This is a genomic window from Neisseria sp. P0009.S010, from assembly GCF_051958545.1.
Taxonomy (GTDB): domain Bacteria; phylum Pseudomonadota; class Gammaproteobacteria; order Burkholderiales; family Neisseriaceae; genus Neisseria; species Neisseria subflava_A.
Map to the genome: position 1 here is coordinate 1 of NZ_JBQCVH010000006.1, position 56,392 is coordinate 56,392.

A 56,392-nucleotide genomic window follows, 5' to 3' on the forward strand; every position below is an offset into this window, starting at 1 on the left:
AAATTCTAACTAACTGTGTTATACTGTCTGCTTCGTTTTCTTCACCGCGTCAGCAGCGAAGAACCGAACTATACGCCCACCTACAAAACCAGTCAACACATTTCACAAAATTATTTTCTGAAATTTAATCACTTCCCTGTTTTAACAGGGTTTTTATTTCTAAAAAAATACTATCAAACTCCCACACTATCCATACATACAAAAAAATACAAACTAAAGGCCGTCTGAAATGCTCTTTCAGACGGCCTTTTTTTATGGTTTCTATTTATCCAATACGTTGAAGGACAATTTCTAGGACAAATTTACTGCCCACATAGGCAAAAATCAGACTGACAAATCCGACAATAGTCCAAACGGCGGCTTTCTTGCCGCGCCATGCGGTCATGCTGTGTTTCAACAATAATGCGCCATAAATCAGCCACGACATAATACTGAAGATGGTTTTATGCGTGAAGGTCATGGGTTTGCCGAAAATGGCTTCGGCAAAAAACGTCCCGCTGATAACTGAATAGGTCAATAAAACGAAACCTGCCCACATACCTTGGAACATAAGTTTTTCCAAACTCAATAATGGCGGCAAGAAGCTGACCAATGCGGAAAAACGGCGTTTGTGCAGATTGCGGTCGAGCAAAAGGATCAGGATGGCAAATAAGGTAACGATGCCAAACAATCCGTATGCGAGCAATGATGATGCAATGTGCGATAGCGGCAATAAGTCTACAATTTGACGACCTGTGAAATCTCCCGGGAAAAGGAAACCCAGCAATAAGGTCAATGCAGCACAGGGATACAATAAGAGTTGCACACCGCGCAGACAATAAAAGAAGCTGCCCAAGCAGTACATCATCAGCATCAGCCAGACTATCAGACTGAGCGAATAGCCAAAACCGGTAATCAATACCCTATCCTGCAATACTGGGAACATCAATGCTGCGCCATGTACCAATAATGCGCCGCTCAAAATCAGCAGCTCGGTTTTCAGCGGGTAAGACTTATTATTGTGCTTTTTATGTTGCAACCAGGAAAATGCGCCCAATCCGGCATACACCAGCATAAGGCAGATTAAGACAATCGGCATAAATATCTTTCTCAATAGACATGTGAACACTTGACAGACACCCGGCAGGGTTTCAGACGGCCTTGGTGTCGTGTTTGTGTTCTTGAAGCATAACTTCGGACTATCGTGTAAAATAATCCGAATTTTATTTTAACAAAGAATGCCCTGTATTGGGCAGCTATTCTCATTATCAAGGATAAGTATGTTAGACAACCTGACCAACCGCTTCAGCAAGGTACTTAAAAATATTCGCGGCCAATCAACGCTGACCGAAGACAATATTAAAGAAGCCTTGCGCGAGGTTCGTCTTGCCCTGCTGGAAGCCGACGTTGCATTGCCCGTCGTTAAAGAATTCGTCAACACAGTCAAAGAACAGGCCCTTGGCCAAGAAGTCGTCGGCAGCCTGACGCCTGACCAAGCCTTTATTGGTGTGGTTAACCAAGCCTTAGTCGAATTGATGGGCAAGGAAAACAAAACGCTGGATTTGTCGGTTTCACCGCCTGCCATTGTTTTAATGGCCGGTTTGCAGGGTGCCGGTAAGACAACAACCGTCGGCAAACTCGCCCGCCTGCTGAAAAACGATCAGAAGAAAAAAGTCTTAGTGGTATCTGCCGACGTTTACCGCCCTGCCGCGATTGAACAGCTGCGTCTGTTGGCCGAACAGGTCGGCGTGGACTTTTTCCCATCCGATACCAACCAAAAACCGGTTGAGATTGCAACTGCCGCCGTCGATTACGCCAAAAAACATTTTTACGATGTCTTGATGGTCGATACCGCCGGCCGCCTGGCAATCGATGAAGAAATGATGAACGAAATCAAAGCGCTTCATGCTGCGGTTAACCCGGTTGAAACTTTGTTCGTCATCGATGCCATGTTAGGTCAGGATGCTGTGAACACTGCTCAGGCATTTAATGAAGCCCTGCCGCTGACCGGTGTCGTATTGACCAAGATGGACGGCGACTCGCGCGGCGGTGCGGCATTGTCCGTACGCCATGTAACCGGCAAACCGATTAAATTTATCGGTGTCGGCGAGAAAATCAACGGCCTCGAACCTTTCCACCCCGACCGTCTTGCCAGCCGTATCCTCGGCATGGGCGACGTATTGACCCTGATTGAAGACGTTCAAAAAGGTATTGATGAAGAAGCCGCCGCCAAAATGGCAAAAAAGCTGCAAAAAGGCAAAGGCTTCGACCTCAATGACTTTAAAGAACAAATCCAACAGATGCGCAATATGGGCGGCTTGGAAAACCTGATGTCGAAAATGCCGGGCGAACTGGGTCAAATATCGAAACAAATCCCCGAAGGCACGGCCGAAAAAGCGATGGGCAAAGTAGAAGCCATCATCAACTCAATGACTCCAAAAGAACGCGCCAACCCTGCCCTGCTCAAAGCCAGCCGCAAACGCCGTATTGCAATGGGTGCAGGCACGACCGTGCAGGAAGTGAACAAATTGCTCAAACAGTTTGAACAAATGCAACAAATGATGAAGATGTTCAGCGGCAACGGCTTGGGCAAACTGATGCGCTTGGCCAAAGGCATGAAGGGAATGAAAGGCATGTTCCCAGGTTTGTAAGCCGATTTGACAGAAAACGCCGTCTGAAAAGTTTCAGACGGCGTTTTGGTTTTGTATTCAGATTTAAAATCATGAGACCTTAAGCAACCATTTCTTCTATAACATCTAATATAAAAGGCCGTCTGAAATCTATTTTCAGACGGCCTTTATTCATTCAGCCTTCAACTTATTGTGGCTTTTTCTGCTCTTCGCGTACTTTGTCCACCAACTGGTCAATCGTAGTCATGCCAGACTGCCAGTCTTTAAATTCAACTTGGTATTTGCCGCCGACGATAACGGTCGGTGTGCCGCTGATTTGGAATTTATTGGTCAATTCTTCCATTTGAGCCGCACGCGCTTGGCTTTCAGGCGCTTCAAATGCAGCCAATACTTTTTTGCCGTCAAACGCGGTTTGCTCAGACAACCATTTTTTCAGGGTATCGGTATCGGCCAGATTGATTTTTTGGTTAACCATCGCATCGAAAATATGGCTGTTGGCTTTATCTGATTCACCGGCCATTTCCACTGCGGCAGCCAAACGTGCCAAAGGTTTCATTTCATCACCCCAAACGACATGCTCCCGGCGCATATAGGTATCATCTTTAAACGTTTTGATGTGTTCGCTCAAAACCGGCTCCAAATGGGCGCAATGCGGGCAGAAGTAGCCGAAGAATTCCAATACTTCGATTTTGCCGGCCTGCTGTTGCGGAATCGGGTTAGACAAGACGGTGTAATTGACACCTTCGGTCAATGCGGCAGGGGCTGCCGGAGCGGATGCACTGCTTTGGGCGCTGTCTGCCGGAACGCTGGTTTCCACCTGTTTGCCGCAAGCGGCCAATGCCAACAGGGTCAATGAAGTCAAGGCTAAGGTTTTCAGTTTCATAGGTATCTCTTTACATTCAAATCAATGGGCGGATTTTATGGCATTTTGTTGGAGGTGTGTTCGATTTGAGTGAAAAAATGTGTTTAGTTTTATTTCAACCTTTATAAAGGCCGTCTGAAATATGGCTTAGATCATAGCCTTATTTTCAGACGGCCTTTGCCTGATTTCATCAGAAACGGTAATTTACCCGGGCGGTATAGCCGCGCGGATTACCCGGCATGGCGTCCGAACGCCAATATTTTTGATTGAGCAGATTGGCTGCGGCAAAGGTAACGTTGACGTTTTTATGGTTCCAGCCGAGCATGGCATCAACTCGGGCAAAGCCGGGAAGCGTGGTCACTTCTTTGTTTCTTGAATCGTAGCCGTAGCGTTTGCCCGTACCGGTTACGCCGATTTCGCCGTAGAGGTTTTCGGTCGGCGTGTAACGGAAGAACAGGTTGCCGGTAACGTTGCTGGTGTTGTCCAAATGGATGCCCACTCGGTCGGGATTTTCTTTGTCTTCAACGACTTTCGCCTGCATCACGCCCAACGAGCCGCGCAGGTAGAGTTTTTTGGGGATGATTTGTCCGATGGCTGACAGCTCCACGCCGCGCGAACGGTGTTTGCCGCCAACGGCCCAAGTGTAGGGATCATTTTGCGCGTCGGGACGGTAGCGGATATTGAAGCGTTCGATTTGGTAGGCGGACAATGTGGTGCTGAGGCGGTCGTCCAACCAACTGCTTTTGACGCCGGTTTCGTATTGGCGGGTGTACTCGGGGTCGGCGTTGAACACGGCGGAAGACGAAGTGTCGATGCTCAAATAGCCACTGCGTCCGCCATAAGGTGCAAAGCCTTTGTTATATGAGGCGTAGAGTGTGTGGGCAGGCGTTACGTTCCACACTGCACCGATATTGGGGCTTAATGAGTGGCCGCTGTACTGGCGACTGCTGCCGGTAAGTTTGTTTTCAGAATTAAAGGTGTATTTGTCGTAACGGCCGCCGAGGACGAATTTCAAATCGGGCGTGGCAGAGAAGATGTTTTGCACGAAGATGCCGTAGGAATCGGCTTTGTGGCGGTTTTGGGTGAGGACGGGTTGCAGCCTGCCCGAAGCCGGCCAGCTTGCGCGGTCGTAGGGGTCGATGGAGGCGGAAAAGGCGCGGCTGTAACCCAATGTCGGGTTGCGGTGTTCGCGGCTGTAGTCCATGCCTACGGTCAGGTGGTTTTCAAAACGCCCGATGTTGTAGTCGCCGTTGAGTGTGAAGTTGGACGACAGGGTTTTGTTGTCGGTCTGCTGCCAGGCGTAGTTGCGCTTGATTAGGCTGCCGTTTTCGCTGCCTGCATAGAAATGGTCGAAATCCTGCGCCGCCGTGCGGTGGGCGAGCTGCCATTGGGCGCGCCATTTGTCGTTGAAGGCGTATTCAAGGTCGGAACGCCAAACTTGCAGCTTGTCTTTGACAAAATCGTTCGGGTGGGCGAAACCCATGCGGTAAGGCAGTCCGAAACGGTCGTACACGGACTTGGTCGGACTGCGGTCGGGCGTGCGCTCCACATTGTCGTAGGTGTATTGCCCCGTCCACTTCAAGCCGTTGTCGAGTTTGACGGTAATGCTGGGCGAAACCATGACGTTTTTGCTGTCTATGCCGCTGCGGAACGAATTGGCGCGCCCGACTTCGCCGGTGAGGCGGATGGCGACGTTTTTGTTCAGCACTTCGTTGATGTCCATATTCAGGCTGCGGTTTGCCCACGAGCCGTAAACCGCACCGACGTTGCGGCTTTGTTTAAAGTTGGCGTATTTGCTGACCATATTGATGACGCCGCCGCCGTTGGTGCGGCCGTAAAGGACGGAAGACGGGCCTTTCAGGATTTCCACGCGCTCGATGTTGGCGGTACTGCGGCGGACCTGCCCGCTTTCGCGCACGCCGTCACGGTAAATATCGGATGCGTCGGCTTGAAAACCGCGCAGGAAAATGCTTTCGCCGCGCATATCATAGGCAGCGTCGATGCCGGCATTGCCTTCGAGGATGGAACTCAAATCGTTCGTGCCGTAGTTTTTGTTTTTCTGGATATTGAGCGTATCGACGGTTTGCGGCGTTTCTTTGATGAGCTGGCCGTTGCGGGTAACGGCGGCTTCGTCGTAGTTGATGTAGCCTTTGAGTACGCTGGTGTCGGACTGCCCAACCACGGAAACGGTGGGCAGCGTGGCGGTGTAATGTTCACCATTATCCTGCGTATCGGCGGCAGCAACAGGGAAGGAAGCGATAATCAGCGTGGGTAATAAAGCCAAATGAAATGGTATTTGCATTTTTATACTCAATTTAACGAAACAACCGAATTATATTGCTTCATAAAAGAAATGAGAATAGTTTCTTTTAATTATATTTAACATGATATTTGTAAACAAAGGCCGTCTGAAACACATATCGGTTTCAGACGGCCTTCGTTTATTAATATTAATAGATACTGCTACACTACTTACTCAACAGCATTTCCTGCATCAGCTTCATGCCCCATTGCCAGCCGCTGAGCGCGCCGTTTAACCGGCCGGAATGCGGCGATTGAAGCAGGCGCGCCTGCCAGCGGTCGGCCTGTTCTTGCGCCCAATCGCGTGGCGTGCCGTTTGTTTCGGCGATGACCAACGCTGTACGGCAAGGGCAGCGGACACGCTGGAACGTATGGATTTCGTCTTCGGGAAAAGCTTCGGGACGCGGCGAGACCAAAATAATATTGGTCAGGCGTTTTTGCGTCATGATGTCGGCTTGGTACAGCCATGCCAAAAATGCAGACACACCGACACCATGAGCCACGACGGCAATATTTCTGCTGACGATATGCTCAAAGGCCGTCCGAATGGCGTGTTGCCATTCGGAAACGGTTTGCCGACCATCGGCTTCGGCGGTTTGAACAATCGGATAGCTGACCGCCCAGCGGTCTATCCACATTTCCGCTTCATCCGCATCGCGTATCAGAAACAATGCCATTTCTTCGAGTTCGAAGCTCTGCATTTCAGACGGCCTATTTGAGCAAGTCGTTGAGTGTAAATGCAATAAGCAATGCGGCTGGCACGCTGAGGATGGCACAAGTCGCCAGACAAAGTACGATGTTGGCAATCAGCCGCCAGCCCTTCCAAGCAAAGCACTTGGCCGCAATTAGTAGGCAAGGAAGGGAAAACAGCAGCCATACCAACGCCCAAGTCGGATTGGCCTTAGTCGGCGCAACCCAGCCGGACATCCGCGCCAGCATAAATATTGCCCACACCAGCATGGGCAGCACAAATGCCGCCACAACCCAAACCGCACCTACGCCGGTTTTACTGTTTATATTCCAGTCGTACTTACCAAAAAACTTATTCGGCAACATAGTCATACTCCACAACTAAAGGGGCGTGATCCGAGAATTTTTCGTCTTTATAAACATGTGCGGAAACGGCTTTGGCGGCCAACTCCGGCGTAACCATCTGATAATCGATACGCCACCCGACATCTTTCGCATACGCTTGTCCGCGGTTGCTCCACCAGGTATAGCCCGGTACATCGGGATAAAGTGTGCGCCACATATCCGTCCAACCGAGTTTGTGGATGACTTTGCCTATCCATTCGCGCTCTTCAGGCAAGAAGCCCGAATTTTTCTGATTGCCCTTCCAGTTTTTCAAGTCGATGTTTTGGTGGGCAATATTCCAGTCGCCGCAGACGACGATGTCGCGTCCTTCGTTTTTCATGGCTTCGAGCATGGGATAGAACGCGTCCAAAAAGCGGTATTTCACTTGTTGGCGCTCTTCCGCGCTGCTGCCGCTGGGAAGATACAGCGAAATTACCGACAACTTGCCGAAGTCGCAACGGACAAAACGGCCTTCCCTGTCAAATTCTTCAATGCCCATGCCGATTTGCACATTATCGGGTTTGCGTTTGCTGTACACCGCCACGCCGCTGTAACCGCGCTTTTCGGCGCAATGCCAGTAGCCGTGCATACCGTGCGGATTTTTCATATCGTCTGACAGGTCGGCCTCTTGAGCTTTCAGTTCCTGCACGCAGACGATGTCGGCACCGGAAGCGGCGATGTATTCATAAAAACCTTTTTTATAGGCGGAGCGGATGCCGTTGACGTTGGCAGAGATGATTTTCAACATAAGATTTGAGTAATTTTTAAAAACGGATAATAGGATTGAGGTTTTCAGACGGACTGCAAGTCATAAACAAATACTTTGGAATTGCGGCCGTTGGCATTGTATTCCTGCCGGCGTTCGGCAGGCAGGTCATCGGCTGAGGCCGTCTGAAAGCCCCGTTCGACAAACCATTCGCCCGTGTGCGTGGATAAGGCGAAGAGCGTTTTAATATTTAAGGCGCGTGCTTTTTGAAACAGATGTTCCAACAGCAATTCGCCGTAGCCGCCATCGCGCGCTTCGGGCGACACCACCAGGCAGGCCAATTCGCCGCAGTCCGGTTCGGAAAAGGTTTTCAGCGCCACGCAGCCGTAAATGTTTTGATCGTGTTCCAATACGGAAAAACTGGAAATATGGTTTTCCAAATACTCGCGGCTGCGGTGTAACAAGATGCCTTGTTCCGCCAACGGACGGATTAAGGCGATGATGTGCGGAATGTCGTCGCTGCGTGCCTGACGGATGGAAACAAACGGCTCACGGGCAATCGAGGTACCGCTGCCCTCACGGGTAAACAGCTCGCGCAGCAGGCTGCCGTCTTCACGGCCGTTGAGAATCTGCACCCGCGATACGCCGTTTTCCAACGCGCCTACCGCCGCATGGAGTAAATCGGCAGGTGCATCCGGATTGTCACGTATCAGCTCCTGCACTTCGCCGACAGACAAAGTATTGGCCAACGAGCCGTCGGCACGACGGATACCGGCTTCTTCGGTCAAGAAAACCAGTTTCTCCGCCTGCAAAGCCATGGCCACTTCCTGAGCGGTTTCGCACATACTCAGGTTGAAGGTTTTGCCGCTGTACGAATGTCCCAAAGGGCTGATAAGCACCACCGCGCCGCTATCCAAACGCAAACGGATTTCTTCTGCGTCGATTTTGCGGACGGTACCGGTATAGCCCATGTCCACGCCGTCGATAACGCCCAACGGACGAGCGGTAATAAAGTTGCCGCACGCGATAACCGGCGGCTTGCTCCGTTGTTGTGCAGATACACTGCTGAACAAGGCGGCTTCCACATCGCTGCGGATAATTCCCGCCACTTGCTTCACTTCCATCAAAGTCGCTTCATCGGTAATCCGTCGACTGCCGCTGTATTTCGGAACAAAATTCCGACCCGAAGCCAATTTATCAAGCAAATGCCGCGAACCGTGCACCAAGACCAAACGCAAGCCCAAGCTGGCCAACAGATTCAAATCTGCGGCCAAACGAATCAAGGTTTCGCCTTCCAACAGGCTGTCGGTCACGCCGACCACCATGGTTTTGCCGCGCAAATATTGGATATAGGGCGCGGCCTCACGAAAGCTGGCGACAAAATGGGCGATGGTACTCATAGCAGGGCAAGATAAAAGAGTTGCATAATCAAAACCGTCAGCGCAATCAGCGATGCCAACGTCCAGTTGAAACCGTCCTTGCGCGTTTTGACCGCCGCCTGCTCTTCCGCCTTAGGCTCTTCCTTAAGCGCACTGTTGAGCAAATCGGAAATTTCTTTGCGCGAGAGTTTGGAATGCTTGAGGATTTGCGCGCCGATGTTATGCACGAGGCGCACATCCGTTACCGCCACAGGCAGATGGACCGGATCGGCCGGCAGGTTGCCCGACAGATAATCCTTGGCCTTAAACATCCCCGAACAACGCGTGCAGACCACGAAACCCTGCGCCACGTTCAACTGGGCATCTTTCACCCAATGCGGTGTTTTACAATGAGGACAAGAACAAGCAGGCATGAGTATTTCCGTAAGTGTATTGAATCAAAAATATATTTTAGCCAATGCTTCAGGCCGTCTGAAAACTGTTTCAGACGACCTGAGCATGATGTTATGGTTTAAACCGCGCCGTAACGTTCGCGATAGGCTTTGACCGGCTCGAAGAAGCCGCCAAATTCGGCATTGTTTTGCAAGAGCGTGAACAAGTCGTTCAGGTTGGCAATCGAAACCACCGGCAGGCCGTATTGTTTTTCGACTTCCTGCACCGCCGACAATTCGCCCGTACCTTTTTCCATGCGGTCGAGCGCAATGGCCACTGCGGCAGGCGTTGCGCCTTCGGCCTCAATCAGTTTGACCGACTCGCGCACGGATGTACCAGCGGAAATCACATCATCGATAATCAGCACGCGGCCTTTCAAAGGCGCGCCCACCAACACACCCCCCTCGCCGTGGTCTTTGGCTTCTTTGCGGTTGTAGGCAAACGGTACGTTTACGCCTTTTTCCGCCAACATCATCGCTGTTGCCGCCGCCAAAATAATGCCTTTATAGGCCGGGCCGAACAGCATATCGAACTTCACGCCGCTGGCAATAATGGCTTCGGCGTAAAACTTCGCCAGCTGCAAAGTCGATGCGCCGTCATTAAACAAACCGGCATTGAAAAAATAAGGCGACTGACGGCCGGCCTTAGTTGTAAATTCGCCGAATTTCAACACGTTTTGTGCCAAAGCGAATTTGAGGAAGTCTTGACGGAAATCGGACATTTGGGTTCTCCCGAAAGATGTTGATTTATCAAAGAAACGATTATAAAGGATTCATGCGGAAAAATCAGGCCGTCTGAAAACAGGTTCAACCCCGCTTTTAACCGATAAGGCGGCATTACCGTCTTATCCCAGCAATCAAAACAGATTATTCCCGATGATACGGATGGTTGTGCAAAATCGAAACGGCGCGATAAAGCTGCTCGGTCAGCAAAACGCGCACCATGCCGTGCGGCAAGGTCAGGCTGGAAAGGCGCATCATCATGTTTGCCTGCTGTTTCAAACGGTCGGTCATGCCGTCTGCGCCGCCGATAATAAAGCAGACGTGTTCGCCATTTTGCTGCCAGCTTTTCAAATGTTGTGCCAATTCGACCGAAGTCGGCGCTTTGCCGCGCTCGTCCAATACCACCAAAAACGCGCCCTGCGGTATGGCTTCCAGCAGGCGTTTTTCTTCAGCCGCCATACCCTGAGCCGCATTCACACCCGCGCCTCGTTTTTCCGGCTTGATTTCTTTCAGCGCATAATTGACATCGCGCCCGAAGCGTTTGGCGTACTCGCCGACGGCCTCATCGACCCAACGCGGCATTTTCGTGCCGACAGCCAAGACGGTGATATTCATGGGATATCCTTTTGTTGTCGAATTGTCGGTTGGGCATTATGGTCAAGCAGGTTCTTAACCTTTTCAACCCATGAACCAATACCCGCGCAACCAACTGAAAATAAAAGGCCGTCTGAAAGCCGAATGTATCCCGTTCGGCTGTTTCAGACGGCCTTTCAATGATTAGCAGTGAACCAGTGTACCCTCGTTTTCGCCGGTTACCACGCGTTTGAGCGAGCCTTCTTTAGCAATGCCGAATACTACAATATTGAGCTTGCGTTCGCGGCAGAGGGCGAAAGCGGTGGCGTCCATCACTTTGAGGTTTTTCAACAAGGCTTCATCAAAAGTAATGGTTTCGTAGCGTGTTGCAGATGGGTCTTTTTTCGGGTCTGCGGTGTACACGCCGTCAACGTTGGTCGCTTTGAGCATCACGTCGCAGTTCATTTCCGCACCGCGCAATGCGGCGGCAGTGTCGGTCGTGAAGAATGGGTTACCGGTACCGGCGGCGAAAATCACGACTTTGCCTTCTTCCAAATATTGAATGGCTTTAGGACGGGCGTAAGTTTCAGCGATTTGCTGCATAGACAGTGCGGATTGTACGCGCGCTTTGATGCCCAAGGTTTCAAATGCATCTTTGAGTGCCAACGCGTTCATGACGGTTGCCATCATGCCCATGTAGTCGGCAGTGGCGCGGTCCATGCTACCCGCTTGTGCAGATACGCCGCGGAAAATGTTACCGCCGCCGACAACGATACCGACTTGCACGCCCATTCTCACGATTTCGGCAATTTCGCCGACGGTTTGAACGATGGTATCGTGATTGATGCCGAATGGATCAGAGCCCATCAGGGATTCGCCGGAGAGTTTCAGTAATACGCGTTTGTATTTGATTTGCTGTGTCATGGGATACCTTGCTTTCTTGAATGTCGTCGGTCGGAGTTCGGGCCGTCTGAATTTTCAAACGGTCGGAATATTAATGATAGGGTGTGTCGGTTTATTATTGTTTTGTTTTCAGACGGCCTTTATATTCGGTCGTCTTAAAATAGGTACCGTAAACGGTTTTCTCAAAAAAAAGCACCCTGATTCGTTTGGAATCTAGGTGCTTTCTTTTTCATAAGTGCCTTACACTTTAGCAGCGGCAGCAACTTCGGCTGCGTAGTCAACAACGGCTTTCTCGATACCGTCGCCTACTTTGTAGCGTACGAAGCTAACCACTTCAGTGCCGTTTTCTTTAGCGAATTGGGCAACAGTTTGGTCAGGGTTCATCACGAACGCTTGGCCGTTCAGAGTGATTTCAGCCAAGAATTTGCGGATACGGCCTTCAACCATTTTAGCGGCGATGTCGGCAGGTTTGCCGGAAGCGATAGCTTGTTCAGTGTAGATGTGGCGTTCTTTTTCAACGGTTTCAGCATCTACTTCGGCTTCGCTTACGCATTGTGGTTTAGCGGCAACGATGTGCATACCGATTTTGCGTGCTACGTCTTCAGAGCCTTTGTACTCAACCAATACGCCTTCAGTAGCCAAAGCACCGTGGATGTAGGCAACCAGTTGGTTGGCAGTGTCGATCACTTGGAAGCGGCGAACAGACATGTTCTCGCCCAATTTAGCGATGATGGCTTTACGTTCTACTTCAACCAGTTCGCTCAGTTCTTCAACAGAAGCCGGTTTTTTCTCGGCAGCAGTTTTAGCAACGAAGTTGGCAAATTCTACGAAGCCGGCGTCTTTAGCAACGAAGTCGGTTTCGCAGTTTACTTCAACCAATGCGCCGACATTGCCGTTGATTGCATAAGCCAATACGCCTTCGGCAGCAGTACGGCCAGCCAGTTTACCGGCTTTCGCACCAGATTTAATACGCAGGATTTCTTCGGCTTTGTCGAAGTTGCCTTCAGCTTCAACCAAGGCTTTTTTGCATTCCATCATGCCCAGGCCGGTAGCGGCGCGCAGGTCGGCAACCATTTTTGCAGTAATTTCTGCCATTTTGAATCTCCTAGATTTTTGGGAACACGGCCATTGCCGTGTTTGGAAATAGTGGCCGTCTGAAACGGATTTCAGAACGGGATTTGAGAAAAGGGGCATAACGCCCCTCTTCTGTGTACCGAATTACTCGGCAGCAGCTTCTTGGGCAGCGGCTACAGTTTCTTGCAGCGCTTGGTTTTTGCCTTCCAAAACTGCGTCAGCGATGCCGCGGCAGTACAGGCGGATAGCTTTAGCGGAGTCATCGTTACCAGGGATAACGTATTTCACGCCGTCAGGGCTGTTGTTGGTATCGACTACAGCGATAACAGGGATGCCCAGTTTTTCAGCCTCAACCAGAGTACCTTTTTGGTAGCCGGTATCGATAACGAAAATCGCGTCAGGCAGGCCTTTCATGTTTTTGATACCGCCCAAAGAACGTTCCAGTTTTTCAACGTCGCGTTGCATTTCCAGAATTTCTTTTTTGTTGAAACCGCCTTCAGCAGCGTTTTCCAGGGCAGCAGTTTTTTCTTCCAGGCGTTTGATGGATTGCTTAACGGTTTTGTAGTTAGTCAGCATACCACCCAACCAGCGGTAATCAACGAAAGGCATACCGGCACGGGTAGCTTCTTCGCGGATGATGTCGCGGGCTTGGCGTTTGGTACCTACGAACAATACTGTACCTTTGTTGGCAACCAGACGACGTACGGCTTCTTGCGCCTCTTGGAACATCGGCAGGGTTTTTTCCAAGTTTACGATATGGATTTTGTTGCGCGCACCGAAAATGTATTGAGCCATTTTCGGGTTCCAGAAACGGGTTTGGTGACCGAAGTGAACACCGGCTTCAATCATCTGACGCATAGTAATTTGAGACATGTTATTTCCTTGAAAGGGTTAAAGAGCACACATTCAATCGCATAGAACTTGATAGGCGGCGCCTATTGTCAAGCACCCTTCGGCGAAAGTGGGCATAAGTTTTAAAAAATAAAAGAGTGTTTCCGAAATGGAAAACTGACGGATTATAGCGGATAAGAGGCCGTCTGAAAAGGGATTTTATACCTTTCCGTCCTGTTTTTCATCCGCCTGTACCGCCTTTTGGCGAGCCGCTTCAAACTCCGCCTGCTCCTGCCGTTTCATCAGGCGGTTGCGGCGGCGGATGGTCATGACGAAGACCGTGAACACAGTGGGCAACACTGCCCAAAAAAACAAATAAATCAACGCGCGCGCAATACTCGGCTGCGCGGCGGAAAACATCACGGCAACAAAAAGATAGCCGATGGCGACAATATGCCACATCGTGTGCGTCCTGTTTGAATGTTAACAAAATCGTTATAATCGCAACATTCTACCGCAATCCCGAAAGGCCGTCTGAAAATGAGGAATCCCGAAAAATCGGCATTACGCAAACAGTTCCGCCGCGCACGCGCCCAAATGAGCGCAGACGAGCGAAACGCCGCCACCGAAACCATCAACCGCCTGCTCAAGCCCTACATCAAAAAAGGACGGAAAATCGGCGTGTATTGGCCGATGGGCAAGGAATTGCGATTGGACGGCTTTGTCCGTGCCGCACAAAAACGCGGCGCAAAACTCTACCTGCCCTATATCGAACCGAACACACGGCGGATGTGGTTCACCCCCTACCCTGCCGACGACACCAAACAAGAACGCAAACGCGGCCGCGCCAAATTGCATGTCCCCCAATTCACCGGCAAGAAAATCCGCGTCCACCAACTCAGCCTATTGCTGGTCCCCATCGTCGGCATCGACAAACGCGGCTACCGCCTCGGACAGGCCGGCGGCTATTACGATGCCACCCTCTCCGCCACGAAATACCGCCTGCAAACCCAAACCCTGGGCGTAGGCTTCGGCTGCCAACTGACCGACACACTGCCGACCGAACCCCACGACATCCCCCTAAACGGCTTTGCCTCCGAGCTTGGCGTATTGAAATTCAGACGGCATCGATAGGAAAATTATCGGTTTATTGAAATGATTAAAGGCCGTCTGAAAACTTGTTTTTTGGTTTTCAGACGACCTTTTTTATTGGGGTGTTTGCTCAAGACTGAGGACTCGGAAAGTGTTTTTGAGAATAGAAAAAACACCTTCTTTGCTTTTAGGGTAAATTTCTGAACCTTCAAGAAAATTTACATTAACTTGATTCATCCAATTATGCCAGTTGGAAATTTCGTAAATTTTAAAATGTGAATCCTCTGTAGTGCTGTAGTCCATTAACATTACGGTAATTACATCTGTATTTGTAGCAAGACGACCAGGACTATTTTGCGGAATCTCACGCAAAGATTTAATATTGAATAATCGAGCAAAATCTTTGCTATCAGTACGATTTTTATTAATATCGTCCATTAAACTCGGATAGAAGCAGAAGATAAATACACCTGTAATGCGAAGCAAAAAATATTGCCAGATTGCATTATTCAGTCCACCACTTAAAGAATGGTATATCTCTAAAAATCGGACTAATCGTTCTGTTTCTCTAAGCGATAAACCGTTCCGTTCTATCATATCGCTGATGAAATTCAAGATTATCTGTTGTTCAGTTAAACCTTTTAGCTCATCAGCTATACGGCTGTTTTGTATCAATTGTTTAAAATATTCAATCGAGACCAAAGCTCGCTCCTCCTCAATCCGAGCCACAACCTTATCCGGCAAAGCGAAGCTATACTTCAAAAACTTATCCAAGTATTTTTGCGCATCCACTTCCGCACCATACCGATGATTAATCGCCGCACGCAGTTGTTTGGTATTCGTTACCAACACAACTTTAACGTTTTCGACATCAAAGACGTGTTTGATAACTTCCAACATATCAACCGCGTAGTCGGGACGACAACGGTCAAGTTCATCGATAAACAGGATAATCGGTTTGTCCGCTGCCAATTCTTTCAGGCAGGCTTTGAGCGTTTCCAGATTTTTTTCCGCTTCGATTTGCTCTTTCAACAAGGCTTCGACGGTTGCATCGATGGTATGGCTGGCGATTGTGGCAGCGGCATCGGTTACGGTTTCGGCCAAACTGTCTGCATCTTGGCCGTCATTCATTATCTGTTGGAATTCTTCTGCCAAATCGTCTGTATTTTGCTTTAGAACATGACCAACCGCTGCCTTAGCAACGGTTTTCATCACGAATCCTGCGGCTTTCGCGACTTTCCTCGTAATATTTTTGCGCTGTTCAGACGGCTGATCGCCAGTATCTTCAGGCGTACATGCTTTAATGATTTCGGCAAGCAATGCCAGCAGAGGCTCTCCGCTGTGGTCTGAACGGAAGGCATCGATATAGACGGGCTGATAATCGGGATGTTGCTGCTGCATGAGCCGAATCAGTTTTTGGCAAAATTCGGTTTTGCCCATTCCCCAACCACCGTCGATAACCATAGGAGAAAGGTCGATGGGCGATGTCAACAGCCTGATGATGTTTTCGGCTATCGGCTTACGGTTAAATTCGTCGTGTGTAGCAAAAGTTTTTTCTAAAGCTTGAGTTTCCATATTATCCCTTTGTCTGTCATAGGTTTTGTGTAACGTATTTTACTCTGTCATCAGTTTTTATGTTTTTGTTCTTTTAAATATCAAAAAGGCCGTCTGAAAGTTTCAGATGGCCTTTATTCAAATTAAACCTTACTTGGCATCTTTAAACCCGCGTTTCAAATGCACCATCAACAATGCAACGGCGGCAGGGGTTACGCCGGAAATTCGGCTTGCCTGTCCAACGGTTTCGGGTTTGTGCTGGTTGAGCTTTTGCTGCACTTCTGCCGACAAACCTTTGACTTTCGCGTAATCGATGTCCTCGGGTAACTTTAAGGTTTCGATGTCGCGGCGGCTGTCGATTTCTTCGTTTTGGCGGTCGATATAGCCTTGGTATTTGACTTGGATTTCGACTTGTTCAACCACGCTGTCGGTAAGCGTGGTCTCAGGTTGTGCGTCGGGCAGGGTCATCAGCGCGGCGTAGTCGAGGTTCGGACGACGCAGGAGGTCGTGCAGGTTGGCTTCGCGGCTGAGTTTTTGACCGAATACGCGCAGCTGCTCTTCTTCGGCGAGTTTTTGCGGCGTGTACCACGTTGTTTTCAAACGTTGGATTTCGCGCTCGATGGCTTCGCGTTTTTCGTTGAACATGCGCCATTGTTCTTCACCCACCAAGCCGATTTTGTAGCCGTCTTCGGTCAGGCGCATGTCGGCGTTGTCTTCCCTGAGTTGCAGGCGGTATTCGGCACGGCTGGTGAACATGCGATAAGGTTCGTTCACGCCTTTGGTGATGAGATCGTCCACCAATACGCCGAGATAGGCTTGTTCGCGGCGCAGCAGGAGCGGGTCTTGTTCGCGGATATACTGCACGGCATTTGCACCTGCGAGCAGGCCTTGCGCGGCGGCTTCTTCGTAACCGGTCGTGCCGTTGATTTGTCCGGCAAAGAAGAGGCCTTGGATGGTTTTGGTTTCGAGGCTGGCTTTAAGGTTGCGCGGATCGAAATAGTCGTATTCGATGGCGTAGCCGGGGCGCAGGATATGGGCGTTTCCAAGGCCTTTCATGCTGCGGACGAGGGCGATTTGAATATCGAACGGCAGGCTGGTGGAGATACCGTTAGGATAGTATTCGTGCGTGGTCAGACCTTCGGGTTCGAGGAAAATCTGGTGGCTGTCTTTGTCGGCGAAGCGGTTGATTTTGTCTTCGATAGACGGACAATAACGCGGACCTACGCCTTCGATTTTGCCGGTAAACATCGGGCTGCGGTCGAAGCCTGAGCGGATGATGTCATGGGTTTGCGTGTTGGTATGCGTAATCCAGCAGGACACTTGGCGCGGGTGCATATCGGCGCTGCCGCGTACGGACATTACGGGAACGGGTGTGTCGCCGGGCTGTTCGGTCAGTTGGGAGAAATCAATCGTGCGTCCGTCAATACGCGGCGGCGTGCCGGTTTTCAGACGGCCTTGGGGCAGGTTTAATTCACGCAAACGTCCGCCCAGCGATTTGGCAGCAGGGTCGCCGGCGCGGCCGCCTTCGTAGTTTTCCAAACCGATATGGATTTTGCCGGACAAAAATGTGCCTGCGGTCAACACGACGGCGCGGGCTTTGAATTCCACGCCCATCGCGGTAACCACGCCGCTGATGCGTTCACCGTCGAGCGTTACGTCTTCGACGGCTTGTTGAAAAAGGTCGAGGTTTTCTTGGTTTTCCAACATCTCACGGATAGCGGCTTTATATAGGATACGGTCTGCCTGCGCGCGCGTGGCACGCACTGCCGCGCCTTTGCTGGCGTTCAGGCGGCGGAATTGGATACCGGATTTGTCGGTGGCCAACGCCATCGCGCCGCCGAGCGCGTCGAGTTCGCGCACGAGATGGCCTTTGCCGATGCCGCCGATGGAAGGGTTGCACGACATTTGTCCGAGGGTTTCGATGTTGTGTGAGAGCAGCAGGGTTTGCGCACCCATGCGTGCGGCGGCAAGCGCGGCTTCGGTACCGGCATGGCCGCCACCGACGACAATCACGTCGTAGGTTTTGGGATAAATCATGTAAGTCATGTTTGTGTGTTCTGTAAAGGTTTCAGACGGCCTTTTGTTGATCAGGCCGTCTGAAAAATGGAATCAAATCTTAAAAAACCAAGCTTAGAAGGTATAGCCTGTTTCCAATTCGTCATCACCGACCAATTCGACCAGCAATGCATACAGCGGCGCCAAATCGTTGTAACGGCGGGATACGCGGCGCAAGTAGTTCAAGAAGCGCGGGATTTCCGGGCGGTATTTGTCTTTGCCGTCGCGGTAGTACAGACGGGCAAAAATACCGACCACTTTCAAATGGCGTTGTACGCCCATCCATTCAAACCAGCGGTAGAACTCGTCAAACTCGGCAGGCACAGGCAGCTGGGCAGCGCGTGCTTTTTCCCAGTAACGGATGACCAAGTCCAATACAAATTCTTCTTCCCATTCGATAAATGCATCGCGTAGCAGCGATACCAAATCATAGGAAATCGGGCCGTAAAGCGCGTCTTGGAAATCCAACACGCCCGGGCGGCCTTTCGCCAACATCAGATTGCGGACGATAAAGTCGCGGTGGACATACACTTTGGGCTGCGCCAACAGGGGAGGCAGCAAAGTATCGACGGTTTGTTGCCACAACTGGCGTTGTTTGAAGGTCAACTCGCGGCCCAATTCTTTGGCCACAAACCATTCAGGGAACAAGTTAATCTCACGCAGCATGACTTCGCGGTCGTATTCCGGCAGTTTGCCGGGTTGGCTGGCTTTTTGCAGTTCGATCAGTTCGTCGATGGCTTCGAGCAGCAGGGCTTTGTGGGCGGTTTCGCTGTTTTCCTGATTCATGGCGGTCAGGAATGTGGTATTGCCCAAATCGTTCAGCACCATAAAGCCCAACGCTTCATCCACATGAAGCACTTGCGGCACATTGACCATGTTAAACAGTTTTTGCACTTTCAAATACGGCGCAACACTCATCTTCTCAGGAGGCGCATCCATACAGATGACAGTCTGGCCGTCTGAAAACGTCGCGCGGAAATAACGGCGGAAGTCGGCATCGGCTGCCGCAAAGCTCAATTCGAACGGCTGGTTCGGGTAAACAGACTCCAGCCAGTTTTGTAATTCGGTTTGTCGTTGCATAGCGGTATCGCAGAATTTCAGGTTACAATAACCGCTATTCTAACTGGCAAACCGATTTAAGGGGCGATTTTGGCTCGTTTATTTTCACTCAAACCCTTGGTACTCGCCTTAATTATGGGCTTTGGCGCAACAGCCGTGCGCGCGGAAGATGCTTCTGTTCCGCAGGCGGAAGACTATACCCCTGCCCACACCGCTGCATCCAAACCGGTAAAAACCAGCCAAAGCGAAGCCGATCCGCTTTCCTTGGGCAGCACTTGCCTGTTTTGCGACCACGAAGATGCCAAGCCGGCCGAAACCGCCGAAATCAAACGCAGCGGCGAGCCTGCCCTGCCTGCTGATTACACCCGCGTCAACGCCGATAAAATAGAAGGTCAAACCCAAGTCGCCGTCCTTGCCGAAGGCGACGTTATTGTCGAGCGCAATGCCGATGTTCTCAATGCCGATTGGGCGCAATACGACCAAGCCACCGATACCGTTACCGCCGGCGACCGCTTTACCCTGTATCAAAACGGTTCGACCGTATCCGGCGACCAATTGGTTTACAACCTCAAAGACCAAACCGGTTCCGGCACTGCCGTGCGCCTTAATACCGAACAAGGCGGCCGCCGCCTTCAAAGTGTCAGCGAAAAAGCCGAACTCAAAGGCAAAGGCCTCTACAAACTCATCAATACCAAATTCAACACCTGTTCGCCCGGCGATGCCAGCTGGTATATCCAAGCGCAAAGCATCGAAGCCGATGAATCGACAGGCATCGGCGTGGCCAAACACGCTTCACTGGTATTCGGCGGCGTCCCCGTCCTCTACACGCCTTGGGCGGACTTTCCCATCAACGGCAACCGCAAAAGCGGCCTGCTCGTTCCGACCATTGCCACAGGTTCAGACGGCCTTGAGCTGAGCCTGCCCTACTACTTCAACCTTGCCCCAAATTTGGATGCCACCATCCGCCCGGGCATTATCAGTAAACGCGGCGTGCAATTGGGTGGCCAAGTCCGTTATCTGCAACCGAATTACAGCGGCGAAGTCGATGGCGACTGGATGCCCAACGACCAAAAAAGCGTCCACAACAACCGCTACCAGTTCAAATGGAAACACCAGCAGCAGCTGAACAGCAAAATCAGCGGCGGCATCAACTACAACCAAGTTTCCGACGACGATTACTACCGCGACTTCTACGGCCGCGAAGACATCGCGCGCAACGTCAACCTTGACCGTCAGGCATGGCTCAATTACAGCGACAAACTGCTAGGCGGCAGCTTCGACGGCTCGTTGCGCGTACAAAAATATCAAACGCTGGCCAACCAAGACGGCTATAAAGACGAGCCTTATGCCATCATGCCCCGCCTGACCGGCCGTTGGCAAAGCCATCTCGGCAAGGCTCAGCTTAACGTGTTCGGCCAATTTACCCGTTTTGATCACGACACCAAGCAAGACGGCAGCCGCGTGGTGCTCTACCCGAGCGTCAAATGGGACTTCCACAACCAATGGGGCTACATCCGGCCTAAAGTCGGCGTACACGCCACTTATTACAGCCTCAACAGTTTCAACGGTCAAAGCGGCCGCAATGTCAGCCGCGTCCTGCCGATTATCAACGTCGACAGCGGCCTGACTTTCGAGCGCAGGGCCCGTCTCTTCGGCGGAGAATACCTGCAAACGCTTGAACCGCGCCTGTTTTACAACTACATTCCGACCAAGTCCCAAAACGACCTGCCTAATTTTGACAGCTCCGAAAACAGCTTTACCTATTCGCAGCTGTTCCGCGAAAACCTGTATTCGGGCAACGACCGCATCAATTCGGCCAACAGCCTGACGCTGGCCACACAAAGCCGTATCCTCAACCCCAACACCGGTGCGGAACTCTTCCGTGCAGGTATCGGCCAGAAGTTTTACTTCAAAAACGACAACGTCCTGCCTGACGGCAACGTCAGCAATTATCCGCGCAGCCAATCCGACTGGGTAGCCTTTGCACACGGCAACCTTACCCCGAGCACCCGCATTGATTTGGATATCCACTACAACCAAAACCTAAGCCGTGCCGAAAGCTACGCCGCAGGGATTGCCTACAACCCCGAACCCGGCAAAGTCTTAAGCGCGCGCTACAAATACGGACGCAACGAGCGCATCTATCTGCAAGCCAACGGCGACTATTTCTACGACAAACTCAGCCAAGTCGACCTTGTCGCCCAATGGCCGTTGAGCAAAAACCTGTACGCCGTCGCCCGTTACAACTACGAAATAGAAGCCAAAAAACCGCTGGAAATGCTCATCGGTGCAGAATACAAAAGCAACTGCGGCTGCTGGAGCGCGAGCTTGGTCGGCCAACGCTATGTTACCGGCGAAAACAGCCACAAAAACGCCGTATTCTTCAACCTCCAACTCAAAGACTTGAGCAATATCGGCAACAACCCATTCGAAAAACTCCGCTTAGCCATTCCCGGTTACAGCAAAACCAACGAGGTAGTCAAACAATGAACTTCAAACCCCTGATTCTCGTCGCCGCACTCACTCTCGCAGTAGGCGCACACGCCGCCCCTAAAGCCAAAGCAGGCAAAGCGCGCGCAGCCAAAGCCCCTGCCGTCAGCGCCACCACCATGCCTGCCGTACAAAGCGGCGTACATCTTTCAGACGGCATTGCCGCAGTTGTCGACAACGAAGTCATTACCCACCGCCAAGTAGAACAAGCCGTGGCGCAGGCACGTCAAACCATGCCGAAAGGCACACAAATGGACGCCAACGAGCTGCGCCAACAGGTTTTGGCACAAATGATCAACCAATCCCTGATCCTCCAAGCCGGCAAACGCCGCAACATCCAAGCGACCGATAGCGAAATCGAAGCCGTCATCGCGCACAACCCCAACATCAAAAATCCGTCTGCCGCCGTCCGTCAAGACATCGCCGACAGCATTATTGTTGAAAAAGTGCGCCAACAAGCCATCATGCAAAACAGCCGCGTGAGCGACTCCGAAGTGGCACGCTACATCGAGCAGGCCAAACAACAAGGCATCACCCTGCCCGAAGCCGACCCTGTGCGCCAATATCATGCCCAACACATCCTCATTAAAGCCGACAACGACAATGCCGCCGTCGGCGCAGAAAGCACCATCCGCAAAATCTACTCACAAGCCCGCAGCGGCGCAGATTTCGGCGGTTTGGCACGCCAATACTCGCAAGACAGCAGCGCCGGCAACGGCGGCGATTTGGGCTGGTTTGCCGACGGCATGATGGTTGCCCCGTTTGAAGAAGCCGTCCACAAACTCAAACCCGGCCAAATCAGCACCCCTGTCCGCACCCAATTCGGCTGGCACATCATCAAGCTGAACGACGTCCGCGAAGCAGGTACGCCTGAAGAGCGCCAACAAAACGCCGTCCGCCAATACCTGTCCCAACAAAAAGCGCAACAGGCGACCACCAACCTCCTGCGCGAACTGCACAGCAGCTCCTACGTTGACGTACGCTAATCACGCGTATTGTTAAAAAGGCAGAAATCCGTACAATAAGGCCGTCTGAAAACCATTGTTCAGACGGCCTTTTCCCTTAAGCAACCATTGATTAAAGCACCCCATCATGCCCATCCGCCCCAACTGGCAAGCCGCCACCCTGCTGCAAGCCGAAGAAACCGCCCTTACTTCCGCCCACACCGGCCGCACCTACCGCATTCAAGCCGCGGCACTCGGCGAGCGTCCGATAGGCGGCTATCCCGTGCTGTATATTCTTGACGGTGATGCCTTTTTCCCCGCCATCCTCAATATGGCGCAATCCCTGCTCATCAACCCCATCACCAAAAGCCATGCCGCCTGTCTGATTGTCGGCATCGGCTACACCGGCGGCACCATCCGCGACTTAAGCCAACGCGCCCTCGACTACACGCCGCCGTTGCCCGACAACGCGCCCGAATCCGAACGCAAACAATACGGCCAAGCCGACCGCTTCAGCCGCTTTATAGATGACGAACTCTCCGCCCTGCTCAACAGCAAATACCGCATCGATACCCAAAACCAAGCCGTCTTTGGCCATTCGTTCGGCGCCTTGTACGGCCTCTATTCCCTGTTCATCCGTCCCGAACGCTTCCGCCATTATTTGCTGGTTTCGCCGTCTATCTGGTGGCAAGAGCGCCGCGTACTCGATTGGCTGCCCGACGCTTTGCCGCAAGGAATCGGCATCCGCCTTGGCGCAGGCGAACATGAAGGCAGAAACAACCGTCCCGACCAAACCAGCCGCGGCATGGTCGCACAAGCCAAAATCCTTGCCGGCACTTTGCACCACCTCGGCGCAGATGTCCGCTTCACCCTCTACCCCAACGCCAATCACGGCAACGCCCCGTTTTACTCCCTGACCGACTGCATCGAATATTTGCGCAGCGCATGGCAGCGTTGAAGCAGGTTTGCCAAACATCGCGGCCGTCTGAAACGCAAACTTAGAAGCGTATTGAACCTATTGGATCAATCTAAAATCCAATTATAAAAAGGCCGAGACCTTTGCAAAGGTCTCGGGGCATGAAAAAGGGAGAGGCTACCTGAAAAATAGATTTTCAGGTAGCCTCAAACCGGTTTGGCATGCATCCGAAACGGAAAATTTGAGCGGTTACATACCTTGGGTTGGTGGCAGTGTTATTTCAACTTGGCTGCCAATTCGTCGAATTTTTGTTTGATGTCGGCCTTGAAGGCTTCCACTTTCTCTTTGCGTTCGGCTTTGCGCTGTTTTTTCCAAGCTTCGTGTGCCTGACGTGCCACTTCTTCCTGCGCTTCTATTGCTGCCAATACGTCCTGTTGGGCAACGGCTGCATCTTGCCGGAGAATAACGGTTTTGAAACGGTGGAAGAAAGCATCCAATACAGCCTCGTCGGATTCTTGCGCCAAAATAATGATTGCAGTACTGCCGTTATCCAGTTTTTTGGCTGTATTTTCCAGCAACGCCCCCTCTCCCAATGTTTGGGCAGTGCCTACATCACTGCCGATGAGTGCGCCAGTAGCTCCACCCAACAGAACACCGATAGGACCGCCGAGGATGCCGACCAGCGAACCAATGAGGCCGCCCGTCCATGTGCCTTCGACCGTATTGGCGGTAAAGTCGGTGCTTTCTGCTGGGATAATCAGACCATTTTCCTTTTTAACCAAAACGGCTTGTGCCACCAAAGCATCTGTTATCTGCGAGTAAGCTTTCAATTCAGAAAAGGCTTGATAAGCTTCGCTGGAGATGTCGAATAAGGCAACGATGATGTTTTGTTTCATAAGTCCACTCCCGTAGATTGAAAGATTTAAGAACATACTAGTTGTATGCAGTGTCATTGTAAATTACAAGGGGGGGGGAAGCAATGCGGCAAACAAAACTTTGCCTATATAAAGCCTGTAGAACCGGCAAACGGATAACGAACAATACCCAGCCTTGCCTGTAGGAAATCGTCGCATCGTTCACACCACAGGTTGAGAGAAATAAGCCTGCAAGACCTCAAGCGTCGTCTGAAATCCGTTTCCACTCCAACGCTAAATCGTACAAGGCTTTTTTGCTTTCGCCGGTAATCTTGGCGGCAAGCTCGGCGGCCTGTTTGGTCGGCAACTCAGCCGCAAGGATTTTCATGGTGTTTTGCGCCGCCTCGGGCAAATCACTGTGTTTCTCTTTCACAGCAGGGTGCAACACCAGCACCATCTCGCCACGCGTTTGGTTGCTGTCGTTTTTAAGGGCGGCTTGGATTTCGGCAACCGTGCCGCTGAGGAAGGTTTCAAACGTTTTGGTGATTTCGCGCGCCAAAGTCAAACGGCGTTCGGGGAACTGCGCGGCCATATCCGCAAGGCTTGCCTCGATGCGGTGCGGCGTTTCAAACATCACAATCGGAAAATCGGCTTCCGCCCATTTGGCCAGCAGCTTTTGGCGTTCGCCAGCCTTAGGCGGCAAGAAACCATTGAAGTAAAAATCGGATTCCGTCACCCCGGCCACGCTCAACGCCCCCATCACCGCGCTTGCGCCGACCACAGGCACCACTTTAAATCCGGCTTCGCGCACGCGGGCGGCAAGTTTCGCACCGGGATCGCAAACCGCAGGCGTACCCGCATCCGAAACTTGGGCGACGCTCAGGCCGTCTGAAAGATGGGCGATGATTTTATCGGCCATTTGCTGCTCGTTGTGTTCGCGCACGCTCACGAGTTTGCCCTGAATGCCGTACGCACTTAAAAGCTGGGCGGTAACACGGGTGTCCTCGGCGCAGATAATGTCGGCCTTTTGCAGAACGGCCAGCGCACGCAGCGTTATGTCGGCTAAATTGCCGATGGGTGTGGCGACAACGTATAATGTCTGTTTTTCGATGCTGTCGACGGCTTTTTGCAGGTGTTTTGTGTACATAGATTCAAGGCCGTCTGAAACGGCGTCTCTTTAAAAACAATGATTATATAACGGGTAAACTTTTCATGCGCTTAAACCACAAACAGGGGGCGGCGGCCGAAGATGCGGCGCTGGCATTCCTGCTGGGCAAAGACTGCTCGCTGCTGGCGCGGAACTGGCATTGCGCCTACGGCGAAATCGATTTAATCGTCAAAAACGGCGGTACGATTGTGTTTGTTGAAGTAAAATACCGCAAAAACCGAGGTTTCGGTGGTGCCGCATACAGCATCTCGCCGTCCAAATTATTGAAATTGCAACGAAGTGTAGAGTATTATCTGCAAAAGCACGGGTTAAACCATGCGCCCTGCCGCCTGGATGCGGTACTGATCGAGGGCGACGGCCCGCCCGAATGGATTCAAAATATTACAGGTTAACCTCATGACAACATTACAAGAACGCGTTTCCGCACATTTTGCCGAGAGTATCCGCGCCAAGCAGGAAGCTGAAAAAGTACTGGTTGAGCCGACCGCACAGGCTGCCGAGCTGATGCTGCAATGCCTGATGAACGACGGCAAAATCCTGGCCTGCGGCAACGGCGGTTCGGCTGCCGACGCGCAACACTTCGCCGCAGAAATGACCGGCCGTTTTGAAAAAGAACGCATGGAATTGGCCGCTGTCGCGCTGACGACGGACACTTCCGCCCTGACCGCCATCGGCAACGACTACGGTTTCGACCATGTGTTCAGCAAACAAGTGCGCGCGCTCGGACGTGCCGGCGACGTATTGGTCGGCATCTCCACCTCCGGCAATTCCGCCAACGTCATCGAAGCCATCAAAGCGGCACACGAACGCGACATGCACGTCATTGCCATGACCGGCCGCGACGGCGGAAAAATCGCCGCCATGCTCAAAGATACCGACGTTTTACTCAACGTCCCTTATCCGCGTACTGCCCGCATTCAGGAAAACCATATCCTGCTGATTCACGCCATGTGCGACTGCATCGACTCCGTCCTGCTTGAAGGCATGTAACCCTTTCTTTTCAGACGGCCTATCCCTTAAAGGCCGTCTGAACACCCAACCGTCCATACCCAAGGAAAAGGATATGAAGAATATCAAACGCTACGCCCTCCCCGTTCTGACCGCGACCCTCTTAAGCCTGAGTCTGAGCGGCTGCGTCGGCGCACTGATCGGCGGTGCAGCCGTCGGCACCAAATCCGCCGTCGACCGCCGCACCACAGGCGCGCAAACCGACGACAACGTTATGGCACTGCGCGTCGAAACCACCGCACGCTCCTACCTGCGCCAAAACAACCAAGTCCAAGGCTACAAGCCCAAACTGAACGTTGTCGGCTACAACCGCCACCTGCTCCTGCTCGGCCAAGTGGCTACCGAAGGTGAAAAACAATTTGTTGAACGCATCGCCCGTTCCGAACAAGCCGCAGAAGGCGTGTACAACTACATTACTGTCGCCTCACAAGCGCGTTCGTTCGGTGATGTGACCAACGATACTTGGGGTACATCCAAAGTCCGCGCCACCCTGTTGGGCCTCAGCCCGGCCACCCAGGCACGCGTCAAAATCGTGACTTACGGCAACGTGACCTATGTGATGGGCATCCTCACGCCGGACGAACAAGCCCGCGTGACCCAAAAAGTCAGCACGACCGTCGGCGTACAAAAAGTCGTGACCCTCTATCAAAACTACGTTGCCAACTGATTCACAGGCAACCCGGGGCCGTCTGAATATTCAGACGGCCATTCCTCCAACGATTACCCGCCACATCATGTCCAAGAATAATAAAACCCCTTTCCAACTTAAGCCCAAACACCTAATCCGCGCTTTATTCCTTGTCAGCTTTATCGCCGTCGCAGCCCTTGTTGCCGGCGTATTCAGCACCCTAAACTCCGGTAAAACCGACGTACCCGAAAAAAGTCCTGCCGAACAAACCGACACACGCATTGAAGTTTGGCGCCCCAACGGCACTGTCGAACCTGAAACCGTCCAACCTGCCAAAGACGGCGACGCAAAAACCGCCTCCGGCAATCCTGTCGTCCCACAAGACGAAAAAGGCGAAAAAGCGGAAGAAGGTATAAAAAACGACCGCTCCACTGTACACCGCAGCAAACGCACTGAAAACAAACGCGCTGAAGCCGACAAATCAGAAAACACACAATCCGACAACAGCAGCCCTGCCGCTCAAAACACACCTCAAGCAGACAGCCAGCCGGTAGCAAACAAAGCCGCAGACAGCAAACCTGCCGCACAAGCGGTAGAAAACAAACCGGCAAAAGCCAAAGTCCCCGAGTCCAAACCGACTCCGAAAGCCGAGCCTGAGGCCAAACCACAAGCCAAACCGCGCAATAAAGACAATCTCGACAACCTGTTTTAAACAGACGGCACACCCGTCCCGTTCAGACGGCCTCTATGCCGTCTGAAACAAGAAGGAAACCTCATGGACAAAGTCATCATCAAAACCCCCGAAGAAATCGAAAAAATGCGCGAACTCGGCCGCTTGGTCGCCGAAGCCCTCGATTACATCGGCCAATTCGTCAAACCCGGCGTAACCACCAACGAAATCGACAAACTCGTTTACGACTACCACGTCAACGTTCAAGGTGGTTATCCAGCCCCCCTCAACTACGGCAACCCGCCTTACCCGAAATCCTGCTGCACCTCCGTCAACCACGTCATCTGCCACGGCATTCCCGATGACAAGCCGCTGAAAGAAGGCGACATCGTCAACATCGACCTGACCATTAAAAAAGACGGTTTCCACGGCGACTCCAGCCGTATGTTTACCGTCGGCAAAGTCTCCCCGATTGCCCAACGCCTGATCGACGTGACCCACGCCTCCATGATGGCGGGTATCGAAGCGGTCAAACCTGGCGCCACCCTCGGCGACGTCGGCTATGCCTGCCAACAGGTTGCCGAAAATGCCGGCTATTCCGTCGTACAGGAATTCTGCGGACACGGCATCGGCCGCGGTTTCCACGAAGCGCCGCAAGTGGTCCACTACGGCCGCAAAGGTGAGGGCCTCGTCCTCAAACCGGGCATGATTTTCACCATCGAGCCGATGATCAACCAAGGCAAACGCCATCTGCGCATCCTGAACGACGGTTGGACAGTGGTCACCAAAGACCGCTCCCTCTCCGCCCAATGGGAACACGAAGTTTTGGTTACCGAAACCGGCTACGAAATCCTCACCGTCAGCCCTGCCAGCGGTAAGCCTTAACCTTGAAAAAACCTTCAGGCCGTCTGAAAACATAGATTCAGACGGCCTAAAATTTATTCGCATTCTCAATCCAGAAAACCGAATAAAAACTCGAAATTAAGTTTTTACCCATATTGAATTGTTTAATTATGTAAAAATTTGCTTATGCCATATCTAAGATAAACGCATAATTTAATGATTTATATAACAAAATTTTACTGAAATAATGAATTAAGAAATATTTACACAAATTATGGCAGACAGCAGAAAACTTCTTTCGAATATACTGTCTAATTATCTAGATCAGCCATTTGCAATACGCCCACATATCACCCCAAAAAACAATAGGGAAAAGGATGCCGGCATTCTTGCAGACCTTTTTTATGCCTAATGGCATACACTAAATACCACAATAAGGAAGATTCATGAAATCGTTCGAAAAAATTGAAAATATCCGCGATATCCGTAAAAAACTCGGCCTGAACCAAATGGACTTCTGGAGTCGCATTGGTGTGACTCAATCCGGTGGTTCCCGTTACGAGTCCGGCCGCAATATGCCTAAACCTGTACGCGAATTGCTGCGTTTGGTACACATCGAGCGCGTAGATTTGGCTAAAGTAAACCGTGATGACTTGGCCGTTGCGTCCTTACTGAAAAACCGCGACCCTGAGTTGTACGCTTCTCTGAAAAAAGAAGCCAAAGCCGACAAAGGCAAATAATCAAGCTATTCAAAAGGCCGTCTGAAACTCGTTTTCAGACGGCCTTTTTACTTTCTTCACTCTAAGGGCATGTCACATACATGCCCTTTTTCATTTACGGCTGATACTGTTTGAAATAGTCCAACACCGTTTGCGGCAGCCATTGCAGATTCAGACGGCCTTGATCGCGGCTGACAAAGCCGACATGACCGCCGTATGCCGGTTGCAGCAGCGTAACGGCTGAGGACACGTCCCGCCCGGTCGGCAAGGCTTCTGGCGGCAGGAAGGGGTCGTTGACGGCATTGAGCAGCAGCAACGGCGTATCTACGCCTTTCAGAAACGGTTTGCAGGAATTGCGGCGGTAGTAATCATGACGGTCGGCAAAACCGTGTAACGGCGCGGTAAAGCGGTCGTCAAAATCGCCAAGCGTTTTGCAGTTTTGCTGGCTTAAGGCCGTCTGAAACTGAGGAATCGCCTGGGCTTTCGGCAACAGCGAATTTAAAAAATAGCGCGTGTAAATCAAGCGCGTCATGCCCTGATCAAAACGTGTACCGGCGGCCACGGCATCAACCGGCGCGGAAACGACGGCAGATGCGCGCGGAACGGCATTACTGCCCTGCTCGCCCAAATATTTGGCCAGGGCATTCCCCCCCAAAGAAACGCCGACAGCGTAGATGGTTGAATAGCGTTGTGCCAGCGTGTTGAGCATAAAAGCGATTTCGGGCGTATCGCCGAGATGGTAGAACACGGGCGCGGTGTTTTCTATGCCGCCGCAACTGCGGAAATGGGCAACCACGCCGTTCCAACCGCGCTGCTGTACGGCTTTCATCAACTCGACCGCGTAATGGCTCTCGCTGCTGCCTTCCAGTCCGTGGAACAAAACCACCAACGGCGCATCGGGGTCGGCGCTGTCGACAAAATCGTAGGCAACTTGGGTTTTGCCGGTGCTGTCGGGCAGAAGCTCGCGGCGGTAGTCAGGCGCTTTGCCTTGCAGCAGCTTGGCAAACAGGGTGTCGGCATGGCCGTTTCTGAGCCAATAAGGCGTGTTGGGTGAACGTGTATTCATGATTCGTTTCTTCTATTTTTCAGACGGCCTGAAGATGAGCATATACACCAGCAAGGCAGTCAGCGTGCCGTTTGTCCAGCCTGCCCAAACGTCGGTGGGATAATGCACGCCCAAATAAATGCGTGAAAACCCGGTCAGCAGGGCAAAGGAAATACCGCCTATCCAAGCGGCGCGGCGGTAGCGCGTGCGGCGGCAAAGCAATATCAGCATGACGGCAATGGCGGCGGAAAACGTACTGTGGCCGCTGGGAAAGGAAAAATTGCTCTCTTCAATCAGGCGCGGCCAAAGCAGCGGACGTTCGCGGGCAAACCAAACCTTCACAATCAGCATGTTCAAAGTCGGCATCAATGCCGCCAACACGCAAAACAGTGCTTCGCGCTTCTTATCGGCAAAATACAGGGCTGCGGCGACTGCGCCGATCAGCGGCACGGCAATCTCGGTTTTGCCCAGATAGTGCAACACGGTGGCAATCGGGTCAAACCATGTGCCCGCATGGGCATGGACGGCGTGCATCAGCGGCGGTTCAAAAGCGAAGCCGCCATATTGCGCCAGCCAAATGCCGATGATGAGGGTCGGCGGCAAAAACAGCAAAGAGGCAAAAATCAGTGCGCGTCTGGATTGGGCCGGGGATAAGTGCATTATTCCACCGTTTCTTTCAAAGTCGCGCCAATCGCCTGCAAACCCTGCAACGCATCTTCCCACGCCGTATCCAACAAGCGGCAGGCCTCACCTTCCGCTTTGATGCCGAACTCGATATGCGGCGGAGTGTAACGGCCGTCTGAATCGGTACGGCCCACGGTGGGCAGGCTGTAAGAACGGACACCGGCGTAGGTACGCTCAAGATGTTCCATAATCGGCGTAATGCGCGACTCGGGTTGGTCGAACACATACACGCTGCGGCTGCCGCGTTCAGTTTGGTTGAAACGGTTGGCGTAATAAGTTTCCAATACCCATTCCGCCATCGGGTGCGCCATCACGGGGAAACCGGGGAAGAAATAATGCTCGCGGATGGAAAATCCGGCGATATTATTAAACGGATTGGGCACAAGTTCCGCGCCTTCGGGAAAATCCGCCATTTTCAGGCGTTGGGCGTGTTCCGGCGAATCGAGCGGCTCGCCGCGTTTCAGGGTTACGCCTTCGATAAACTTGGCGGCTTCAGGATGGCGGACAACGGGCAAATCCAAAGCAGCCGCTGCGGCTTGGCGCGTGTGGTCGTCAGGCGTAGAGCCGATACCGCCGGTAACGAAAGTCGGCAGGCCGTCTGAAAAACTGCGGCGCAGTTGTTTGACCAGCAATTCGGGTTCATCGGGCAGATATTGCACCTGATTGAGTTTCAGCCCGCGCGATTCCAATAAAGATTTGAAAAAGGCGAAATGCTTGTCTTGGCGGCTGCCGTGCAGGATTTCATCGCCGATGATGATGAGGTTGAACAAATGCTGTCGGTCTTTCATAATCTTTCCTTCTGCCTAAAGGCTATTCATGATTTCCCATGATTACTGTTCCAATATTGCTTATTAGGTAAATCAAATGGGAAATACGTTGTTATTGTTGTTGCAAAAGATGGGCCGTATAAGGATAAAGTCATTGCAAGCTTTATACCAGATAATAATCAATTAAACCTAATTAGTGGTAACTAAATGAAAATAATAGATTTTTTAAAAAATTGTGGTACTGACCAGTTTTCTATATTGTGTTATGGTATTTTTTTAAAAGAAGACAGAAATCATGAAAATATAAAGCAATGGGAATCTAGATCACGTTGCATTAAATCTGAAAAATATATTCTTGAAAATAATGAGTGGAAATATGATATTTTTTTAACAGAATCTTATTTTTTATATTCCAAAAATATTGATTTATTTAATGTAATTAAAGATGAAATACTAAATATCAATCAGCTTAATCCAATAGCTATAATATGCATGTTTGATGGTGCTTTCTCAGATTTTAATTATCTGAAGAATATAGATATAATTCAACAAACTTATGCATTCTGGTCAAAAGATATTGGTTTGTATATTGCTGAAGATACAGATACCCTACAATCAAATGAATGGAGTGAAAAAATTATATATCTATATAACCATATAGATATATAACAAGCATAGCCAGCGTAGCCAGTCTGTCTGATAGCAAGCGTGGGTGCTCGCACTCACGCGTTCTCTTTTTCGCTGTTAATCCGCTTTCAGGCAGCCTTAAAACCACTTACACTTACCTTTTTTGTTTTACCCCCCCTCTAAACTATGCCCACCATCACAACCCTAAACATCATCTCCCCTAAACTCTACCCCAATGAACAATGGAACGAAAGCGAAGCACTCGGTGCCATCACTTGGCTATGGTATAGGTGCAACGGATAGGAGAGGCTCATGTTTGTAATCGGCATTTTTGCGTTTTTCATGTTCATTATCAGCCTTTTTGTGTGTACGTTTGTGCTGATTGTTCAGTATTTGATTATTCGCCGTAAAATTCATCAAGACAAACGGGCAGTCAATTTTCGCGCCAAATATGCTACGCTTTCCACATTTTTTATACAATGGGTTGTTCTGAACGCATTCAGCCTCTTGCCTGCAAACCGTATGATTTTTTCACTGGCAGTCTTTACGGATATTTTACTTGGTTTTTTGTGGTTGTTTTTTGTTGCAACCAATGCAGATGAAATGTGGCGTTTGACCGGGCAAAAAGGCTACTTGTTGTGGCCTTTGGCAGCTGCTTCGGTTTGGGCAGTATGCTTCATTGCATTCAGCGTCAGATAGCACCATCAATAATTGCGGACAAATGCCGTCTGAAAACCTGAATGCTTTTTCAGACGGCATCAAAGTAGATTATCTTATCCATTTATAAGATAATGGTTTCAACTTTTCAAGTCTGGAGGAATCCCAATGAGCCAAAACCATACCATTTTACAAAATCTCCCCGTCGGTCAAAAAGTCGGCATCGCCTTCTCCGGCGGTCTTGATACCTCTGCCGCGCTGTTGTGGATGAAACTCAAAGGCGCACTGCCTTACGCCTACACCGCCAACCTCGGCCAACCTGACGAAGACGATTACAACGCTATTCCTAAAAAAGCGATGGAATACGGCGCAGAAAATGCCCGCCTGATTGACTGCCGCGCGCAGTTGGCACACGAGGGCATCGCCGCCATCCAATGCGGCGCATTCCACGTTTCCACCGGCGGCATCGCCTACTTCAACACCACGCCTCTGGGCCGCGCCGTTACCGGCACCATGCTCGTTTCCGCCATGAAGGAAGACGACGTCAATATTTGGGGCGACGGCAGCACCTACAAAGGTAACGACATCGAGCGTTTCTACCGCTACGGCCTCTTGACCAATCCCGCGCTGAAAATCTACAAACCTTGGCTCGACCAACAATTTATCGACGAACTCGGCGGCCGCCACGAAATGAGCGAATTTCTGATTGCCAACGGTTTCAACTACAAAATGTCGGTTGAAAAAGCCTACTCCACCGACTCCAATATGCTCGGCGCGACGCATGAAGCCAAAGACTTGGAATTCCTCAACAGCGGCATCAAAATCGTCAAACCTATCATGGGCGTTGCCTTCTGGGACGAAAACGTCGAAGTCAAACCCGAAGAAGTCAGCGTACGCTTTGAAGAAGGCGTGCCCGTTGCACTGAACGGCAAAGAATACGCCGACCCCGTCGAACTCTTCCTCGAAGCCAACCGCATCGGCGGCCGTCACGGCTTGGGCATGAGCGACCAAATCGAAAACCGCATCATCGAGGCTAAATCACGCGGCATCTACGAAGCCCCGGGCATGGCATTGTTCCACATCGCCTACGAGCGTTTGGTGACCGGCGTCCACAACGAAGACACCATCGAACAATACCGCATCAACGGCCTGCGCCTCGGCCGCCTGCTCTACCAAGGCCGCTGGTTTGACAGCCAAGCCCTTATGTTGCGCGAAACCGCCCAACGCTGGGTCGCCAAAGCCATCACCGGCGAAGTCACCCTCGAACTGCGTCGCGGCAACGACTACTCGATTCTGAACACCGAATCGCCTAACCTGACCTACCAACCGGAACGCCTGAGTATGGAAAAAGTCGAAGACGCAGCGTTCACACCGCTCGACCGCATCGGACAACTGACTATGCGCAACCTCGACATCACCGACACCCGCGCCAAACTGGGTATCTACTCGCAAAGCGGTTTGTTGTCGCTGGGCGAAGGTTCGGTATTGCCGCAGTTGAATAATAAGGAGTAGAATCAGGGGGCTTTAAAGCCCCCTGATTTTTAAAGGAATAAAATGAAAGAATATAAAGCCGTCATTTATCAAGAGAACCTGCTTTCCAGTTTGGTTTTCGGCAGCGCCAAAATCAATCCGGTCAAATTCAGCGATTTCCTCAACAGCCACGCTTCGCAAGGCTGGAAGGTCGTTACCATGGAAAAAGACCAGCGCCGCATGCTGCTGTTTTTCGTGCGTGAAGCCTACGTCGTCATTTTGGAAAAAGAACGTGTTTAAACTCGGCGTTTATGCCTGTCTCGGATTATTCGTCAGCTGGGTGTTGCTCTTAATTCTGCAACTTTGGTTTTCCTTCGTCGATGCCGATTTGTTTCTCAAAATCACCCTGACCATGGCAGGTCTTTTCATTATCATTCTGGCCAGTTTACTGGTGATCAGCCAGTATTTTTCCGAAAAGAAAATGAAAGACGACGGATTTATCAACTGATACTACTTCGGGAATCACCATGTGTGCTTTATCCGAAACCTTAACGCAACATCCTTGTTTAATAGACGAGGCCGTCTGAAATTTAAGTTTCAGACGGCCTTATTACCCTTCCCAAATTTATCAAATACCATGAAATTCTTTTCTCACTTTTATCTTGAAAACCATATGTATTTCAACGACTACTTGAAATACGTCCTGATTTTCGCCGCCCTCGTCATCCTCCTGCTCGCCGTATCGCAATACCTGCGCCACCGCATGGACACCAAATACCGCGACCTGAGCATTATTGCGCTGCTGTTGCTCATCCTCATCTGCGGCACGCAATATCTTTCATACAGCGAGCGTCAGAACTTCGCCGCCGACACCTCTCGCATGGTTGGCTTTCTCAATGCCTTGATTGAAAACCAAAAGGTTGAAAAACAAGACATCATCGTCAACAGCACGCGTCTGTCCAACGGCATGATTGTCGGCATCAAAAGCCAATATTACGAAGTCCATTTCAATCAAGACTTCTCCGCCTACACGCTGACGCCCATCAATCTGGTCAACAACAATATCGAACTCATCGATAAAGAATAACAGGATACACACATGGAAACATACTCCCTGCTCGCCCTCAAACTGCTGATGGGTATTTTAGGTTTGATTTTGCAAATCAACCTCTTAGGTAAAGGCAACCTCGCGCCGACCTCCGCCATGGACCAAGTACAAAACTATGTACTCGGCGGCATCATCGGCGGCGTGATTTACAGCGACAGCGTCGGCCTGTTGCAATTTTTCCTCGTGCTGATTTTGTGGACGCTGTTGGTCTTGAGCCTGAAATTCATCAAAAACCACAACCGCTGGGTCAAATCCGTAATTGACGGCAAATCCGTTTGGATCATCGTCAACGGAAAAGTCCAAGCAGAAGAATGTATGAAAAACGGCATCAGCGCACACGACCTCATGTTCAAACTCCGCGCCGCCGGCATCTACGAAATCTCTGCCGTCAAACGTGCCGTGATGGAACAAAACGGCCAGCTCGCCGTCATTAAGTACGGCGACGAAAGCCTGCGCTATCCACTGATTACAGACGGCCAAGTTGACCCCGACATCCTCGAAATCATTAAGCGTGATGAAGAATGGCTGCAACAGGAACTCGACCGCCTCCACCTTGAAGCCTCGCAAGTCTATATCGGCGAATACATAGACGGAAAATTGGTGGCACACCGTTATCCTTCTTGATTTGAAAATAGCAGGCCGTCTGAAACCTTGATTTCAGACGGCCTTTTTGTATTCAGCCCAAACACTGATTTTTTAATCGCGATATTCAAACCTTGCACCCAAAAATTGAGCCAGCGCAGAGACGTGGGAATGTCGGGGATCTTTGACGGCGGTCAGCAACAGGATATTGCCGTGCTGTTTTTCCAAATCCAGCAGCCGCTTGATGGCGGCCTGCTCGGTATCGCCTTGCAGCTCTTCATGATAACGGCTGACAAAACTGTCAAAATTCTCAGTCGGATTTTCGTGATACCAGCGACGCAGGTTTGCACTGGGTGTAATGTCTTTCAGCCAAAGCGCAGTGGCAAAAATCTCTTTGCGGACGCCTCGCGGATAGAGGCGGTCGATAAAGACGGCGGTCTGTTCGGGATTGGGCTGATACGCGTAAATGCGCTGTACGGTAAACATTTTTTCTCGTCTCCAATGGATTCAGGCCGTCTGAAAATTCAGACGGCCTGATGTTTTTTAGGGTTTAAAACAATTTTTTGACTTCGGCTTCGATGTCGTCGGCACGCATAAAGGTTTCGCCGATCAGGAAAGTATGCACGCCGTGGCTACGCATGAAATCGACGTCTTCTTTGTTGCGGATGCCGCTTTCGGTAACAACGGTTTTGCCGTTTAATTCGGGCAAGAGGTCGAGGGTTTGCTGCAGGGTTACTTCAAACGTACGCAGGTTGCGGTTGTTGACGCCCCACAACGGCGTGGTCATGTTGCGGCATTTTTCCAGCTCGGACGCATCGTGCAACTCCAACAATACAGTCATGCCCAATTCGTGGGCGACGGCTTCAAAACGCTCAAGCTGCTCGGCTTCCAATGCGGCGGCAATCAGAAGAACCGCATCCGCACCCCACGTGCGCGCCTGATAGATTTGGTATTCGTCGATGATGAAATCTTTACGCAAGACCGGCAGCGCCACGGCCGCACGCGCCTGTTTCAAATACTCGGGCGAGCCTTGGAAATAAGGTTCGTCCGTCAACACGGACAAACAGGCCGCGCCGGCTTTTTCATAGGCAACGGCAATTTCGGCAGGATGAAAATCAGGACGGATCAGGCCTTTGCTCGGGCTGGCTTTTTTGACTTCGGCAATAATAGCTGGCAGATTCTGCGCGTGTTTTTCACGGATCGAGCCGATAAAGCTGCGAACCGGCGTGGCTGCCTGCGCTTGGGCTTTGATGTCTTCCAAGGAAACGGCGGCTTTTTGTGCGGCCACTTCTTCTGCTTTGGTGGCAAGGATTTTGTTGAGAATATCGGTCATGGCGTTTTTCTATTGGGGCTGATTTTCGGGTTTGAGTCGTGCAACATGCTGCCGCAGATTAGATTTCAGACGGCCTGAATGTCGCTATTTTAATGGTTTGAAAAAAGGCGGGCAAGAATGCCCGCCTTTGCGTCTGCTTCAATTTAGTGATGAATGCCCAAAACGGACGCGTTGTGGCTGATGATTTCGTCCGCCAAAGTCGGATTGTCGTTCAGCTTGATACCGTAGCCGGGCACCAATTCTTTCAGACGGCCTGACCATGATTCGGCATGATCTGGGAAGCATTGGTTGATCAGCTTAATCATCAAAGGTACGGCGGTTGATGCACCTGGGGACGCGCCCAACAATGCGGCCAGAGAGCCGTCGGCATGGGCGACGATTTCGGTACCGAATTGGAGTACGCCGCCTTTTTTCGGGTCTTTTTTGATGATTTGCACACGCTGACCGGCGGTAATCAGTTCCCAGTCGTCAGGATTGGCTTCCGGATAATACTCTAAGAGCGAAGTGAAGCGTTCTTCTTTGGTTTTACGCAATTCGCCCAAGAGGTATTTGGTCAGCGGCATATTAGCCCAACCGGCGCGGAGCATAGGATAGAGGTTGTCCATGTGGATGGACATCGGCAAATCCATGAGCGAGCCTTGTTTGAGGAAGTTGGGGCGGAAGCCTGCATACGGGCCGAACATCAAATGGCGTTGGCCGTCCACGTTGCGGGTATCCAAATGCGGAACAGACATAGGGGGCGCGCCGACGGAGGCTTGGCCGTATACTTTGGCGTTGTGTTGCGCGGCCGTTTCGGGATTGCTGTTGCGGAAGAAGAGGCCGGAAACCGGAAAGCCGCCGTAGCCTTTGCCTTCGGGGATACCGGATTTTTGCAGCAGGGTCAGTGCGCCGCCGCCTGCGCCGAGGAAGACGAAACGGGTGCGGAGTGTCAACGGGTCGTCATCGTCTTTGGTGCTGCTGGTTTTCAGCACCCATGCGCCGTCCGATTCGCGGTTGAGGTCGTCGACATGACGGTTGAATTTGATTTTTACGCCTTTGTCGCTCAAGTATTTGACCATTTGGCGGGTCAGGCTGCCGAAATCGACGTCTGTGCCTTCGGCGGAGTAGTTGGCGGCGATGGATTGGTTTTCATCACGGCCGTTGACAACCAGCGGCGCCCATTCGGCAATTTTGGCGCGGTCGGTAGAAAACTCCATTTTTTCAAAGAGTTTTTGGTTTTTGAACACGTCGAAACGTTTTTGCAGATAACTGCAATGGTCGGCGTTCATCACCAGCGACATATGGGGGACGGAATTGATGAAAGTGCGGTCGGTCAGTTTGCCTTCTTCGACCAAAGTCGCCCAAAATTGGCGGCTGATATGGAATTGTTCGGCAATATTGAGGGCGCGGGTCGGATCGATCGTGCCGTCGGCAGTCAGGGGCGCATAGTTCAATTCACACAGCGCAGAGTGTCCCGTACCGGCATTATTCCATGCATTTGATGATTCCAACGCTACATCTTCCAAGCGTTCGATCAGGGTGATTTCCCAAGATGGTTCGAGTTCTTTGAGCAATACGCCCAAAGTGGCGCTCATAATGCCGCCGCCTACTAATACGACATCGGTTGCTTCAGCCATGGTTTTACTCCTACTAAAGTCAGGCATGGTTTGCCTTGTGGTTATCTATCATTATAAACAACTGATTTCAGAGGAATTGCTTTGTTTTTGTAGTGTGTGAAACTTTTGTTGCCTGCTGAGTTTCCGAGCGTAAATAGCGGGAGGCAGTTTCGGTTTGGGTTCCAGATTTCAGGTCTTTATAATATGTTATTGAGAATTTAGTAGATTTTACGGAGAAATGCAAAGATTTTCTGTTCGGTTCATATAAAAATAAGAGATTAGGCCGTCTGAAAACGTTTTCTTAACCTTTATCTACCAACGTTTGCCAAGAAAAAAGAATTTTTCATTTCTTTTTTAATTGACCGTTTTTGTCAGCAATTTCAGCGCTAACAAACGTGAATCAACCGCCAATCTGCTATCATTTCGACTTATCCCACAACAAGGCAAGCCGCCATGTACCTGACTCAAGAAAAGCCCTACCGCCCCCTATTGGTCGCACTGATGTTCCTCACTCTGCCGCTGGCGATGATATTGCACAATATCGTGCAAATCGCCTTTTCAGACGGCCAAGGCCTGCTGATAACGGTCAAAGATGGCGCGTGGGCATGGCAAAGCGGTTGGCAGGACTCCGTCGCATGGTTTGTCTGCGGCATGTTTGCCTTCCTCAACCTGCCGATTGCCGGCGGACTGACTAAGCTGGCGTATAAAAAAATGATGCGCCGGCATTCGCGTTACGCCCTATTCCTTGCCGGTGTCGCAGCGTGTGCCTCAGCGGCGGCAGGCTTGATTTTTGAAGCCATCTTAGGCAATGCCGCATTGGCCGGTATGCTCGGGCAAGGCGTGTTTTACTACACCCTCTCCGTATGGATCATCGCCATGCTGACCCTGCCCAAACAGCTCACGCGCGCGCCGGAACAGCCCATCGTCTTTCACAAGATGAAACGTTGATTCAACAAGCACAAACATTTTCAGACGGCATGCTTTCCGTTACCATTACATCCAACGCGTTTTAACCAATAAGGAATAACAAATGAATCAGGCGCAACAGCTCCGCGACGGCATACAGGCACTGGGTTTGGACATCGACGAAGCCAAACAGGCCAAACTGCTAGACTATGCCGCCCTGCTGCAAAAGTGGAATAAAACCTACAACCTGACCGCCCTGCGCGATCCCGCCCAAACCGTCAGCCATCACCTGCTCGACAGCCTGACCCTCCTGCCCTATATCGAACACGCCCAAACCATGCTCGACGTCGGCTCCGGCGGCGGACAGCCCGGCATACCCACCGCCATCTGCCGCCCCGACCTTGACATCACCCTCCTCGATGCCAACACCAAAAAAACCGCCTTTTTACAACAAGCCGTGATCGAACTCGGCCTTAAAAACGTCCGCGTCATCAGCGGCCGCGTAGAAGCCGCCGCCGACTGCCGCGCCGACGTCATCACCAGCCGTGCCTTTGCCGAACTCGCCGACTTCGTCAACTGGACCGAACACCTCCTCAAAGACGGCGGCTACTGGGCGGCCATGAAAGGCGTATATCCGCAAGAAGAAATCGACAAACTGCCCGAAAGCGTCGCCGTCGAAAAAGTCGAAGCATTGCACGTCCCCCAACTCAATGCCGAACGCCATATCGTCATCATCCGCAAAAAGGCCGTCTGAAAACAACCCAAGCATACCGAATAACGGTACAATCCAGCCATCCACACTTAACACGACAGCAAAGCACATGAGCGCACAAATCCTCGCCGTCGCCAACCAAAAAGGCGGAGTCGGCAAAACCACCACCACCGTCAACCTAGCCGCCTCCCTGGCCTCAAAAGGCCGCCGCGTCCTCGTCGTCGACCTCGACCCCCAAGGCAACGCCACCACAGGCAGCGGCATCAACAAAGCCACCATCGAAAACGGCGTATATCAAGTTGTCCTCGGCGAAACCGACATCCTTAACGCCGTCGTCCGCAGCAAAGAAGGCGGCTACGACGTATTGGGCGCCAACCGCACACTGGCCGGCGCAGAAGTCGAACTCGTCCAAGAAATCGCACGCGAAATCCGCCTCAAAAACGCCCTGCAGCTTGTTGCCGACGACTACGACTACGTCCTCATCGACTGCCCCCCGTCCCTGACCCTGCTCACCCTCAACGGCCTGGTCGCCGCCAACGGCGTCATCGTCCCCATGCTTTGCGAATACTACGCCCTCGAAGGCATCTCCGACCTCGTGGCCACCGTCCGCAAAATCCGCCAAGCCATCAACCCCGACCTCGACGTAACCGGCATCGTCCGCACCATGTATGACAGCCGCAGCCGCCTCGTCGTCGAAGTCAGCGAGCAGCTTAAACAACACTTCGGCAACCTGCTCTTCGACACCGTCATCCCCCGCAACATCCGCCTCGCCGAAGCCCCCAGCCACGGCCTCCCCGCCCTCGCCTACGACGCCCACGCCAAAGGCACCCAAGCTTATCTTGACTTGGCCGATGAACTGATTGCACGGTTGGAAAAATAAACAGGGATAGGGATATAAGAAGGCCGTCTGAAAGGTAGAAAGTGCTTTCAGACGGCCTTTGGTTTGATTGGAAAGAACATTTTTAAAAAAGACCGCGTGCGTGCGTACCGCACACACCCTACACACGGGGTTTGTGGGATTGCAGGTAGGGTGTGTGCCCAAAGGCACGCACGCGGTTTGATGCAGGCTACAGCTTGCTACACACGGATTCCAAGTTTGGCGTGATTTGTAGGTGGAATGTGTTTCAAAAGGCACGCATGCGGTTTGATGCAGGCTACTACTTGCTGCCCGACATACCCAAATGAACCAGCGGCACGCCTGTGTCAAAACGAATCAGCAGGTATTTGGCATGGCGGCGGCATTCACGCACCACCAACCCGCGCAGGGTTTCAGGCAGCGCAGGCGGGATTTGCCAGCGCAGCTTGGGCTCACGGACGGTTATGGCGGAGACGGTTTGGTTGAGGATATGCGGGGCGATGCCGCGCAGGGTGGTTTCTACTTCGGGGAGTTCGGGCATGGTTGGGGATTAGGTATGTTTTTTTAAGGGATGGAATTATAAAGTTAAAAAAACTGTTTTAAAGCACTATATGCGTTTTGGCACAATTACTTGCTTATAGATTTGCAGACTGCAATTCTTGTTCAAGTTTAATTGCAAATTCCTTATCAATACCTTTTAGGAAGGCAATTCTTCCTTTTAACGTTTGTATTTCTTCATCAGTTAATTTGCCGTGTATTGCATTATGAATTGCAGCTCTCAATTTTCTTTTTTTATCTCTGCCAATACTAATTTTTCCTGTATTTGAAATGACCAATCCTGTTAATGTTCTATTATGTTTTCTTGATAAGAATACTGTTTTTTCTTGATTTAATTTTAAATTTTTTGGATATTCTAAATTAGACAAGATATGTTCAATATCACACAGAATTCCCTTTAAGATATGAGGTATATTGGTTGAAAATGCTAAATCGTCGGCATACCTTGTATAAACTACACCTTTCTTAGAACATATCTCTTGAATTAAGCAATCAAATTTATAAAGGATAATATTTGATACATGGGGAGAGCTTGGTGCACCTATTGATAAATAATAATTGTCATCTTTATTTTTGCAAAACAGTAATAAACCCAAAATATCTCTATCTTCTTCACTAAACTGGGGCATTGACCGATTTATAAATTCATAAAAATCTTGAATATTTATTGAATTAAAAAAATTTTTAAAGTCAAGTTTAAGTAAATACTTATTTGACTTATGCTGTTCTGCATGATCTAAAATGCCTTTTCCTTTAATGTAAGCAGTTGCTGCTTTATGAATTGGGCTGTTTTGAAAATATTGGTTGATAACCCAACGTTGTACAATTTTTAAACTTTTGGTGGGTTGGGCAATTTCTCTTTCCCCACCATGCCTTTTTTGGATAGTATGAAATTTATATCTATTTGGTGCAGTTTGGATAAAAATAATTGCACTAACCGTTGAGAAAGAGAAAGTCTTCTTAAAATTTTCTAAAACAGATAACATATTATCTACCCATTTCTATTTTGAACAAATTTCTATCAAATGTTTTACCATTTTTTTTCATATAGTAGTTTACACATGGCATGTATTTAATATTGTCATTAATAAAGTATAGTGTATTATTCCCTGATCTCTTACTTCCAATAACTTCCAAAACCTGAAGTAATCGGAAAAATTTTTTTAGATTAAACTTATTTATATCAATAGAAAAATTTACAAGTAAATCTTTATAGAAGCTTATTGTATTATTTGGAAATAAATCCATTAAATCAACTAATAAAATTATTATATCTTTTTCTAATTCAATATTTAGCAAATCTTTTTTTGGACTAGTAATAATTTCCAAAAAATGATCTGATATTTCTTTACATTCTTCCTTAAAAAAATCTTTCGTACTATCTAATGCCCAAATATTTTTTGATTCCTCGTCATTATTTTTAATTTTCAAAATTGGACCATAATTTAAAAAACTAGCATGATTTTCATTAATGTATTTTTCTTCTGATACAATTAATAAATTTCTATACAAAAAAGGAAAACATGAAAAAATACCTATTTCAGCATAAGAACCTACACTTTCCGAGAAAATAATAGCCCCTTGTGAAATAGATACAACATCTTTTTCAAAATCCACAAGATTTTTGTAATAGTTGTTAAAATTAAACCAATCAGGATAATCCTCCGGTCTGCTGATTTGATATTTAGCAATATCATGTTTAATATTCCAGTGATATTTTAGGAAAAGATTGCGAAATGAATTTTCTTTACTAGAACCAAAAACCCATATAAAAGGTAATGCATCTTTTATATGGGTTTGATGAATTTGAATTAATGATAGGAACGATTTAACAGCGGTCATAAAAAGCTAACTACCTAAATTAAGCGAGAATTCGGGCTTTCTCCCGACTTCTCTAACGAGAAGGCGGGAGAAAGCCCGAATTCTCGCGGAGATGTAGTCAATTAATATTCAGTCTAGCGAAACGCCTGACTATGAACGACTAAATTTAAATTCAATCATCCAAAAACGCGTAATTAGCAAACTGGATTTTAGCCCGAAGCACGCGAAAAGTCTAGCCTTTATAGCTATCCCATTCCCTCAACAACCTCTTCACCGACACCGGATACGGCGTCTTCAACTCCTGCGCAAACAGCGACACCCTCAATTCTTCAATCATCCATCTAAACGCGGCTAGGTCGTCTGAAACGGGCAATCCTTGTTTCACCAAGCCGTCGGTTTTTTCCTGCCACATTTGTTCCAGTTCTTGAATATCGGCTTCGCGGGCGGCGTCTCGCGCTGGGTTGCTGCTGTATTTTTCGAGGCGCAGGGTCATGGCTTTGAGGTAGATAGGCAGGCGCGGCCATTGTGTCCACGGGGTGCGGGTGGCGAAGCCGGCGGCGAGCAGGGTTTGCAGGCGTTGGCGTATGAGGTGGGTGAGCGGGTGTTTGCCGAGTTTGCCGTTCAGTTCGGCGTAGGCGGCGGCGGTTTCCTGCAAGTAGCGGCTGAGGGCTTCTTTGACGGCGGGCAGGCGGCTGCGGGCGCGTTTGATTTGCTCTTTAAAGGCTTTTTCGTTGCGCGGCAGCTCGTCTTCGCCGATAAAGGCGCGGTCGCAGACGGCTTGGGTGAGGTCGTCGCGCAGGGTGTCGGCGTTGATGTGTTTGAGCAGCATAGCGGCTTGGGTGAAGCCTTGGATGCCTTTGTTCAGGTCTTTAACTTGTTCTTTTAGTTGTAGTTTCATGAGTTCGATCACGCCTTGACGGTGTGCCTGTTCGGCGGCGTCGGACGTGTCGAACAGGCGCAGGGCGATACGGCCGTCTTTTTCTTTTTGCAGGCCGAGGTAGCCGGTGAGCTGCTGTTTGCCGCGGGCGAATTTGATGGATTCGGGCAGGGTGCCGATGTCCCATGCGGTAACGTTGTCGCGCTCGAATTCTTGCGTGTTGTCGCGGAAGGTGACGGCGGCGGCTTGGCCGAGTTGTTGTTGCAATTCGTGCAGTTTGCGGCCGCCGGCAAGCTCTTGTCCGCCGTCGTCGATAATGCGCAGATTCAGATAGCAGTGTTCGGGCAATTTTTGCGCCGCCCATGCGTCTTGGTCGATTTGCTCGAGAATCCGCATATCGCCGGCGCTTTTGGCGATAAAGTGCGCCAACTGGGGAATAATGGCCGTTTGGCGGTCGGGATTGCTTTCGAGGAATTTGGTAATGAAATCGGGTACGGGCACGCAAATGCGGCGGATTTGCTTCGGCAGTGCTTTAATCAGCAGCTGGATTTTTTCGCGCAACATACCGGGCACCAGCCATTCGAGTGACGGCGCATGCAGGCGGTTGAGGACGGTCAGCGGCACGGTCATGGTCACGCCGTCGAGCGGATGGTGCGGCTCGAAGCGGTAGGAAAGTTTGAACTTGCCGTCTGCGGTTTGCCAGAATTTGGGGAACTGCTCTTCGGTAATGTGCGCAGCGGCGTGTTGCATCAGATCGTCGCGGCTGAGGAACAGCAGACGCGGATTGTCGCGCTCGGCGGTTTTGAGCCAGGCTTCAAAGGTGCGAATATCGGCAAGGGGCAAAGGTTTCAGACGGCCTTTTGGGAGTGCAGGCTGCTTTTTGGGTTTGGGGTCGTCTGGAACTGTTGAAGCTGCGGCACTCTGTCCCCTCTCCTGTGGGAGAGGGCTAGGGAGAGGGTTTGTTGAGGTTGCGGAAAAGTTGGTTTGGGTGGCAACTGTTTTGCCCTCTCCCCGACCCTCCCCTGCGGGGGAGGGGGTGGGTTGCTGGGTAGCGTAGGTTGGGTTGTCAAACCCAACAGTTTTTGCAGTTGCGGCTGATGTTGGGTTTTCAACCCAACCTACGGTGTAGCCGTGATTTTCATTTTGGCGAGACCCATTACGCTTGTTTTTACGAAACTCGTTGCGCTCATTTTCAGACGACCTTTCGGCTTTGTCGGATTCAATAAGCCGTACGGATTCTTCGCTTCCCCAAACGCCGCCTTTCGCGTCTTTCCACACCAGCTCGGGCAGGCGTTCGTTATAAAACGCAAACAGGGCTTCGTCATCGACCAATACGTCTTGCTTACGAGACTTGTGTTCGAGTTCGGTAATTTCTTTAATCAGCTTTTTATTGTGGGCAAAAAAGGCCGTCTGAAGATTGCTTTCCTGCGCCACCAATGCGCCGCGGATAAAGATTTCGCGTGCTTCTTCGGGCGCAACTTTGCCGTAAGACACGGGGCGGCGCGGCAATACGGTCAGGCCGTAAAGCGTCACGCGTTCGCTGGCGACGACTTCGCCGCGTTTTTGTTCCCAGTGCGGCTCGAAATAATGGTAGCGGACGAGGTGCGGCGCCTCCTGCTCGATCCATTCGGGCTGGATAACGGCGACGTCGCGCGCGTAAAGGCGCGTGGTTTCAACCAATTCTGCCGCCATCACCCATTTGGGCTTGGCTTTGAACAGGGCTGATGCAGGGAAAAGGTGGAAACGGCTGCCGCGCGCGCCAGTATAGTCGTTGCCGTCGGGCGATTTCATGCCAACGTTGGCGATAAGGCCGGTCAGCAGGGCGCGGTGGATTTGTTCGTAGCCGGCTTCTTTGGCGGCACGGATTTGTGCGCGATGTTGTTTCTTATCCAGTTGTTTTTGTTTGAGTTTGGCCGCCAAATCTTGGTCGCCTTGGCTTTCAGACGGCCTTAATTGCTCTTGGGTAGAAGGTTGTCGAAACGCTGCTTCTTTAGTGGTCAAACCCATTTCAATCGCGGTTTGGGCAAGCTGGTGATGCAGCTCGCGCCATTCGCGCATACGCAGGTGTGACAGGAAATATTGGCGACACCACTGCACCAGCTGCTTGTTGGACAAGCCTTTATCGCGCTCGCGCTGGAAGCTGTCCCAAATATTCAGATAGGCAAGGAAGTCGGATTGCTTGTCGGTAAAGCGTTCATGCGCCTTGGCCGCGGCATCGCGCGCTTCCAGCGGCCGCTCGCGCGGGTCTTGAATCGACAGCGCGGACGCGATCACCAATATTTCCGCCATGCAGTCGTGTTTCTTCGCCGCCAGCAAAATGCGCGCGATTTTCGGGTCGATAGGCAGGCGCGCCATTTGTTCGCCGAGTTTGGTCAGGCGGTAGCGCGTGTTGGCACCGATATGGCCCGAACTATTTTGCAGGCCGTCTGAAACATTGACTGGATTGGATCGTGCATCCATGCCTGATCCGCGTACTTGGTTTTTCATATTTTGCATAGTCTTGTCGGTCGGGCATCTTCCCCGACATCATCTAAATTTGTCTTTATTGGTTTTCACGCCGCTTATTGCGGATAAACATATTCCGCCTTGCCATCGCGAATGTTCAAGCTGCCTGCATCGCCCGTAATCAGATTGCCCGTTACCGAGCCTTCGCGACAACCTGAAACCGGCATATCGTAGCCCAGCGTATGAATCAGAAACGTTGAAAGCTGCTGATGGAAGGCAATCTCGCAAGGCGCAAAAGCCTGGTTGGCAGCCTGTTGCACGGCCTTATCCGGGCTGTACAACACCAGCGGCACGAGATAGCTGTCGGGCTGCACCGTGCCTTGATTGTAGGTATCTTTGCGCACATACTGGCCATGATCGGAGGTATAGGCAAACAGCCAGTTGCCGTCAGGCTGCTTTTGCAGCTGCTCGAATACGGTTTGAATCATTTGGTCGGTTTTGTGGATGGTGTTGTCGTACTTATCCACAATATTGGCTTCGCCGAATACTTTATCTTGCGGCTGCAACAATGCGCCGTATGGGACGTGCGAACCGCGTTGGTGCAACACAATAAAATGCTTGCCCTGCTGCAAATTGATTTTGTCAAACAGCGGCAGCAGTTTCTCATCGGGCATATTGTCGCCGTTGCCGTAGCCAAGCTGCGTCGGCTGAATCAGATGGTCTATCCATTTCTTACCGATTAAGTTCAAAATTGCCATCTCGTTTTCCGCCTGCGCGCTATAAAAATACGTTTCATAGCCCTGCTCTTTAGCGAGGCGGAACATATTGGTATCGCCGCTGCTGATTTGCTCATAGCCGTTGGCATGCGGTATCGCATTGAAAAAGCTGGGCAGGGACACAGCCGTCATCAAAGCGGCGGAATAGCTTTGTTTCACAATCGGCTTAAAGTCGGCTTGTGACAGCTGGGTCAAAAACGGCGAAGTCTCGCGCCCGTAGCCAAACAGTTTCAAATGCGTCGCGCTTTCGCTTTCGCCCATAATCAGGATGATATTTTGAACATTGCCCTGCCCAATTTTGCTTGGCGCAGACTGTTTGAACACAGGAATCTTGCTTAAATCAAACAACTGATACGGCAACACGCGTCCGACAAAATAGCCGAAGCTGAAATAATTGGCTTTGATACGGCTATATGTCGGCTTGGGCGAAATACCGTGTTCCTGCGTCGTACTGAATGAACGTCCAAAAATCAGCAACATCGCTGCAATAAACAAAATATCGGCGGCAAAGTGCGTCTTACGGCGGAACTTGGCAAGGCTGCAAAACAGCACGACTTCCAACACGCCCCACAACGCAGGCAGCCACAACTTATCCAACATCGACGCCCCCGCGCTGCCGACTTCGGTAACCTCTTTCAGCATCAGCCAATAATTAATGCCCGTCATCCAGCTTTGATAAACCGCATAATGCACATTGTTGGCAATGATGCTGAACGCAAAAAACACCGCAATCAACAAACGCGTCGCCTTATAACGCGCAAACAGATAAAGCGCAGCAATCACAAATGTCAGCGCAAACGTTTCCGCAATTTTCGCAGCCGGTAAGGTTTCAATTCCGAATACAAAACGATAGGCAATTTCGCTGGCAGTCAGTAAAGATGAATACAGAACAAGTGTGAGGAAAGATTTTTTCATCATTAATATTTCACAATAAAAAATTTACCGATTGGGTTTTAAAACCCAATATTCCCTTTTCAATAGTTTTTAGTTTCTCAATGATTTAGGCCGTCTGAAAATGAAACATGGCCTGCCTTTTTATGAAGAAAGTTTTTATTTTCAGACGGCCTCCACCGCCCCCAATTCCAGCAATACCTGAAAACCGTCATTGATATACCTCGAATCGGGCATTTCTAAAAATGGGAATGCTGCTACGTCGCCCAGGTTCAGCGATGCCATGCGCAGGATGACGGCGGCGAGGTTGCTGCGGACGATTTCTGGGTCGGTGAATTCGGGGCGGCTGTTGAAATCTTCTTCTGAAAACAGTCGGATACATACGCCTGCGGAGACGCGGCCGCAGCGGCCGGAGCGTTGGCGGGCGGCGGCTTGGGAGATTTTCTCTACATGAAGCTGTTCCACTTTCGCCCGTGCGGAATAGCGTTTGACGCGTGCAAGGCCGGTGTCGATGACGTATTTGATTCCCGGTACGGTGAGCGAAGTTTCGGCGACGTTGGTTGCTAACACGATGCGGCGTTTCGCGCCTGAAGGGTGGAAGATTTTGTGCTGCTCGGCGTGTGACAGGCGTGCGAACAGGGGCAGGATTTCGTCGTTGCGGCGCAGCGTGGATTTGCGCAGGGCTTCGGCGGCTTCGCGGATTTCGCGCTCGCCCGGCAGGAACACCAAGATATCGCCCTCGCCGTAGCGCGCCAATTCGTCGGCTGCATCGACAATCGCGTCGGTCAGCTCGACTTCTGCATCGTCTTCGTCTTTGCTGGTCAGCGGTCGGTAGAGGATTTCGACGGGATAGGTACGTCCGCTTACTTCCAGTACAGGCGCGCCGTTGAAGTGTTGGGAGAAGCGTTCTGCGTCTATGGTTGCCGAGGTGATGATGACTTTTAAATCGGGGCGGCGCGGCAGAAGCTGTTTCAGGTAGCCCAAGAGGAAGTCGATATTCAGGCTGCGCTCGTGCGCTTCGTCGATGATAATCGTGTCGTAGGCGGCGAGATAACGGTCGGTCTGGGTTTCTGCCAACAGGATGCCGTCGGTCATCAGCTTGACGCAGGCATCGCGCGAGGTGTGGTCGGTAAAGCGCACTTTATAGCCGACCGCGCTGCCGATTTCTGATTTCAACTCTTCGGCAATCCGCTCTGCCACGGAGCGCGCGGCCAAACGGCGCGGCTGGGTATGCCCGATCAACCCTGCCGCCCCGCGCCCGAGTTCCAAACAAATCTTGGGCAACTGTGTGGTTTTGCCCGAACCGGTTTCGCCGCAAATAATTGTTACCTGATTCTCGGCAATGGCTTTTTTGATTTCGTCGAGTTTTTCGTGAACGGGCAGCGTGTTGTCGAATTCGGGCTTGGGCAGTTTGGACAGGCGTTGCAGATAGAGGTCGTGCGATTTTTTGTATTTTTCCTCAACCTTGGCTAAGCCGCCGTATTTATTGGGGTTTTTAAAGGCAGATCGCAGAAAATGGCGGTCTTTGGAGAGGGTTTGGGCGAAATCGGGTTTCGGCATGATGGTGCAATAAATTGAATATTGTGAAAAGAATGAAATTATAGCAAAAGGCCGTCTGAAACTTGCTTGCTTTCAAGTTTCAGACGGCCTTTGTATGGATAAACCGTTTTAGTCGGCGGCGTGCCAAGGTTTTTGCATACCGGCGTGGAAACTCGGTTTTTCTCCACCCCACAAGGTGTCGATGTCGTAGAAGTCGCGCACGGCAGGGAGCATGACGTGGACAACGAGGTCGCCTGCGTCGACGAGCGTCCATTCGCCGCTGTCGCCTTCGGTGCTGAGGATTTCAAAACCGGCTTCTTTCAAATCGACGGCAACGTTGTTCGCCAGTGCTTTGACTTGGCGTGTGCTGTCGCCGCTGGCAATAATCATGCGGGCGAACAGGGAGGTTTTGTCTTGGGTTTCCAAAACAGAGATGTCTTTGGCTTTAATGTCTTCGAGGGCGTTTACGGCCACTTCGACCATTTTTTGCAGGTCTTGCAATTCTTGTTCGTTCATTATTTTCCTAGTTGAAATGTTTTCAGACGGCATTATAGCTTATCTGCCTGAATAAACGCTATTTTTCATAGAGTTTGTGTTGGCGGATGTACTGGGCGACAGGTTGCGGCAGGCCGTCTGAATGGTGCATTTTGACGAGATCGGCACGGATTTGGGTGGAGCTGGTGTTGTGCAGCGGCGCGTTGAGGATGCGGACGCTGCCGTTTTGCAGGGCTTCACCGAGCCATGCGTGCAATTCGCGCGGGGTTTTGTTGAGGTTGTCGCCTTGGCGCATGGCGATGGCGATATGGGTCTGGCGCACGAGGGTTTGCCATTTTTTCCATGTGTGCAGCTGCATCAGGCTGTCGCTGCCCATCAGCCACCACAGTTGCGCGCCGGGAAACTGCTGGCGGAAGATTTGGACAGTGTCAAACGTATAGGTCGCGCCGTCACGGACAATGTCGCAGTCGCTGGCGGCGAATTTTGGCTCGTCGGCGATGGCGAGTTCGACCATATTGAGGCGCTCTTGTGCCGGCGTGCGCGTGCTGTCTTTGTGGTACGGGTCGCCTGCCGGCAGGAAGACGACAAGGTCCAAACCGATTTCGTCGGCAAAGGCGCGGGCGATGTGGAGGTGGCCGTTGTGGATGGGGTCAAACGTGCCGCCGAATAATCCGATGTTTTTCATTTCGTGGTGGTGTCTGCGTTAGATGTTTTGGCCGTCTGAAGCAGGCAGGCTGCCGTCAACAATCAGGTTGAGCTTGCCTGTGGTCGGGTGGATGACCAGGCCGTGGATGGCGATGTTGTCGGGCATCAGCGGATGTTTGCGAATCAGCTCGACGGTATGGCGCACGCTGTCTTCGACGTTGTCAAAACCGGTAAGCCAGCCGTCCAAATCGATACCGGCATTGCGCAGGGTTTCGATGCGGTCGTCGGGGATATTGCTGTCGTGTACGCGTTGGAGGAACTCTTCGGCGTGCAATCCGCGCATACCGCAGTCGTGGTGGGCAATGACCATGATTTCTTTGACTTTGAGTTCAAATACGGCAACCAACAAACTGCGCATCACCGAACCCCAAGGGTGGGTCACCAGCGCACCGGCGTTTTTGATGAGCTTGGCGTCACCATTTTTCAATCCTAAAGCATTGGGCAGCAATTCGATAATGCGTGCGTCCATGCAGGAAAGAATGGCCAGCTCGCGGCCGGGGTATTTGTTGGTGAAATATTTTTCGTACTCTCCCGATTCAACGAAACGTTGGTTGTAGGAAAGGATATCGGTCAATTCACTCATGATGATGTGCTCGTTTCGGATGATTTACTCTATTATAGCGGTTTTCAGGGGGTATGGTTGTTTTGCAAATTCGCCGTAAACGGCTAAAATCGACGTATCTTTAGTTCTTTTGGAGGATGCGCCATGTCTCAGTCTTTCCGTTTTGAACAAGTATTCACACCCGATATCCACGACGCATTGTGGGATTGGGCGCAAACAAGCTATGGCGCATCCGACGATTGGTGCATTCTGTATCTCAACGGCCTGCCTTTAGGCCGTCTGAACCCGTTATGGCGCGAACGCCTCGGGCGCGATTGGACAGGCAGGCAGTCGACCCTTTCAGACAGCCTGAATTTGGAAACAGACAGCTGGCCGGAAATGGGCGACAGTTTGCAAACGCTGGCGCAACAATGGCGAGAGTGCGGTTGGCTCAAAGGTTGGCGCGGTGAAAAGTTTGACATCTGCAACCAGTCGGGCAAGCCTTTATGCGCACTAGAACGCGCCGCCTTCCGTCCGTTCGGCCTGATGAGTCAGGCTGTGCATTTGAACGGATTGGTCGAAACAGAAAACGGTTTGCGCTTTTGGATAGGCCGCCGTAGTCCGCACAAAGCCGTTGATCCAAACAAACTCGACAACCTGACCGGAGGCGGCATCAGCAGCGGCGAGAGGCCGTCTGAAGCTGTCTGTCGCGAAGGTGAAGAAGAAGCAGGCATTCCCGCTTCCTTAACCCCCCATATCCGACCGACTGCCCAAATATATAGTTTGCGCCCCGTTAACCGCGGTGTCCACAACGAAACCCTGTATATCTTCGACATCGTCCTGCCCGAAGGCTTCCAACCTGCCAACCAAGACGGCGAAGTCGCCGGTTTTGAACTGATGGACATCCCCACCCTGCTTGATGCCATGTTGGGCGGACACATGATGCACGATGCCCAACTGGTTACGATCGAAGCCTGCCGTCGATACGGCTTAATCGACCCCAAACATCCGCTGTCCGCATGGCTCGACAGCATCCGTTGCCGACCCCATTTTTAAAGGCCGTCTGAAACCATGTTGCAACTCAAAAACATCAACAAACGCTTCGGCAGCAAAACCGTTGCCCAAAACATCAACCTAAACGTCGACGCAGGCGAAATCCTCGCCGTACTCGGCCGCTCCGGCTGCGGCAAATCCACCCTGCTCAAAACCATCGTCGGCCTGGTGCGTCCCGACAGCGGCGAAGTCTGGCTCAACGGCGACAACATCACCGACATGCCGTCTGAAAAGCGCAATATCTCGCTGATGTTTCAAGACTACGCCCTTTTGCCGCATTTAACCGCCCTCGACAACGTCGGTTTCGGCCTCAAAATGCGCCGTCTGCCCAAAGCCGAAATCGAAGAACAATCCATGCAGGCCTTGCGCGACATCAGTTTGGAACACGAAGCCCAACGCAAACCCGAAAGCCTCTCCGGCGGCGAACAGCAACGCCTCGCCATCGCACGCGCCCTCATCACGCGCCCGTCGCTGTTGCTCTTGGACGAAGCCTTCTCCAGCCTCGACACCCACCTGCGCCACCACCTGCGCACCCTGACCGCCGAACGCATCCGCAGTCAAAACATCCCCGCCATCCTCGTGACCCACTCCGCCGAGGAAGCCTGCACCATGGCCGACACCATCGCCATCATGCACGAAGGCCGCATCCTCCAACACGGCACGCCGGAAACCCTTATCCGCCGCCCCGTCAACGCCCAAGCCGCCCTACTGCTCGGTTTGGCCAACACCGGCGACACACGCTACATCCCCCAACACGCCATCCGATTCGACCCGAACGGCACAGCCGTCCGCATCAGCGAAGCCATTCCTCTCGCCGAAGGCATACGCCTCACCCTCACCCATCCGCAATACGGCGATTTAATTTGGTATCCCCATGCCGACCACGATACGGACAAACCGCAAACCGGACAGGAAATCAGCATCAGCGTGGATGAAAATCAGATTGTTTGGTTTGATTGAATGTGATGGATTAAAAAAAAGAAAAAGGCCGTCTGAAAAGCAACAAACACCGTCATTCCCGCGCAGGCGGGAATGACGGCGGATGGGTTTGGGGCGGGGGAAAGGTTTCAGGCTGACTTGGGAAGGGCAGCCTGAAAATGGGGAGGCCGTCTGAAAGACGGATTCAGACGGCCTCCCCATTGGTTAGTCGGTTACTTCAAGTAATTAATTAAATCTCCACGTCTAAACGTGGCGGCAAGTTGTTGTAAAGAAATTTCTGAGCTATCGTTGTAAAGTGCAGCAAGTGCCTGCCGGATGTCCTGTATTGCTGCTTGAAGGTAAGCTTCGCCCTTTTCATCCAGCCGTGCCTGCAAAGAAACGAAATTTTGATGATTAACCAAATCAAATGATGCCAATCCTGAATCTGCAAGAAGTTTCCTGCCAATCTGCATGGCAATAAAACAGGAAGCATAACGGACAAAGTCGGGATCATTTTCCTGCGGGCGTTTTCTTCTGTTCTCTGCCATACGGTAAATCAATACGGACAATACCGCCTGCGCCCCGTTCAAATTATCGAAAATTTCGCCATACAATTTACCAAAATGCTCCTTGGTGAAAAATTTCGCCTGCTGGGGTTTTTCTTTGACAACCGAAAGTACCGCTTCGGCAACCGTGCCTGATGTAATATCGTTTTTTCCTGCTTCCTGGCTACGCTTGCGTCGGTAGGTGTAACCCAACTCTGCAATCGATATCTCCAAACGCTGCTGCTGGGGATCGTTGGCTCTCAAATCCTTCAAATCCACAGGATTTTGGCTGTTGGTGGCATGGGTGATTTTCATAACCAAATCGTTTTGCTCTTTTGGCAGCTCGTAGATGCGCACCAACACGCTGGCATTGTCCGAAATATCGGAAAAATCTGCTATTGCGTTCATCAGGGTCATGGATGTCTGACCGCCGTTTACAATCTGCAAATCCGTAACATTGACCTGGTAATCGGATGTCTGCAAGGCATTATAGGAAAAACTTCTGCATATCAAAGTCAGCCCGTTATTGTAAAAATAGAAATTATCCGGCTCGTGTTGCAGGGTTCTTTGGATATCCTGATTAACGCGGTTTCCTGTCAAACCGAGATAACGGCGGATATTCCTTTCCAGTAGTTTTTCGCCATGCTGTCTCATTAATTGGGCAATTTCTTTAACAGGAATCCGCCCGATACAGACGCGGCTGAAATTCATATCTTCAATTACTGCTTTGCCTTTCAGCCGCAATACGGCATCGACAGGTTTTGTGCGGCTACGGATAGCCAGCAGGGTTTCATGGTTGGCATACTCCCATGACACTTGGGATACAGATTGAAATTCGCGGTCAATATCGGTTTGCGCTTCCCGGTTCCATTTCAGCCCGTTGTTGCAGGCGATAACCCGAATCTGCGGTATCTGCCCGTCCCGAATACGTGAGCGGATATCTTCGACTTTGGCTTTCAAGCGCATATTGATGCCGCCCAAATCGGCAGCCGGATTAAACAGATATTGAACGGCCTTGATTAATTTTTCTATGCCGGTTTGTGGGAAATTTTTATTTCCGTCCAAACTCTTGGCGTATTTTGACTGGATAAGGACAACGGAAAATTCCCCATCGTTTTCTTCATCTATATAAACAGCATCCGTTCCAAAATCTCCGCCTCCGTCAACCAGACAATCCAAGGCTGTTTCTTCATCCAAATCCAAAATGTCTTTGATACAGATAAAAGTAAACAGGGCGGATTTGAGTTTGTCCGTGTCATTTGGGTTGATGTTCAAAATTTGGCATACTTCATCTTTGGTTTCCTGCGGAATACCTAAAAGCTGTTGGTCTAAAATAGAAGCAGCGATATCCATGATAGTCTCCGTACATTTTTGAATTTTTAAAATATGAAAGCTGTGTTTCGGCCTGAAAACCACTCCA

The 56,392-nt window shown here is 51.0% G+C and carries 57 protein-coding genes and 2 pseudogenes; 24 read left to right on the forward strand and 35 right to left on the reverse strand.

Annotated features, from left to right (window positions below):
• Window positions 1-265: 265 nt before the first annotated feature.
• On the reverse strand, window positions 266-1,078 hold the full coding sequence (locus ACTHSN_RS07415; RefSeq protein WP_049336876.1) for a cytochrome C assembly family protein: 813 nt from the start codon (window positions 1,076-1,078) through the stop codon (window positions 266-268).
• A 181-nt stretch (window positions 1,079-1,259) separates the two neighbouring features.
• Between ACTHSN_RS07415 and ffh the strand changes: the two genes are divergently transcribed.
• Entirely contained in the window at window positions 1,260-2,630 is a 1,371-nt protein-coding gene (ffh, locus tag ACTHSN_RS07420; RefSeq protein ID WP_003684000.1) for a signal recognition particle protein, read from the forward strand.
• A gap of 166 nt (window positions 2,631-2,796) precedes the next feature.
• On the opposite strand, the gene ACTHSN_RS07425 is transcribed toward ffh, so the two are convergent.
• From ACTHSN_RS07425 to ACTHSN_RS07485, 13 genes are all read right to left on the reverse strand, one after another.
• Window positions 2,797-3,492, reverse strand: coding sequence for a thiol:disulfide interchange protein DsbA/DsbL (locus ACTHSN_RS07425; RefSeq protein WP_107810666.1), 696 nt, complete (start codon window positions 3,490-3,492; stop codon window positions 2,797-2,799).
• A 169-nt stretch (window positions 3,493-3,661) separates the two neighbouring features.
• Window positions 3,662-5,773: a TonB-dependent receptor gene (locus tag ACTHSN_RS07430; protein WP_107811079.1), complete on the reverse strand. Its 2,112-nt coding sequence runs from the start codon at window positions 5,771-5,773 to the stop codon at window positions 3,662-3,664.
• 166 nt (window positions 5,774-5,939) lie between these two features.
• Complete coding sequence (locus ACTHSN_RS07435) at window positions 5,940-6,473, reverse strand: alpha/beta hydrolase (RefSeq protein WP_107811078.1); 534 nt, start codon at window positions 6,471-6,473, stop codon at window positions 5,940-5,942.
• Window positions 6,474-6,483: 10 nt separating this feature from the next.
• Entirely contained in the window at window positions 6,484-6,828 is a 345-nt protein-coding gene (locus ACTHSN_RS07440) for a hypothetical protein (RefSeq protein WP_003749424.1), read from the reverse strand.
• Window positions 6,815-7,594 carry an exodeoxyribonuclease III gene (locus ACTHSN_RS07445; protein ID WP_003684015.1) on the reverse strand — a complete coding sequence of 260 codons (780 nt, stop codon included), beginning with the start codon at window positions 7,592-7,594 and terminating at the stop codon, window positions 6,815-6,817. Before ACTHSN_RS07445 ends, ACTHSN_RS07440 begins: the two co-directional genes overlap by 14 nt.
• Window positions 7,595-7,638: 44 nt before the next feature.
• Window positions 7,639-8,952, reverse strand: a complete 1,314-nt coding sequence (gene argA, locus ACTHSN_RS07450) for an amino-acid N-acetyltransferase (RefSeq protein ID WP_107811077.1) — start codon at window positions 8,950-8,952, stop codon at window positions 7,639-7,641.
• Window positions 8,949-9,344, reverse strand: coding sequence for an MJ0042-type zinc finger domain-containing protein (locus ACTHSN_RS07455; RefSeq protein ID WP_070461225.1), 396 nt, complete (start codon window positions 9,342-9,344; stop codon window positions 8,949-8,951). The genes argA and ACTHSN_RS07455 overlap by 4 nt, the downstream gene beginning before the upstream one ends.
• Before the next feature lie 98 nt (window positions 9,345-9,442).
• The gene (gene pyrE, locus ACTHSN_RS07460; RefSeq protein ID WP_003682682.1) at window positions 9,443-10,084 is read right to left on the reverse strand and encodes an orotate phosphoribosyltransferase; all 642 of its coding nucleotides are present in this window, start codon (window positions 10,082-10,084) and stop codon (window positions 9,443-9,445) included.
• A gap of 145 nt (window positions 10,085-10,229) precedes the next feature.
• Entirely contained in the window at window positions 10,230-10,700 is a 471-nt protein-coding gene (rlmH, locus tag ACTHSN_RS07465; protein ID WP_036493712.1) for a 23S rRNA (pseudouridine(1915)-N(3))-methyltransferase RlmH, read from the reverse strand.
• Window positions 10,701-10,862: 162 nt separating this feature from the next.
• A complete protein-coding gene (pyrH, locus tag ACTHSN_RS07470; protein ID WP_003708812.1) occupies window positions 10,863-11,582 on the reverse strand; it encodes a UMP kinase in 720 nt (239 codons plus the stop codon).
• Between the two features lie 219 nt (window positions 11,583-11,801).
• A complete protein-coding gene (gene tsf, locus ACTHSN_RS07475) occupies window positions 11,802-12,656 on the reverse strand; it encodes a translation elongation factor Ts (protein ID WP_070461228.1) in 855 nt (284 codons plus the stop codon).
• Window positions 12,657-12,779: 123 nt separating this feature from the next.
• Window positions 12,780-13,508 (reverse strand): 30S ribosomal protein S2, encoded by a 729-nt coding sequence (rpsB, locus tag ACTHSN_RS07480; protein WP_002230071.1) that lies wholly within the window; start codon window positions 13,506-13,508, stop codon window positions 12,780-12,782.
• 177 nt (window positions 13,509-13,685) lie between these two features.
• Complete coding sequence (locus ACTHSN_RS07485) at window positions 13,686-13,928, reverse strand: hypothetical protein (RefSeq protein WP_440365234.1); 243 nt, start codon at window positions 13,926-13,928, stop codon at window positions 13,686-13,688.
• 78 nt (window positions 13,929-14,006) lie between these two features.
• Between ACTHSN_RS07485 and ACTHSN_RS07490 the strand changes: the two genes are divergently transcribed.
• Window positions 14,007-14,600, forward strand: a complete 594-nt coding sequence (locus ACTHSN_RS07490) for a 5-formyltetrahydrofolate cyclo-ligase (protein WP_440365235.1) — start codon at window positions 14,007-14,009, stop codon at window positions 14,598-14,600.
• Window positions 14,601-14,672: 72 nt separating this feature from the next.
• On the opposite strand, the gene ACTHSN_RS07495 is transcribed toward ACTHSN_RS07490, so the two are convergent.
• From ACTHSN_RS07495 to amgK, 3 genes are all read right to left on the reverse strand, one after another.
• Window positions 14,673-16,133, reverse strand: coding sequence for a KAP family P-loop NTPase fold protein (locus tag ACTHSN_RS07495; RefSeq protein WP_440346428.1), 1,461 nt, complete (start codon window positions 16,131-16,133; stop codon window positions 14,673-14,675).
• A gap of 129 nt (window positions 16,134-16,262) precedes the next feature.
• On the reverse strand, window positions 16,263-18,158 hold the full coding sequence (gene mnmG / locus ACTHSN_RS07500; RefSeq protein WP_440365236.1) for a tRNA uridine-5-carboxymethylaminomethyl(34) synthesis enzyme MnmG: 1,896 nt from the start codon (window positions 18,156-18,158) through the stop codon (window positions 16,263-16,265).
• An 84-nt stretch (window positions 18,159-18,242) separates the two neighbouring features.
• Window positions 18,243-19,247, reverse strand: coding sequence for an N-acetylmuramate/N-acetylglucosamine kinase AmgK (gene amgK / locus ACTHSN_RS07505; RefSeq protein WP_440365237.1), 1,005 nt, complete (start codon window positions 19,245-19,247; stop codon window positions 18,243-18,245).
• A gap of 69 nt (window positions 19,248-19,316) precedes the next feature.
• On the opposite strand from amgK, the gene ACTHSN_RS07510 reads away from it, so the two are divergent.
• The 3 genes from ACTHSN_RS07510 to ACTHSN_RS07520 all read left to right on the forward strand — a co-directional run bounded on the left by ACTHSN_RS07510 (window position 19,317) and on the right by ACTHSN_RS07520 (window position 23,618).
• A complete protein-coding gene (locus ACTHSN_RS07510; protein ID WP_440365238.1) occupies window positions 19,317-21,716 on the forward strand; it encodes an LPS-assembly protein LptD in 2,400 nt (799 codons plus the stop codon).
• A complete protein-coding gene (locus ACTHSN_RS07515) occupies window positions 21,713-22,702 on the forward strand; it encodes a peptidylprolyl isomerase (RefSeq protein ID WP_293195694.1) in 990 nt (329 codons plus the stop codon). Before ACTHSN_RS07510 ends, ACTHSN_RS07515 begins: the two co-directional genes overlap by 4 nt.
• A 106-nt stretch (window positions 22,703-22,808) precedes the next feature.
• Window positions 22,809-23,618: an alpha/beta hydrolase gene (locus ACTHSN_RS07520; RefSeq protein WP_308882247.1), complete on the forward strand. Its 810-nt coding sequence runs from the start codon at window positions 22,809-22,811 to the stop codon at window positions 23,616-23,618.
• 233 nt (window positions 23,619-23,851) lie between these two features.
• Here ACTHSN_RS07520 and ACTHSN_RS07525 read toward each other — a convergent pair whose 3' ends face one another.
• The gene (locus tag ACTHSN_RS07525) at window positions 23,852-24,472 is read right to left on the reverse strand and encodes a DUF1269 domain-containing protein (protein WP_070814123.1); all 621 of its coding nucleotides are present in this window, start codon (window positions 24,470-24,472) and stop codon (window positions 23,852-23,854) included.
• A gap of 217 nt (window positions 24,473-24,689) precedes the next feature.
• On the reverse strand, window positions 24,690-25,577 hold the full coding sequence (rsmI, locus tag ACTHSN_RS07530; protein ID WP_070829718.1) for a 16S rRNA (cytidine(1402)-2'-O)-methyltransferase: 888 nt from the start codon (window positions 25,575-25,577) through the stop codon (window positions 24,690-24,692).
• Between the two features lie 65 nt (window positions 25,578-25,642).
• On the opposite strand from rsmI, the gene ACTHSN_RS07535 reads away from it, so the two are divergent.
• The 6 genes and pseudogenes from ACTHSN_RS07535 to ACTHSN_RS07560 all read left to right on the forward strand — a co-directional run bounded on the left by ACTHSN_RS07535 (window position 25,643) and on the right by ACTHSN_RS07560 (window position 29,487).
• On the forward strand, window positions 25,643-25,990 hold the full coding sequence (locus ACTHSN_RS07535; protein WP_070645256.1) for a YraN family protein: 348 nt from the start codon (window positions 25,643-25,645) through the stop codon (window positions 25,988-25,990).
• A 4-nt stretch (window positions 25,991-25,994) separates the two neighbouring features.
• On the forward strand, window positions 25,995-26,588 hold the full coding sequence (locus ACTHSN_RS07540; protein ID WP_003749391.1) for a phosphoheptose isomerase: 594 nt from the start codon (window positions 25,995-25,997) through the stop codon (window positions 26,586-26,588).
• 73 nt (window positions 26,589-26,661) lie between these two features.
• Window positions 26,662-27,273 carry a BON domain-containing protein gene (locus tag ACTHSN_RS07545; protein WP_070461240.1) on the forward strand — a complete coding sequence of 204 codons (612 nt, stop codon included), beginning with the start codon at window positions 26,662-26,664 and terminating at the stop codon, window positions 27,271-27,273.
• A gap of 67 nt (window positions 27,274-27,340) precedes the next feature.
• Window positions 27,341-27,946 carry a hypothetical protein gene (locus tag ACTHSN_RS07550; protein WP_070645258.1) on the forward strand — a complete coding sequence of 202 codons (606 nt, stop codon included), beginning with the start codon at window positions 27,341-27,343 and terminating at the stop codon, window positions 27,944-27,946.
• 39 nt (window positions 27,947-27,985) lie between these two features.
• A pseudogene (gene map, locus ACTHSN_RS07555) lies at window positions 27,986-28,789 on the forward strand (type I methionyl aminopeptidase); the annotation flags it as partial.
• Between the two features lie 404 nt (window positions 28,790-29,193).
• On the forward strand, window positions 29,194-29,487 hold the full coding sequence (locus ACTHSN_RS07560; protein WP_003684039.1) for a helix-turn-helix domain-containing protein: 294 nt from the start codon (window positions 29,194-29,196) through the stop codon (window positions 29,485-29,487).
• Window positions 29,488-29,581: 94 nt separating this feature from the next.
• Here ACTHSN_RS07560 and ACTHSN_RS07565 read toward each other — a convergent pair whose 3' ends face one another.
• The 3 genes from ACTHSN_RS07565 to ACTHSN_RS07575 are packed head-to-tail and all read right to left on the reverse strand — an operon-like array spanning window position 29,582 to window position 31,983.
• Window positions 29,582-30,532, reverse strand: a complete 951-nt coding sequence (locus tag ACTHSN_RS07565; protein WP_063076203.1) for a YheT family hydrolase — start codon at window positions 30,530-30,532, stop codon at window positions 29,582-29,584.
• A 12-nt stretch (window positions 30,533-30,544) separates the two neighbouring features.
• The gene (locus ACTHSN_RS07570) at window positions 30,545-31,171 is read right to left on the reverse strand and encodes a phosphatase PAP2 family protein (RefSeq protein ID WP_070461243.1); all 627 of its coding nucleotides are present in this window, start codon (window positions 31,169-31,171) and stop codon (window positions 30,545-30,547) included.
• The gene (locus ACTHSN_RS07575; RefSeq protein WP_070461244.1) at window positions 31,171-31,983 is read right to left on the reverse strand and encodes a competence/damage-inducible protein A; all 813 of its coding nucleotides are present in this window, start codon (window positions 31,981-31,983) and stop codon (window positions 31,171-31,173) included. Before ACTHSN_RS07575 ends, ACTHSN_RS07570 begins: the two co-directional genes overlap by 1 nt.
• 186 nt (window positions 31,984-32,169) lie before the next feature.
• On the opposite strand from ACTHSN_RS07575, the gene ACTHSN_RS07580 reads away from it, so the two are divergent.
• From ACTHSN_RS07580 to ACTHSN_RS07615, 8 genes are all read left to right on the forward strand, one after another.
• Window positions 32,170-32,631 carry a hypothetical protein gene (locus ACTHSN_RS07580; RefSeq protein WP_004467569.1) on the forward strand — a complete coding sequence of 154 codons (462 nt, stop codon included), beginning with the start codon at window positions 32,170-32,172 and terminating at the stop codon, window positions 32,629-32,631.
• A gap of 144 nt (window positions 32,632-32,775) precedes the next feature.
• Window positions 32,776-32,892, forward strand: a complete 117-nt coding sequence (locus ACTHSN_RS07585) for a hemolysin D (RefSeq protein ID WP_083290052.1) — start codon at window positions 32,776-32,778, stop codon at window positions 32,890-32,892.
• Between the two features lie 9 nt (window positions 32,893-32,901).
• Window positions 32,902-33,288, forward strand: coding sequence for a hypothetical protein (locus ACTHSN_RS07590; protein ID WP_070461245.1), 387 nt, complete (start codon window positions 32,902-32,904; stop codon window positions 33,286-33,288).
• 126 nt (window positions 33,289-33,414) lie between these two features.
• A complete protein-coding gene (gene argG / locus ACTHSN_RS07595; RefSeq protein WP_063069269.1) occupies window positions 33,415-34,758 on the forward strand; it encodes an argininosuccinate synthase in 1,344 nt (447 codons plus the stop codon).
• Between the two features lie 42 nt (window positions 34,759-34,800).
• Window positions 34,801-35,016, forward strand: a complete 216-nt coding sequence (locus ACTHSN_RS07600; RefSeq protein WP_003749376.1) for a DUF4177 domain-containing protein — start codon at window positions 34,801-34,803, stop codon at window positions 35,014-35,016.
• Window positions 35,009-35,224, forward strand: coding sequence for a hypothetical protein (locus tag ACTHSN_RS07605; RefSeq protein ID WP_049330864.1), 216 nt, complete (start codon window positions 35,009-35,011; stop codon window positions 35,222-35,224). Before ACTHSN_RS07600 ends, ACTHSN_RS07605 begins: the two co-directional genes overlap by 8 nt.
• Before the next feature lie 129 nt (window positions 35,225-35,353).
• Window positions 35,354-35,803 carry a DUF3290 domain-containing protein gene (locus tag ACTHSN_RS07610; RefSeq protein WP_107810676.1) on the forward strand — a complete coding sequence of 150 codons (450 nt, stop codon included), beginning with the start codon at window positions 35,354-35,356 and terminating at the stop codon, window positions 35,801-35,803.
• Window positions 35,804-35,815: 12 nt separating this feature from the next.
• Window positions 35,816-36,448: a DUF421 domain-containing protein gene (locus ACTHSN_RS07615; RefSeq protein ID WP_070645269.1), complete on the forward strand. Its 633-nt coding sequence runs from the start codon at window positions 35,816-35,818 to the stop codon at window positions 36,446-36,448.
• Window positions 36,449-36,520: 72 nt separating this feature from the next.
• Here ACTHSN_RS07615 and ACTHSN_RS07620 read toward each other — a convergent pair whose 3' ends face one another.
• From ACTHSN_RS07620 to ACTHSN_RS07630, 3 genes are all read right to left on the reverse strand, one after another.
• Window positions 36,521-36,892 carry a DUF488 domain-containing protein gene (locus ACTHSN_RS07620; protein WP_107810677.1) on the reverse strand — a complete coding sequence of 124 codons (372 nt, stop codon included), beginning with the start codon at window positions 36,890-36,892 and terminating at the stop codon, window positions 36,521-36,523.
• Window positions 36,893-36,956: 64 nt separating this feature from the next.
• Window positions 36,957-37,739, reverse strand: a complete 783-nt coding sequence (gene trpC / locus ACTHSN_RS07625; RefSeq protein ID WP_107810678.1) for an indole-3-glycerol phosphate synthase TrpC — start codon at window positions 37,737-37,739, stop codon at window positions 36,957-36,959.
• Window positions 37,740-37,882: 143 nt separating this feature from the next.
• Window positions 37,883-39,355 carry a malate:quinone oxidoreductase gene (locus tag ACTHSN_RS07630; RefSeq protein ID WP_070814109.1) on the reverse strand — a complete coding sequence of 491 codons (1,473 nt, stop codon included), beginning with the start codon at window positions 39,353-39,355 and terminating at the stop codon, window positions 37,883-37,885.
• A gap of 432 nt (window positions 39,356-39,787) precedes the next feature.
• On the opposite strand from ACTHSN_RS07630, the gene ACTHSN_RS07635 reads away from it, so the two are divergent.
• The 3 genes from ACTHSN_RS07635 (at window position 39,788) to ACTHSN_RS07645 (ending at window position 41,832) form a co-directional block, all read left to right on the forward strand.
• Window positions 39,788-40,282, forward strand: coding sequence for a hypothetical protein (locus tag ACTHSN_RS07635; protein WP_070461252.1), 495 nt, complete (start codon window positions 39,788-39,790; stop codon window positions 40,280-40,282).
• An 82-nt stretch (window positions 40,283-40,364) separates the two neighbouring features.
• Window positions 40,365-40,994, forward strand: coding sequence for a 16S rRNA (guanine(527)-N(7))-methyltransferase RsmG (gene rsmG / locus ACTHSN_RS07640; protein ID WP_036493627.1), 630 nt, complete (start codon window positions 40,365-40,367; stop codon window positions 40,992-40,994).
• Between the two features lie 67 nt (window positions 40,995-41,061).
• Window positions 41,062-41,832, forward strand: a complete 771-nt coding sequence (locus ACTHSN_RS07645; protein WP_070461253.1) for a ParA family protein — start codon at window positions 41,062-41,064, stop codon at window positions 41,830-41,832.
• A gap of 283 nt (window positions 41,833-42,115) precedes the next feature.
• Here the strand turns inward: ACTHSN_RS07645 and ACTHSN_RS07650 are convergent.
• From ACTHSN_RS07650 to ACTHSN_RS07690, 9 genes and pseudogenes are all read right to left on the reverse strand, one after another.
• Window positions 42,116-42,349, reverse strand: a pseudogene (locus tag ACTHSN_RS07650) (DNA-formamidopyrimidine glycosylase family protein); the annotation flags it as partial.
• A 94-nt stretch (window positions 42,350-42,443) separates the two neighbouring features.
• Window positions 42,444-43,352: a retron St85 family RNA-directed DNA polymerase gene (locus tag ACTHSN_RS07655; protein ID WP_070461255.1), complete on the reverse strand. Its 909-nt coding sequence runs from the start codon at window positions 43,350-43,352 to the stop codon at window positions 42,444-42,446.
• Window position 43,353: 1 nt separating this feature from the next.
• Entirely contained in the window at window positions 43,354-44,208 is an 855-nt protein-coding gene (locus ACTHSN_RS07660) for a retron St85 family effector protein (RefSeq protein WP_070461256.1), read from the reverse strand.
• A 211-nt stretch (window positions 44,209-44,419) separates the two neighbouring features.
• Window positions 44,420-47,560: a DUF3418 domain-containing protein gene (locus ACTHSN_RS07665; RefSeq protein ID WP_432760715.1), complete on the reverse strand. Its 3,141-nt coding sequence runs from the start codon at window positions 47,558-47,560 to the stop codon at window positions 44,420-44,422.
• A 65-nt stretch (window positions 47,561-47,625) separates the two neighbouring features.
• Complete coding sequence (gene lpt3 / locus ACTHSN_RS07670) at window positions 47,626-49,203, reverse strand: lipooligosaccharide phosphoethanolamine transferase (protein ID WP_141743136.1); 1,578 nt, start codon at window positions 49,201-49,203, stop codon at window positions 47,626-47,628.
• A 138-nt stretch (window positions 49,204-49,341) separates the two neighbouring features.
• The gene (gene hrpA / locus ACTHSN_RS07675; protein WP_083290053.1) at window positions 49,342-50,736 is read right to left on the reverse strand and encodes an ATP-dependent RNA helicase HrpA; all 1,395 of its coding nucleotides are present in this window, start codon (window positions 50,734-50,736) and stop codon (window positions 49,342-49,344) included.
• Between the two features lie 108 nt (window positions 50,737-50,844).
• The gene (gene rsfS / locus ACTHSN_RS07680; protein ID WP_002246503.1) at window positions 50,845-51,231 is read right to left on the reverse strand and encodes a ribosome silencing factor; all 387 of its coding nucleotides are present in this window, start codon (window positions 51,229-51,231) and stop codon (window positions 50,845-50,847) included.
• Window positions 51,232-51,289: 58 nt separating this feature from the next.
• Window positions 51,290-51,895, reverse strand: a complete 606-nt coding sequence (gene nadD / locus ACTHSN_RS07685; RefSeq protein WP_070461257.1) for a nicotinate-nucleotide adenylyltransferase — start codon at window positions 51,893-51,895, stop codon at window positions 51,290-51,292.
• A gap of 18 nt (window positions 51,896-51,913) precedes the next feature.
• A complete protein-coding gene (locus ACTHSN_RS07690) occupies window positions 51,914-52,498 on the reverse strand; it encodes a beta-class carbonic anhydrase (protein WP_070461258.1) in 585 nt (194 codons plus the stop codon).
• Window positions 52,499-52,621: 123 nt separating this feature from the next.
• Here ACTHSN_RS07690 and ACTHSN_RS07695 point away from each other — a divergent pair, with 123 nt between their 5' ends.
• Together ACTHSN_RS07695 and ACTHSN_RS07700 are read left to right on the forward strand one after the other, a co-directional pair.
• On the forward strand, window positions 52,622-53,512 hold the full coding sequence (locus ACTHSN_RS07695; RefSeq protein WP_070461259.1) for an NUDIX hydrolase: 891 nt from the start codon (window positions 52,622-52,624) through the stop codon (window positions 53,510-53,512).
• Between the two features lie 15 nt (window positions 53,513-53,527).
• Entirely contained in the window at window positions 53,528-54,469 is a 942-nt protein-coding gene (locus tag ACTHSN_RS07700) for an ABC transporter ATP-binding protein (RefSeq protein WP_070461260.1), read from the forward strand.
• Window positions 54,470-54,660: 191 nt separating this feature from the next.
• Here ACTHSN_RS07700 and ACTHSN_RS07705 read toward each other — a convergent pair whose 3' ends face one another.
• Window positions 54,661-56,169: an AIPR family protein gene (locus ACTHSN_RS07705; RefSeq protein WP_225905462.1), complete on the reverse strand. Its 1,509-nt coding sequence runs from the start codon at window positions 56,167-56,169 to the stop codon at window positions 54,661-54,663.
• Between the last annotated feature and the right edge of the window lie 223 nt (window positions 56,170-56,392).

Coding starts and splice junctions, on each gene's coding strand:
- ACTHSN_RS07585 (WP_083290052.1), top strand. CDS start 32,776: ATGCCCACCATCACAACCCTAAACATCATCTCCCCTAAACTCTACCCC.
- ACTHSN_RS07620 (WP_107810677.1), bottom strand. CDS start 36,892: ATGTTTACCGTACAGCGCATTTACGCGTATCAGCCCAATCCCGAACAG.
- ACTHSN_RS07445 (WP_003684015.1), bottom strand. CDS start 7,594: ATGTTGAAAATCATCTCTGCCAACGTCAACGGCATCCGCTCCGCCTAT.
- ACTHSN_RS07610 (WP_107810676.1), top strand. CDS start 35,354: ATGAAATTCTTTTCTCACTTTTATCTTGAAAACCATATGTATTTCAAC.
- ACTHSN_RS07700 (WP_070461260.1), top strand. CDS start 53,528: ATGTTGCAACTCAAAAACATCAACAAACGCTTCGGCAGCAAAACCGTT.
- mnmG (WP_440365236.1), bottom strand. CDS start 18,158: ATGACTTACATGATTTATCCCAAAACCTACGACGTGATTGTCGTCGGT.
- ACTHSN_RS07560 (WP_003684039.1), top strand. CDS start 29,194: ATGAAATCGTTCGAAAAAATTGAAAATATCCGCGATATCCGTAAAAAA.
- ACTHSN_RS07435 (WP_107811078.1), bottom strand. CDS start 6,473: ATGCAGAGCTTCGAACTCGAAGAAATGGCATTGTTTCTGATACGCGAT.
- ACTHSN_RS07570 (WP_070461243.1), bottom strand. CDS start 31,171: ATGCACTTATCCCCGGCCCAATCCAGACGCGCACTGATTTTTGCCTCT.
- ACTHSN_RS07690 (WP_070461258.1), bottom strand. CDS start 52,498: ATGAGTGAATTGACCGATATCCTTTCCTACAACCAACGTTTCGTTGAA.
- nadD (WP_070461257.1), bottom strand. CDS start 51,895: ATGAAAAACATCGGATTATTCGGCGGCACGTTTGACCCCATCCACAAC.
- ACTHSN_RS07545 (WP_070461240.1), top strand. CDS start 26,662: ATGAAGAATATCAAACGCTACGCCCTCCCCGTTCTGACCGCGACCCTC.
- ACTHSN_RS07645 (WP_070461253.1), top strand. CDS start 41,062: ATGAGCGCACAAATCCTCGCCGTCGCCAACCAAAAAGGCGGAGTCGGC.
- ACTHSN_RS07540 (WP_003749391.1), top strand. CDS start 25,995: ATGACAACATTACAAGAACGCGTTTCCGCACATTTTGCCGAGAGTATC.
- ACTHSN_RS07440 (WP_003749424.1), bottom strand. CDS start 6,828: ATGTTGCCGAATAAGTTTTTTGGTAAGTACGACTGGAATATAAACAGT.
- rlmH (WP_036493712.1), bottom strand. CDS start 10,700: ATGAATATCACCGTCTTGGCTGTCGGCACGAAAATGCCGCGTTGGGTC.
- tsf (WP_070461228.1), bottom strand. CDS start 12,656: ATGGCAGAAATTACTGCAAAAATGGTTGCCGACCTGCGCGCCGCTACC.
- ffh (WP_003684000.1), top strand. CDS start 1,260: ATGTTAGACAACCTGACCAACCGCTTCAGCAAGGTACTTAAAAATATT.
- ACTHSN_RS07615 (WP_070645269.1), top strand. CDS start 35,816: ATGGAAACATACTCCCTGCTCGCCCTCAAACTGCTGATGGGTATTTTA.
- hrpA (WP_083290053.1), bottom strand. CDS start 50,736: ATGCCGAAACCCGATTTCGCCCAAACCCTCTCCAAAGACCGCCATTTT.
- ACTHSN_RS07565 (WP_063076203.1), bottom strand. CDS start 30,532: ATGAATACACGTTCACCCAACACGCCTTATTGGCTCAGAAACGGCCAT.
- rsmG (WP_036493627.1), top strand. CDS start 40,365: ATGAATCAGGCGCAACAGCTCCGCGACGGCATACAGGCACTGGGTTTG.
- ACTHSN_RS07580 (WP_004467569.1), top strand. CDS start 32,170: ATGAAAATAATAGATTTTTTAAAAAATTGTGGTACTGACCAGTTTTCT.
- ACTHSN_RS07590 (WP_070461245.1), top strand. CDS start 32,902: ATGTTTGTAATCGGCATTTTTGCGTTTTTCATGTTCATTATCAGCCTT.
- rsmI (WP_070829718.1), bottom strand. CDS start 25,577: ATGTACACAAAACACCTGCAAAAAGCCGTCGACAGCATCGAAAAACAG.
- ACTHSN_RS07600 (WP_003749376.1), top strand. CDS start 34,801: ATGAAAGAATATAAAGCCGTCATTTATCAAGAGAACCTGCTTTCCAGT.
- ACTHSN_RS07495 (WP_440346428.1), bottom strand. CDS start 16,133: ATGGAAACTCAAGCTTTAGAAAAAACTTTTGCTACACACGACGAATTT.
- argA (WP_107811077.1), bottom strand. CDS start 8,952: ATGAGTACCATCGCCCATTTTGTCGCCAGCTTTCGTGAGGCCGCGCCC.
- ACTHSN_RS07655 (WP_070461255.1), bottom strand. CDS start 43,352: ATGTTATCTGTTTTAGAAAATTTTAAGAAGACTTTCTCTTTCTCAACG.
- ACTHSN_RS07575 (WP_070461244.1), bottom strand. CDS start 31,983: ATGAAAGACCGACAGCATTTGTTCAACCTCATCATCATCGGCGATGAA.
- ACTHSN_RS07515 (WP_293195694.1), top strand. CDS start 21,713: ATGAACTTCAAACCCCTGATTCTCGTCGCCGCACTCACTCTCGCAGTA.
- ACTHSN_RS07485 (WP_440365234.1), bottom strand. CDS start 13,928: ATGTGGCATATTGTCGCCATCGGCTATCTTTTTGTTGCCGTGATGTTT.
- ACTHSN_RS07695 (WP_070461259.1), top strand. CDS start 52,622: ATGTCTCAGTCTTTCCGTTTTGAACAAGTATTCACACCCGATATCCAC.
- rpsB (WP_002230071.1), bottom strand. CDS start 13,508: ATGTCTCAAATTACTATGCGTCAGATGATTGAAGCCGGTGTTCACTTC.
- ACTHSN_RS07430 (WP_107811079.1), bottom strand. CDS start 5,773: ATGCAAATACCATTTCATTTGGCTTTATTACCCACGCTGATTATCGCT.
- ACTHSN_RS07520 (WP_308882247.1), top strand. CDS start 22,809: ATGCCCATCCGCCCCAACTGGCAAGCCGCCACCCTGCTGCAAGCCGAA.
- amgK (WP_440365237.1), bottom strand. CDS start 19,247: ATGCAACGACAAACCGAATTACAAAACTGGCTGGAGTCTGTTTACCCG.
- ACTHSN_RS07525 (WP_070814123.1), bottom strand. CDS start 24,472: ATGAAACAAAACATCATCGTTGCCTTATTCGACATCTCCAGCGAAGCT.
- ACTHSN_RS07630 (WP_070814109.1), bottom strand. CDS start 39,355: ATGGCTGAAGCAACCGATGTCGTATTAGTAGGCGGCGGCATTATGAGC.
- rsfS (WP_002246503.1), bottom strand. CDS start 51,231: ATGAACGAACAAGAATTGCAAGACCTGCAAAAAATGGTCGAAGTGGCC.
- argG (WP_063069269.1), top strand. CDS start 33,415: ATGAGCCAAAACCATACCATTTTACAAAATCTCCCCGTCGGTCAAAAA.
- ACTHSN_RS07665 (WP_432760715.1), bottom strand. CDS start 47,560: ATGCAAAATATGAAAAACCAAGTACGCGGATCAGGCATGGATGCACGA.
- ACTHSN_RS07455 (WP_070461225.1), bottom strand. CDS start 9,344: ATGCCTGCTTGTTCTTGTCCTCATTGTAAAACACCGCATTGGGTGAAA.
- ACTHSN_RS07415 (WP_049336876.1), bottom strand. CDS start 1,078: ATGCCGATTGTCTTAATCTGCCTTATGCTGGTGTATGCCGGATTGGGC.
- ACTHSN_RS07535 (WP_070645256.1), top strand. CDS start 25,643: ATGCGCTTAAACCACAAACAGGGGGCGGCGGCCGAAGATGCGGCGCTG.
- ACTHSN_RS07635 (WP_070461252.1), top strand. CDS start 39,788: ATGTACCTGACTCAAGAAAAGCCCTACCGCCCCCTATTGGTCGCACTG.
- trpC (WP_107810678.1), bottom strand. CDS start 37,739: ATGACCGATATTCTCAACAAAATCCTTGCCACCAAAGCAGAAGAAGTG.
- ACTHSN_RS07490 (WP_440365235.1), top strand. CDS start 14,007: ATGAGGAATCCCGAAAAATCGGCATTACGCAAACAGTTCCGCCGCGCA.
- ACTHSN_RS07425 (WP_107810666.1), bottom strand. CDS start 3,492: ATGAAACTGAAAACCTTAGCCTTGACTTCATTGACCCTGTTGGCATTG.
- pyrH (WP_003708812.1), bottom strand. CDS start 11,582: ATGACACAGCAAATCAAATACAAACGCGTATTACTGAAACTCTCCGGC.
- ACTHSN_RS07660 (WP_070461256.1), bottom strand. CDS start 44,208: ATGACCGCTGTTAAATCGTTCCTATCATTAATTCAAATTCATCAAACC.
- lpt3 (WP_141743136.1), bottom strand. CDS start 49,203: ATGATGAAAAAATCTTTCCTCACACTTGTTCTGTATTCATCTTTACTG.
- ACTHSN_RS07550 (WP_070645258.1), top strand. CDS start 27,341: ATGTCCAAGAATAATAAAACCCCTTTCCAACTTAAGCCCAAACACCTA.
- pyrE (WP_003682682.1), bottom strand. CDS start 10,084: ATGTCCGATTTCCGTCAAGACTTCCTCAAATTCGCTTTGGCACAAAAC.